Consider the following 53732-nt stretch of genomic DNA (forward strand, 5'->3'; position numbering starts at 1 on the left):
CCCGCGGTTCGAGGAACTCGTGGAAGACGGAACCACCGTCGCCATGACCTCGCAGTGTCTCGACGGCCGCGTCTGCGACCGCGTCTACGACACCGGCCGCGACCTGCTCGACGCCGGCGTCGTCGAGGCGGGCGACACGCTCCCCGGCACGGCGAAGGTGAAGCTCATGTGGTCGCTCGCCAACCTCTCCGACCCGGCCGGCGCGATGGGCCGGAACCTCGAAGGCGAGCTGACCCAGCGCTCCGTCCCGTGGGAGTGAACTGATGGAGATTCGACCCGCCCGACCCGAGGACTACGACGCGGTCGCCGCGTTCACCCGCGACACGTGGGCCGACCGCGGCGGGTCGGACTACATCCCCGACATCTACCACGACTGGATTTCCCCCGGCGAGTCGGACCAGGCGACGCTCCTCGTGGACATGGGCGAAGAGACGCCCTCCGACGACGTGGCCGCCATCGCGCAGGTCGTCATGCTCTCGGAGTACGAGGGCTGGGCGCAGGGGATGCGCGTCGCGCCCGACTACCGCGAGCGGGGGCTCGCGACCCGGCTGTCGCACGCGCTTCTCGACTGGGCGCGCGAGCGGGGGGCGCGCCGCGTCCGCAACATGATTCACTCGTGGAACGTCCCGAGCCTCGCCAACGCCCGCACGGTCGGGTTCGACCCCGGCGTCGAGTTCCGCTGGGCGACGCCCGAACCGGACGCGGCCGCCGAGCCGGAGGCGGCGGTCGGCGACGACGCCGACGCCGCGTGGGCCTACTGGACCGGGTGCGAGGCGCGAACCGCGCTGTCGGGGCTCGCGCTCGACCCCGTCGAGTCGTGGGCGCTCTCCGGGCTGACCCGCGCGCGCCTCCACGACGCCGCGGCCGACGACCGACTGTTCGTCGTCGGCGACGACCGCGCGACAGGCTTCACCTACCGGAACCGAACCTACACCCGCGAACGCGACGACGAGGGCGAGGTGACGTGGGCCGAGTACGCGGTCGCCGCGTGGGACGACGCGCCGGCCTGCGAGTCGCTGTTGGACGCGGTTCGACGCGACGCCGCCTCGGTCGGCGCGGACCGGACGCGCGTCCTGTTCCCCGAGCGAATCGATTGGATTTCCGACGCGTCGCTCGCCCGGAGCGACCTCGCGGAGGAACCGACGTTCGTCATGGAAGCGGACCTCTCCTGACCGGCGCGTCTCGTTCGCTCTCGGCCGAACGCGGCCTACTTCCACACGACGCCGCGGACTTCGAAGCGCGCGCCGCCGAGTTCCGAGTCGGCCACGTCGAGTTGCCAGCCGTGGAGGTCCGCGATTCGCCGGGCCGTCGAGAGGTGAAGCGAGTCGTAATCGACGCCGAGCAACTGGTTCGGGCTCGGGGCCGTCGCCGCGCGCTCCTCGGACGACGGGCGGGGGCCGTCGTCGTCGACGTAGAACCCGTCGGCGGTCGTCCCCACGACGACGCTGGAAGGCGGCCCGGGCAAGGCGTTCCGCTCGAAGCAGTTGGTGAGTAGCGCGACCAACAACAGCCCGAACAGGTGCGTGTCGGCCAGGAGCGACCCGTCGCCGACAACTCGGTAGGTGGCGTCGTTCGCGCCGTCGAGCGACGCGACGGCCCACGCCTGCGCGACGTGCTCGCGGAAGCCCACGGGCGCGAGGTCGAGCGTGCTCGGTTGTTCGGCGACGTCGATGCCCCACTCGACGAGCGACTCGATGCGCGAGAGGCTCTCGAACAGCGCGGCGGCGTCGTCGCCGTCGACCGAGACGAGCCGTTCGGCCGACTCGGTAGCCGACGCGAGGTGGGCTTTCAACTCCGAGGCGAGCCCGCCGACGAGCGCCGCGAGGTGTTCGTTCTTCTCGTTGACCTGCAGTTCCGCGAGCCGCCTGTCGGTGATGTCGAGGTGGATGACGAGCGCGAACTCCCCGTGTCTCGGCGTATCTATCGGGACGACGCGGAGCGAGAACCACCGGTAGACCGCGGGCGAGTGACACGGGTATTCGGCGGTGAAACAGTCGCGGTCGCCGCGGAGCACCGCGCGGATGCCGTCGGCGACGACGCCCGCGATCTCGTCGCTCTCGCGGGCCGCGTCGCACACGTCGAGGTAGTTGACCCCCGTCGAATCGGGGTCGCCGGCGTACCCGTTCTCGTCGGCGAACGTCCGCCACGCCCGGTTCGTGTAGACGATATCCCCGTGCCTGTCGAGAATCGCCACCGTCGCCGGGAACTCCTCGAACCCGCGTTCGATGAGCGATACGTCGTCCATTATAAGTGAGAATACGCCGGGGAACAGTTTGACAGTTTCTACCACATCCGGTCCGAAATGCGAATCCCGTTGCTCGTGGGGGAAACGCGCCGAAAAATCGGTGTTCTGTCGCCGGCGGTCGGGGTGCAGTCGACCGGGGCGTCTGGAATCGGGCTAGTAGAAGTCGCGGTCGGGGTGGTCAGTCCGAGGGAGCGACTCGGGGCTTATGCTCGTTTCCCTCTGTACCCGCCATGGCGAGCACGTCGTCGAAGAAGCCGAGCGAGTCGTGGGGGCCGGGGTGGGCTTCGGGGTGGTACTGGCGCGTGATGACGCTCAGTTCCTCGCTGGCGAGGCCTTCCGCGGTGTCGTCGTTGACGTTGACCTGCGTCACGTCGAGTTGGTCGCCGGGGTCGGCGACGGTGTAGCCGTGGTTCTGGGTCGTCATGACGACCTTTCCGCTCTGGAGGTCGCGGACGGGCTGGTTGACGCCGCGGTGGCCGAAGGCCATCTTCTCGGTGGTGCCGCCGAGCGCGCTGGCGACGATCTGCTGGCCGAGGCAGATGCCCGCCAGCGGGACCTCGCCGGCGAGCTCCTCGACGAGGTCGCGCGTCGCGGTGTAGTTCTCGGGGTCACCGGGGCCGTTGGAGATGAACAGCACGTCGGGTTCGAGCGCGGTCACGTCCTCGGCGTCCGCGTCGTAGGGAAGCACGTGGACCGTCGCGCCGCGGTCGACGAGGGAGTCCACGATGGAGCCCTTCGCGCCGCAGTCGACGAGCGCGACGGTGGTGTCGCCGTCGCCCTCGAACGTCGTCAGCTCGGTCGTGGTGACCTGCGCGCCGATGTCGACGTGCTCGCTCATGCCCTTACACTGCGCGAGTTCTTCCTTCGCGTCCTCGGGGGTCACGTCCTCGCCGACGGCGATTCCGACCTTCATCGCGCCCTCCTCGCGGATAGACGTGACGAGGTCGCGCGTGTCGAGGTGGTCGACCGCCGGGACGCCCTCGTCGGCGAGCCACTCGACGACCTCCTCGGTGAACTCGCGTGCGACGGCCGCCCGAGGGTGGACCCGGTCGGACTCGAATCGCTCGGCTCGGACGCCGTAGTTCCCGATGAGGGGGTACGAGAAGGTGAGCACTTGTTCTTCGTACGAAGGGTCGGTCAGACTCTCTTCGTATCCCGTATATGCGGTTGTGAACACCAGTTCACCGCGTGTGCGCCCCGGAACACGGCCACGCGCTTCGACCACGCGACCGTCTTCCAGCGCCAGATAGGCGTCCGACATTACGAGAAACGAACGGAACACGGGTGCATAAGTGTTACTTTCGAAGTCGAGTTACGAAATTCGTAATCGGTAAGTCGCTGGGGACGGCACGTGAGATATGGACGAGCTTGACCGACGCATCCTCGATATCCTTCGACGGGACGCTCGGACCCCCAACACGGAGATTGCGGCCGAAGTCGGGACCTCCGAGGGGACCGTCAGGAACCGCGTCGAGCGGTTGGTCGAGGAGGGCGTCATCGAGCGCTTTACGATTTCGACCCGCACGGGGAACCTGAAGGCGATGATAGAGGTGACCGTCGCGGTCGACGTCGACACCAACGACGTGTCCGAGCTGATGGCCGACTGGAAGGACGTGGACTTCGTCTGGCAGGTCTCCGGCGAGGAGGACATCGTCCTCGTCGTCGACGCCGCCGACACCCGCGCCGTCAACGACCTCATCACCCGCGCCCGCGAGCACGACGACGTGAAGAGCACGAAGACCCGCCTAATCCTCGACGAGCGCCTCGGCTAATCCCGCGCCGCCGCCGCGTGGTCCGCGGTTCGCATCGAAGCTTAGTTGACCCCCGACTCCGACGGAAGGCACATGAGCAACGCAGCGGCCGACGAGGCTACTGAACTCCACAAGAACGCAGCGCAGGACGTCATCGCCGTCGACTCCGACGACAACGCGGAGGGGACGGTCAACCGACTCGACGCCCACACGGGCGACGGCATCCGCCACCGCGCCTTTACCTGTCTCGTGTTCAACGAGGAGGGCCAGATACTCCTCGCCCAGCGCGCGCCAAACAAGCGCCTGTGGGACACCTCCTGGGACGGCACCGTCGCCTCTCACCCCGTCGAGGGCCAGACCCAAGAGGAAGCCACTGAAGAGCGCCTCGAAGAGGAACTCGGCATCTCGCCCGACCAGTACTCCGACCTCCGCGTCACGGACAAGTTCGAGTATAAGCGCTACTACGAGAACGCCGGACTGGAGTGGGAGGTCTGTGCCGTCCTGAAGGTCACGCTCGAAGACACCTCCCTCGACCCCGACGAAGAGGAAATCGCGGGCATGCTCTGGGCGGATTACGAGCACCTCCACGACAACCCCGAGTGGTACCGCCAACTGCGTCTCTGCCCGTGGTTCGAAATCGCCATGCGCCGTGACTTCGAGTAGGCTCTCGCTCGCGGTCGACGCGCGGCAGTCGGTTCTCTCGCACGCCCGCGAGGGCGCCGCCAGCGACCCGCCCGCGGAGGTCTGCGGCGTCCTCGCCGGCGATGGCGACGCGCGCACCGTCACCGCCGCCCACCCCGTTTCGAACGTCGCCGACGACCCGCGGGTCGCCTACGAACTCGACCCCGAGGAGACGGTTTCGATTCTCGAAGCCATCGAGTCCGCGGGCGACGACGCGGTCGGCTTCTACCACTCACACCCCGAGTCCGACCCGGTCCCGAGCGCGACCGACCGAGAACAGGCGTCGTGGCCGGGGTACGTCTATCTCATCTGCTCGCCCGACGGCCGGACGACCGCCCACGAGTGGACCGGCGACGAGTTCCGCGAACTCACTATCGCGGTCGAGTGACTCGTCGGCCTCCCGAACCCTCGCCGGTACGCCGCGACCACCGGCACGCTTCGGTGAGAATATCCTTTCTCAGTTCACAGACGCAGCCATGGAACCCGACCGCTACGACGACCTCGACGGACAGGTCGCGCTCGTCACCGGCGCAAACCGAGGTATCGGCCGCCAGATCGCCGAGAACCTCCGCGACCGCGGCGCGACGGTGTACGCGGGGTCGCGCAGCGTCACGAACGAGACGCCCGAGGGTACCGAACGCGTCCTCCTCGACGTGACCCAAGAAGGCGACATCGAGGAGGTCGTCGACGGCATCTTCGCCGACCAGAACCGCCTCGATATCCTCGTCAACAACGCCGGCGTCGGCGGCGAGGGCGAGGACATCGTCGCCGAACCGACCGAGCGAATCGACCGCACCCTCGGCGTCAATCTCCGCGGGCCGATGCTCCTGTGCAAGCACGCGGTTCCCCTCCTCCTCCAGTCCGACGGCGGCCGCGTCGTCAACGTCTCCTCCGGGATGGGCGCGCTCGGCGAGGGGCAGTCCGGCGGGTCGCCCGCGTATCGAATCTCGAAGACCGGTCTCAACGGCCTCACCGCCTACCTCGACGGCCAGTACGGCGACGACGGCCTCATCGCCAACTCGGTGTGTCCCGGCTGGGTCCGCACCGACATGGGCGGCGAGGAGGCGAACCGACCGGTCGAGAAAGGCGCGGAGACGCCGACGTGGCTCGCCACGTTCAAGCCTGGCGCGCCCGCGGGGAAGTTCTGGCGCGACAAGGAAGTCATCGACTGGTAAGCGACCGACGCCCCGCCGAAGCGACCCTCACGTGACGCCGCCGCGCTGTTTCTCGAACGCCTCGTACTCGCCACTGTCCAGAATCTCGCGGAAGTGCTCGACCGCCCGGTACACGTCTTCGAAGCCGACGTAGGCCGGCGCGGGAGCCATGCGAACGACGTTCGGCTGGCGGAAGTCCACGACGACGCCCCGTTCCTTGAGCGCGAGGCTGACGCGGTAGGCCTCGGGGTGTTCGACCGCGACGTGGCCGCCGCGGGCCGCGGGGTCACGCGGGGTGCCGACCTCGCACTCCGGCAGTCTGTCGTCCACGAGGGCGATGAGGTAGTCCGTGAGCGCCAGCGACTTCTCGCGGAGGGCGGCCACGCCGCCGGCGTCCTCGACGATGTCGAGCGCGCCGTCGAGGGGGGCCGCGGACAGCACCGGGACCGTCCCGGACTGGAACGCGCCGGCCGACTGCGCCGGCTCGTAGGTCATCGCCATGTCGAACTGCGTCTCCTTGTCGTTGCCCCACCAGCCGGCCAGCGCGGGCGTGACGCCGAAGTGGCGCTCGTTGACGTAGAGGCCGGCGATGGAGCCGGGGCCCGCGTTGAGGTACTTGTAGTGACACCAGACGGCGAAGTCCACGCCGACCTCGGAGAGCCGGTGCGGGACCGCGCCGACCGAGTGCGCGAGGTCGAAGCCGGCCAGCGCGCCGGCCTCGTGAGCGGCTTCGGTGATGGCCTCGACGTCGAACAGCTGGCCGCTCCGGTAGAGGACCGACGGGAGAAACACCATCCCCACGTCGTCGTCGATGGCGTCGAGCACGTCCTCGGTCTCGATGGTCCGCCCGTCGCGGCTCTCGACCACGCGGAGCGCCTCGTCGGGGTCGCGGCCGGCGTGCCGGAGTTGCGCGCGAATCGCGTAGTGGTCCGTCGGGAAGTCGAGGTCGTCGACGACGACGTTCTCGCCGCGGGCGGGGTCGTAGAACGTCCCGACGAGCGCGTGGATATTGACCGTCGTGGAGTTGGCGACGACGACCTCCTCGGGCGTCGCGCCGACGAGCGGGGCGAGTCGCTCGCCCAGTCGCTCGCCGTAGGTGAACCACTCCGGGTCGGCGTCGGTCCACCCGCGGATGGCGAGGTCGCGCCACTCGTCGACGACGCGTTCGAGGGCCGCCTCCGCGTCGACAGACAGCGGGCCGAGCGAGTTGCCGTCCATGTACAGTTCGCCCTCGGGGACGTAAAAGCGGTCTCGGAGGTCCGAAAGCGGGTCCGCCGCGTCCATCTCGCGGGCGGCCTCGACGGTGGGGTCGTCGGTCATACGCGTGTCGAAGCGCCGGCGCGACAAGTAGATTCACGACCCGCACGGCGTGGTGTTTTTCACGGTCGCCCGCGGCCCACCGGTATGGCTCTCTTTGACGGTGACTCCCGACGCGACCCCGAGGACGATTCTAACGGCTCGTCCGCCATCGGTGTCGCCGACCGCGCGGCCGACCTCGACCCGCAGGCTCACGCGGCCGTCGCCGAGGTCGAGCGACTGGGACTCCCCGAGTGGTCCGCGCTCGGCGTCGAGAGCGCCCGCCGGGTCGAAGACGAGGTGTTTTCGGCCGGCGACGCGCCCGAGGTCGCCCGCGTTACGAACTTCGCAATCTCCGGCGAGGGCGGGGACAGGGCCGCCTCGACCCACGAGATTCCGCTCCGCGTCTACCACCCCGAACCCGGCGAGACGCGCCCCGCGGTCGCGTTCTTCCACGGCGGCCTCTGGGCGATGGGCACGCTGGACTCCATCGACGGCGTCTGCCGACGGCTCGCGGTCCGCTCGGGCCGCGTCGTCGTCTCGGTCGACTACCGACTCGCGCCCGAACACCCGTTTCCCGCCGGCCTTGATGACTGTGTGCGGGCGGTCGAGTGGGTCGCAGAACGCGGTGCGCCCATCGGCACAGACTCCGACCGCCTCGCCGTCGCGGGGACGAGCGCCGGCGGCAACCTCGCGGCCGCCGTCTCCCTCCACGCCCGCGAGTTCGACGGCCCGACCATCGAGAGACAGGTCCTCCTGTATCCGATGACCGACTGCTCGGCCGACCACGACTCGCTCCGGGAGAACGCCGACGGCCCGCTTCTCACCCGCCGCGACGTGCTGTGGGCCCACGACACCTACCTCCGGAACCCGGTGGACCGCTACAACCCCTTCGCCGCGCCGCTCCGGGCCGACTCGCACGCCGACCTCCCGCCGGCGCACGTCGTCACCGCCGGCTTCGACCCGCTTCGAGACGAGGGCGCGGCCTACGCGTCGGTACTCGACGCCGCGGGAGTCGACGTCGTCCACGACCACGAGGCCGCCATGCCGCACGGCTTTCTGAGCCTCGCGGCCGACGTCGACGCGGCGGACGCGGCGCTCGACCGGGTCGCTGACGCGCTGGAAAACGAGGGGTGAGTCTGCTTATTCGTCGGCACCCGACTGCTCGGCCTCGCGGGCGAGCCGGTCGTAGGCGGCCCACGAGGGGTCAACGTCGGGGTGCTCGATGCGCTCGCCGTCGACGACGACGCCCTCGCCCGCGACGACGGTGCCGGCGACGCCGACGGGGGTGCCGCGGGCGTCGAGCGCGGCGACCACGTCGTCCGTGACGTCGGGGTCCGTGGCGACGACGAGCGACCCGGCGGTGGTCGAGCGCCACGGGTCGATGCCGAGGAAGTCGCAGGTCTCGCGGACGCCGGGCCGGAACGGGATGCTCGACTCGTCGATTTCGAGTTGGACGCCCGCGCTCTCGGCGATTTCGTTGAGCGCGCCGTGGACGCCGCACTCGGTGGCGTCGTGCATGGCGTGGACGCCGCGGCCGCCGGCGGCCGAGACGGTCATCGCGTCGCGGACCGCGTCGGTCTCGTCGAGTCGCGCCTGCGCGGCGGCGAGCACGTCGCCGTCGAGGTCGGCGAAGGCGTCCGGAAAGAGCGTCGTCAGGAGGCCGGTCGCCTCGACGCCGGGGCCCTTCGTCACGAGCACGTCGTCGCCGGGTCTCGCGCCGTCCGGGCGGACCACGTCGTCGTGGTCGCCGACCGCGAGGGCGGTCGCGCCGCCGACCCACGGGTACGAACAGCCGGCGTAGCGGGCGGTGTGGCCGGTGACGATGCTGACGCCGAGGTCGTCGGCCTCGTCGTGCATCGCGCCCCAGAGTTCGGCGAACTGCTCGTCTGTCATCTCGGGCGGGAGGGTAAAGGAGACGGCGAGGTGCGAGGGGTCCAGCCCCGAGACGGCGATGTCCGAGAGGACGATGTCGATGGCGAACCGGCCCGCGCGCTCGAAGCCGAGCGCGGGGAGCACGGAGACGGGGTCGGTCGCGATGGCGACGGCGGTGCCGTCGATGTCGAGGAGGCCGAAGTCGACGCCGTGGGTCGGGCCGAGCGCCACGTCGTCGCGGGCCGCGCCCAACCGCGGGTAGATGTACTCGTCGAAGAACTCGCGGTCGACCTTTCCGAGGTCGGTCATACGCGACCTGCGGGGGCCGCGAGTAAGAACGTACTCATCCGGCGACGACGGGTCCGGCCCGGTGGGGTTCGAGGCCCGGTCGTGGGCGCAGTCGCTCGCCGGTCGAAAGGTGGGACGGTCCCCCGTCCCTGCTCATGAAGAGACGCGGAGACGGTTCGAAGGGGCATGGAAAGTCCCACCACCGGACTGCTCCCGCGTCGATTCAACGTGCACGCCGGACGTACAAGAACCTCGCTAAGTTCCCTCGATGGACCTATATAGCTTCAACGAGCAGCCGGCAAATACTGCTCATTAATCAAAATCGCCGGCGGAGCTCAGACCGGGCGATGGCCCGCCTCGTCGGGGGTGTTGTTCGGCGTTCGCCACGCGTCGTCGAGGTGTTCGACGAGCGCGCGGGCGACGGCCACCGGCTCCTCGTGGTGGACCCAGTGGGTCGCCTCGTCGAACGTCTTGAGGTGGCCGTCCTCGCAGAACGCGAGGCTCTCGCGCGCCATCTTCGGCCGGAGGAACCGGTCCCGGGTCCCCCAGACGACGAGCGTCGGGGGCTCGACCGTCTCGACGCGGGGTCGCGGGCGCTCGCGGGCGACCGCCCGGTACCAGTCGACCATCGAGCCGTAGGCTCCGGAGACCGACCACGCGGCGCGATAGCAGTCGAGGTCGGCCGCCGAGAACGTGCCGGGAAGCGCGGTGCCGGTCATCGTCCGCTCCAAGACGGCCCAGTCGCCGACGGGGGCGACGAGCTCGGGGAGCTTCGGCAGTTGGAAGAACAGGACGTACCAGCTCCGGAGCTGCTGGGCCGGGTCGCGTCTGAGGTGGCGAGAGAGCACTACCGGGTGCGGGAGGTTCATCGCGGTGAGAGAACGCACCCGGTCGCGGTGGTGGAGCGCGGTCCACCACGCCACCGCGCCACCCCAGTCGTGACCGACGACGTGGGCCTTCTCGTAGCCGAGCGCGTCCGCGACGCCGACCACGTCGTCGGCGATTTCGTCGATGCTGTACCACTCGACGCCCGAGGGGCGGTCGCTCAGGTTGTAGCCGCGCTGGTCGAGCGCGACGACCCGGTAGCCCGCTTCGGTCAACGGGCGGAGGTAGTCCGCCCACGCGTACCAACACTCCGGAAAGCCGTGGAGGAGGACGACGAGTTCGCCGTCTTCCGGTCCGGCTTCGACCGCGTGGAGCGTGACCTCACCCGCGTCGATGCGGCGGCTCGTCGCCTCGACGGACAGCTCCGCGTCGTCGCGCGACAGCCCCGATTGCTTCGCCATACCCCCCGCTACGGCGGCGAAGGACAAATGTGCCGCGGCGACGCGAGAGGCCATCGGCGGCGAGAAAACGGGTCGGTTCCGCGGCGCCCTTCGGACTACCCGAACAGGCGCTCCCTGATGCTCCGCGAGCGACTCCGCTCGGCCAGGAGGACCGAACACTCCACGTCGTCGACGACGTCCATGACGACGGTGCCGCGGACGAGCCGCGAGAGGAGGCCGCGTTCCGTCGCGCCGACGACGAGCAGCGACGCGTCGGTCGCGTGCGACTCGATAGCCCTCTCGACGTCGCCGGTCTCGACGGTGAGCGTGGCGTCGCCGAGACCGCGCTCGTCGGCCCACTCGCGGAGGAACTGCTCACCCGCTTCCCTGTCGTCGGCGACGTGGAGAAGCTCTATCTCCGCGTCGCAGAACTCGCGCAGGACCGAGGCGATAGACGCCGAGAGGTCGGAGTCCGGACCGCCGGCGGTCGGCACGAGCACGTGCGAGGGGTCGAACCCGCGGTCCTTCAGCACCAACACGTCGTAGGGGAGCGCGTGCGTTATCTCCTCGAACGCGCTCTCGGCGCGGCCGGGCGACCCGTGGCTGTCGGGGCCCCAGCCCATGACGACGAGGTCGGCGCTGTAGGTCTCCGCCGCGTCGAAGACCTCCTCGAACGACCGGTGAGAGAGGACCGTGTGGGTCTCGATGTCCACGCCGAGTTCGTCGGCGTCGACGCGGGCCTGTTCGAGCAGGCGGTCGGCCTCGGCGAAGTCGTACTCCTCGCGGGCCGATTCGAGCGCGGTCTGGTCGGGCACCTTCACGATGTGGACGCCGACGAGCGTCCCGTCGTTGGCCTTGGTGACGGCCCCGGCCAGCGAGATGAGGTCGCGCTCGCTTTCGGGGTTCGAGAGGGGGACCATGACGCGATAGCCGCCGTCGGGCTGGACAGAGGTGGCGGCCGAGACTGCGGCATCCGGGAGCTGTTCCGACTGCTGGAGCAGGTACTTCCCGAGGATGCCCTGTTTCGTCGCCCTGGTGCGGGCGTAGGCGGCGTACCACAGCATGGCGAACACCACGAACCCGGCAGCGAGGAGGACGATGTTGTTGGCGAAGAAGGCGATGAGGGCGAACGACGTAATCGCCCCGAGGATGGGGGTGATGGGGTACAGCGGAACCCGGTAGTCCGGCTGGTAATCCTCGGGGTCGGACACGCGCATCACGATGAGCGCAACGTTGAGCAGCCCGTAGATGATGAGGTGGAGGACGCTCCCGGCGTTCGCGAGGGTGTTGACGTCGGCCAGCAGGATGAACAGGAGGATGAACCCGCCGGTGATGGCGATAGAGCGGTACGGCGTGCCGAACCGGGGGTGAATCTCGTTGAGTTCCTCGGAGACGATGCGGTCGCGCCCCATGGCGAAGTTGATGCGCGAGGAGGCGAGAATCGAGGCGTTCGCGGACGAGGCGGTCGCGAGGAGGCCGCCGAACAGCATCGCACCCGCGCCGACCGGACCGATGAGGAGCCGGGCGACGTCGACGACGGCGGTGTCGTTTCCGGCGACGAGGCTGTTGTCCACCGCGGCCAGCACGGTCAGGAGGACGAGCGCGTACACCACCGTCACGATGACGACGCTGCCGAGGACGGCCCGCGGGAGGTTCTTCCCGGGGTTCTTGATCTCCTCCGCGACGGAGGTGATCTGGACGAATCCGAGGTACGAGACGAAAATGAGGCCGGTCACGGGGAGGAGCGGCGACACGCCCTTGTCCGGCGGGACGAACGGTCGGAGTTTTGCGAGGTCCGCGTTCAGCAGTCCGAAGACCGTGAACACGGCGAGGATGGCCAACAAGATGAGCACGATGGCGTTCTGTAGCTTCCCCGTCTCCTTCGCGCCGACGTAGTTGATGAACACGAAGAGGAGACCGCCCGCGAGGGCGACGAGTTTCACGCCGGAAACCGTGATACCGCCGAGGACGAGGCTCGGAATGGGGAGGAACGTCACCACGTACTGACCGAACCCGGTCATGTAGAACGCGGAGGCGAACGCGAGCCCCATCCAGTTGCCCCACCCGGCGACGCTGCCGAACAGCGGCCCGAGGGCGTGGTTGATGTAGTAGTACGCGCCGCCGGATTTCGGCATCGCGGTGCCCAGTTCGCTGGCGGACATGGCGGTCAAGAGCGCGATGACGCCGCCGAGGACGAACGCGGCGGCCGCGAGCGGCCCGGCCTGTTGGACCGCTGCCCCCGGAAGCACGAAGATGCCCGCGCCGATCATCGTCCCGATACCGATAGTCAATGCCGCGAGCGGGCCGAGGTCTTTGGCGAGTTCCTCGTCCGTCATGTTTCACCGTCTTCGTCGGCGTCGTCCGCCGGCAGCACGACCACGGGACGGTCGCTGTGCCGAATCAACTCCTCGCGGACCGCGCCCGAAAAGAGGTCCCACCACGAGCGGCCGCCGCGCGGGGTGAAGACGATGGCCGTCGCGTCGGCCTCGCGAGCCGCTTCGAGAATGGCGTCGCCGACGTCGGTCGCGAACCGGAGGTCGGTCTGAAGTTCGATGCCGGCGTCGTCCGCGGCGCGGCGGGCGATGTCGAACAGTTCGTCCGCGACCTCCTCGCGCTGTTCGACGCCGGCTTTGTCCGGCGCGCCGCCCGCCTTCTCGATGACGTGGACGACGGAGGCCCGACCATCGGCCGCCGCGATGCGCGGGAACGCGGTGGCACAGGTGGTATCGGCGTCGTCCGCGTTCGCGAGCGGGAGCAGCGGGCGAGAGAACAGCGACTCGACGTGTTCAGTCATGTGTCGGACCTGCGAGAGTGGAGTAAGGGAGGCGATTCCACCCGGCGGAACGGGATTGTGCCGGGGCGAGCGAGCCCACTTCACAACGTGACCGTCGGGAATTCATGCGCGGAGGTTGTGCGGCAATAGATTTAGAAGTTCGCAAACCGGGGCACAGCGTCGAATCGAATCGAACGCGGAGGGAACCCGCCCGCTCAGACGGCGGTGACCCACGCCCGGTACGCCTCGTCGCGGCCGTAGACCGCCTGAAAGACGCGGTCTGCGAAGCCGGCGAGGCGGTTCGCGTCCGAGCGGGCGGTGATGCGGACGTTCGTCCCCTCGGCCTCCTCGGGGCTCTCCAGTTGGTCGATTCGGAACTCGGGGAACTCCGCGAGCAGCCCCTTGAGCCGGTCGAGTTCCTCGTCGGTCACGTCCATGTTGAACGTCTGGTCGGCGAACTGAATCCACGGGCCGGGCCCCTCGCCGTCGACGTCGGCGAGGCGTTCGGCCTCGATGGTGAGAAAGGCGCTGCCGCGGTCGCGGTGCGCCGACACGGCGTCGGCGAAGAGCTTTCGGCGCTCGCGCGCGGTGTCGGCCTCGAATCGGGTCATGCGACTTGCTACACGCGCGCGGTACAAAAACGGCCCGCGTCGGGGCGGTGAGTCCCGGACCGCGGAGCGACCCGAACGGCCGTCAGCGCGTCAGAACAGCGCGAGAACCGCGGCGAGCGCGAGCGCGCTGATGGTGAGCAGTTGCAGTCCGAGGACGGCGAGCGGAGCCGCGCCCGTCTGTCGCATCGCGTCGAGCCGAACGTCGAGTCCGAGACCGACGAACGCGAGCGCGAACAGGGCGTCGCTGGCGGTGCCGACGGTCGCGAGCGTCGCCTCCGAGAGGAGGCCGAGGTTGGCGACGGCGGCGACGGCGACGAAGCCGACGAGGAACCGGGGAACGCCGTCGAAGACGGCGCGCAGACCGGTGGCTGCCTCCTCGGCCCGGCCGGCGTAGCGAACCGCGTAGGCGACGGCGACGAAGCCGAGCATGGAGTTTCGCGCGAGTTTGGTCACGGTCGCCCAGCGACCGGCGACCTCGGAGTGGGCGAAGCCGGCCGCGGTGACGGGGCCGGTGCTGAACATGCTCAGGCCGGCCCAGATGCCGAACTGACGGCCGGACAGCGGAAGCAGGTCGCCGGCGATGGGGAACACCGCGAGGGTGAGCGCGTCGAACAGGAGGACCGCGGCGACGACGTGGGTGAGGGACTCGCCGTCGGCGTCGATGGTGCCGGCGATGGCGGTGGCCGCGGAGACGCCGCAGACGCTCGCGCCGGCCGCGAGGAGCGACCCGGTCTTGTCGGCGAGGCCGAACACGCGGCCGGCGACGGCCTCGACGAGGAGGACGCCGGCGGCGACGGTGACGACGACGAGCGCGACGAGCACCGGCCCGGAGGCGACGAGTTCGTCGATTGCGATGCGAGCGCCGAGCAGGACGATACCCGTTTCGAGGAGGAGCTTCTGCGTGTCGACGCCGGGGCGCGCCCAGTCGGGAACGCCGACCGTGTTGGCGACGACGGCCCCGAAGAGCACGCCGAGCAGGAGCGCGTTGACGCCGGGGACGAAGCCGGCGACGAGCGCCGCCGCCCCCGCGAGGACGACGAGGATGCCGACGCCCGGTGCGAGTCGCGCGAGCCGGCCGATGCCGGCGTCCGAGCTCTCCCCGGCGCTCACGGCCCGAGCGTCGCGAGGACGGTCACGACGACGAGCCCGAGGGCGGTCGCGCGCCAGCCGCGTTCGAGCGTACACCACAGACCGTACGCGCGCTCGACGGTGGCCGCGCCGAACGCGTCGCGCATGAGGGACGAATCGCGCATCTGTCGGTGCCACGAGGGCCGCGCCGTTGAACGTGTCGCTTCCGTCTGTGAAACCGGCAACAAAACCCGCGAACACCGCGGTGGGACGGCCGTGAGAGCTGTAGAACGGCGAACAAGGAGCAACATTGTCTCGTTCCTCTGACCGCCGCCGTCGCAGAACTCAGTACGTATCTTCAACACTATATGCTCTCGACGGATGGGGTCAGATATGGGAAAGCGCATCCTCCTGCTCGGAGCGCCGGGCGCAGGTAAGGGCACACAGTCGAAGCGACTCGCCGAGACCTACGGCGTCGAACACGTCACCACCGGCGACGCGCTGCGCGCGAACAAGGACATGGAGACCGAGTACGGGACGCCCCGCTCGTTCATGGAGAAGGGCGAACTCGTCCCCGACGCGGTCGTCAACGAAATCGTCGAGGCCGCGCTGGAAGACGCCGACGGCTACGTCCTCGACGGCTACCCGCGGAACCTCTCGCAGGCGGAGTACCTCACCGAAATCACCGACCTCGACGCGGTCATCTACCTGCAGGTCGCCGAGTCCGAGCTCGTCGAGCGCCTCACCGGCCGCCGCGTCTGCGACGACTGCGGCACGAACTTCCACGTGAAGTTCAACCAGCCCGAAGCGGAGGGCGTCTGCGACGACTGCGGCGGCGAACTGGTCCAGCGCGACGACGACACCGAAGAGACGGTCCGCGAGCGCCTGTCGGTGTTCAAGGAGAACACCGAGCCGGTCATCGAACACTACCGCGACGAGGGCGTCCTCGTCGAGGTCGACGGCGAACAGACCCCCGACGAGGTCTTCGAGGACGTTCAGGTCGTCGTCGACGACGCGTAAGCGCGCGCTCGGAACGACGTTTTTCACCGACTATACTCGGAGCGCCGGCGCTGTCGCCGGCGCGCCCGCTCTCGTCTCCAGAGTAAAACCTTGATAACAGCCGGTTGCTAAAGGGCCGGTAATGGCACGAATCGAATCTCGGGTGCGCGACCTCGTCGGCTCCGACGCCGACATGCGCGCCGCCGTCGAAACCGTCATCGAACGGGCGGACGACGGAGAAGTCGAGTGGGCCGACGTTCGCGACGAGCTCACGAGCGGCCAGTGGGGTCGCCTCATCGAGAAAGGCATCCTCGTCGACGGCGACGAGGGGTTCCGGCTCGCCGACGCGGCGGAGACCCGCGCCGGCCTCGAAGACGACACGTCCGACTCCGGCGGCTCGTCGTCGTCCTCGTCGGTCGATACCGACACCGGTGACTCCTCGTGGTCGAAGTACGACAAGGGCGCGGCCGTCGTCACGGTCGGCCTGTTCCTCGGCTACTCCGTCTCCGAGGTCCGGAACGTCATCGGCGGCGTGATGGACGTGGCGCTCGGCCCGCTGGCCGACATGCTCCCGTTCTACGCCGTCGTGATGGTCCTCGCGCTCGCGACCGGCCTCTACTCCACGCTCCTGCAGGCGAACCTCATGGACATGGAGAAGATGGGCATGTATCAAGAGCGGATGAAGGACATCCAACAGCGACAGAAGGACGCCAAGGAGCGCGGCGACGACGCGGCGCTCGAGAAGATTCAAGAAGAGCAGATGGAGGCGATGGGCGACCAGATGGGCATGTTCAAAGAGCAGTTCCGCCCGATGGTCTGGATCATGTTCCTCACCATCCCGGTGTTCCTCTGGATGTACTGGGCCATCGGCGTCGGCGGGGGCTCCGACCCGCACATCGTCACCGATAACATCGTGCTCCCGCTCGTCGGGTCCGTCGAGTGGAAGCAGGGTGTCATCGGCCCGATGCAGGCGTGGATTGTCTGGTACTTCCTCTGCTCGATGGGCTTCACCCAGATCATCCGCAAGAGCCTGAACATCGACATGTCGCCGTCGGCGTCGTAAGCCGACCCGAGCGACTCGAAACGACTCCGTCTCTCTCTCCGTTTCCGCGTCTCACCACCCTCGGTTCTCTCCCACTCTCCCCCGTGAGAAGCCTCCGCAGGGGCCGTCGGCAACGATAACACCTTTTAGCCGACCGCACGCAGCATGGATATGTTACTGACCGTCTCCGGACCACCGGGCAGCGGGAAAAGCACGACCGCCGCCGCGCTCGCCGAGGCGTTCGACCTCGAACACATAAGCGGCGGGGACATCTTCCGCGAGCTCGCCGCCGAGCGCGACATGACCGCCGTCGAGTTCAACAAACTCGCCGAGGAGGACGACCAAATCGACCGCGACCTCGACCGCCGCCTCCGCGACATCGCCCTCGACCGCGACGACGTGCTCCTCGAATCTCGCCTCGCCGGCTGGCTCGCCGGGGACGCCGCAGACCTCCGCTTTTGGCTCGACGCCCCCGTCGACGTTCGCGCCGAGCGCATCGCCGACCGCGAGGACAAAGCGCCCGACATCGCCCGCGAGGAGACGACGACCCGCGAGGCGAGCGAGGCCAAGCGGTACGACGCCTACTACGACATCGACATCACTGACCTCTCTATCTACGATATCGCGCTCAACACCGCCCGCTGGGGGCCCGACGAGGTGACGGCCGTCTGCATCGCCGCGGTCGACTCCTACGACCCCGAAGCCGACGAGGGCAAGTACCCGGTCGACGGCGTCCGTTACGACTTCTGACCATGCTCCGAGACCCGCCCGAACACCGGAGCGTCGACGACCTGCTCTCGTTCGGCGTCGTCAACCTCGACAAGCCGCCGGGGCCGTCGGCCCACCAAGTCACCGGCTGGGTCCGCGACATGGCCGACGTCGACCGCGCCGCTCACTCGGGAACGCTCGACCCGAAGGTGACCGGCTGTCTCCCCACGCTCCTCGGCGACGCGACCCGCATGGCGCAGGTGTTCCTCGAAGGCTCGAAGGAGTACGTCTCCGTGCTCGAACTCCACGGGCCCGCGCCGGCCGACATCGACTCGACCGTCGCCGAGTTCGAATCGAAGCTCTACCAGAAGCCCCCGCGGAAGTCCGCCGTCTCGCGCCGCCTCCGCGTCCGCGAGGTGTACGACCTCGACCTCCTCGAAGTGAAAGACAGACAGGCGCTGTTGCGCATCCGGTGCGAGTCGGGCACGTACATCCGGAAACTGTGTCACGACCTCGGACTCGCGCTCGGTACCGGCGGCCACATGGGTCACCTCCGCCGGACCGCGACCGACCCCTTCGACGACGCGGACCTCGCCACGCTCCACGACCTCACGGACGCCCTCGCGTTCGCCGAGGAGGGCGACGAGTCGTGGCTCCGCGACGTGGTCTCGCCCGCCGAGCGGGCGCTGTCGAACCTCCCATCGGTCACCGTGGCCAACAGCGCGGCCCGCGAGGTCGCCAACGGCGCGCCCGTCTACGCGCCCGGCGTCTTCGACGTCGACGCCGACGCCTCTCGCGGCGACCTCGTCGCCTGTTACACCGACGACGGTTCGGCCGTCTGTCTGGGCGAACTCGTCGGCGACGCGGACGCCGACGCCGGCGAGGTCGTCTCGCTGGAAGCCGTGTTAGTGTGAGGCCGCTTCGCGCTACTTTCTCCGGCGCTTTTTCTCCGCGTCCGCGAGCGTCTCCGCCTGCTCGTTGACCGACGCGACCTCTCGTTTCGCGTCCGACTTGTCGAGGTCGTAGACGTAGCGCCACGACGCCAGCGGGTAGCCGTGGGACTCCTCGGGGCGCTCCGCCGACGGTTCGGACTCGGAACCGCGGCGAATCGACCACCACCGGAGGCCTGCGACGCCCACCGCGAGGAGGACGAGGAGCATCGCGACGAACGGGAGGAGTCCGAGCGGGACGCTCTGGAGGGACGTGAACATGCGTTGTCATTACTTCCGAGGCGGCAAAAGCGTACTCGTGGGGCGGAATCGGTTTCTTGGCACCGTTCGAACCGCACGACGACGGTGCGATACCGTGGCACGCCAGCTCTTCGCGTCGCCGCGACGAAACGAAGGGCTTAACCGCGAGACACGCATCGCTTTGAATGCACCCCGGGACCGTGGGGTAGTGGTATCCTCTGCCGATGGGGTCGGTAGGACCTGAGTTCGACTCTCAGCGGTCCCACTTCTTACTTTCATGGGTTGAAATCACCAGCAGTACAAGCTCTCTCTGTACATTTTGCATTAGATAGCAGGTCGAAAATAAAAAACTGCTTAAAAACCCCTTCTGACGGGTGGTTTGCGTGACCCGCGAGTGCCCCACGTGCGGTCACGAGTCAGAGAAACTGTTCCGCTGTGAGCGTTGCGGGCGCGACCTCGTCGGAGGCGACCGCCGGTGAGCGACGACACCAGTGAGGTCGTCGCGGAGTTCTCCGTCCTCGACGATGCAGACCTCGTCACTTCGAACGACGAGGACACCATCGAGTCCGCAGTTGACAACGGCTACGAGCCCGGTTCGACCGTCGACGACGAGCCGGTCGACGTCGAGTTCGAGATGCCGGAGTTCGTTGCCGTCTGTCGGTACTGCCAGACGAGCTTCGAGACCGAAGCGGCCGCGCTCGAACACGAGTGGAACTGCGACCTGGAGCCGACCGGTGAGTGTCGCTTCTGTGGCGACGCGCACATCCGGAAGGACGTTCGCGAGGATCACTTCTACGCCTGCGCGGAAGCCGAGCAGCACGAACGCTGTCAGAAGCGTGGCGTCCGGGCGCGGACGATGCGTGGACAGGACTCGACGACCGCCGTCTCGGGACTTCGGAAGTTCCTCTTCCCACAGCCACACGAGTTCTCGGCGTACCTGAAGTGGGACGACGCGCTGTCGACCTACTTCGGACTCGTCTCGCTGTACAAAATGCACGACTTCGAAGAGTACGGGAACCTTCGCGCCGGTATCGAGTTCGGTGGCGAAGAGTGGAACGTCGAGTTTGGCTACGCCGACAACCCCGGTCTCGCGACTCCGGACGATAGTACCGACCTCGGTCGGTGGGACTGGCGACTTGAGGACGTTCCTGAGTTCCTCATCCGCGTCTACCCCGCGGCCTACCAGTCGTTCAAGGACGCGAAGGACGAGAACCGCAAGCGCGCGTACTTCCGTGTTCGTCCGCGGTGGCCGGGAATCACCTCCAAGAGCGGGAAGAATATCCCGAACCCGCACAACATCCTCGGCGTCGACGTCGAGACGCGCGGGAGCTACTTCGAGTTCGACCAGTACCCGAGCGTCTTGTTCGAGGCACTACGCGAGCTTCGCGAGCGACAAGAGGAGTTCGGATGGAACTCGTTCACGGGCGTCGACTACCAGGCGCTCCATCCCGACGAGATACACGAGTCGTCGAACGTTACTGATGCCGAGCTGTACGTCCGCGCGAAGAAGGGCGAGACCGGTCGGGTGTTCGCACTCGACGGGACGCTTCACCGCATCGCACTCATCCTCGGCGGCGAGCGTAGCGGCTACTCGAAGACTGTTCGCGACGACCGCGTCTGCGAAGGCTGGTATCACACGTCCACAGTCTGCGCGATGCGCGCCGCCGAGATCGTCGGTGGTCACGAACTCCCGAAGGAGTTCAAGCACTACCACGTGAAGAACCCGGACGCTGTCGCTGGAACACCGCTGAAGAACCCGAAGATCGGCGTCTCCTATCAGAACTCGCTGTACGATGATACCCTCCGGTTCGACGACGTCGACCAGCTCCACAAGGAACTCGACGAGGCTCTGCTGAACGTTCTGAACTGGTCCGACCTCCCAGTGACGCCTGACCACCAGATGTACGTCGCGGACGACTACTTCGCCGTTGAGGGCGAGGCACGAATGGCGAAGGTCGTCGACAACCCGCTGCCGCGTATCGCTCAACAGCAGGACCACGAGATTCGGAAGTTCGCGGTCGCGGGGAACATGAACGAGACCGACGTTGCGCTCGTTGACGAACTGGTGACCGACGGTGGAAACGTCTCACCTGCTGACCTCGCGGACCGAATCGGGAAGGACATCAGTACGGTCTACAGCGCGCTGAAGCGACTCGGTGAGCTGGTGATCCACGAGTACGGACACGTCGAACTGGCTTCGAAGCACATCGCCAACGGGATCGTCGAACACATCGAGTCGGCCAAGCGAACCGTCGAGTGTACCCTCGAGGAAGCCGCGGCCGATATCATCCGTGCGGACACCTATGGCGAGAGCGACGACCCGTGGTCTCATTGGCTCCGCCATTGGGTCCGCAACCGGAAGGACGGCGAGTACCGCGAACGTCTCGAACTGGCTCCGCAGAAGTCGCGCTCAGAGATCCAGCGTCTTATCCGGTCGGGTGTCAACGCCTGGTCGCGGGTGACTGGAAATCCACAGATAGAGTTCGCTCGTGAGTTCGAGATCGAGGCGACCGCGCTCGATACATCGAAGCGGGTCGTCTTCCAACTCCACGAACTGAAGAGCCTCTTCGGTTCGAACGTGGTCAAGCTCGCCAGATAGCGTACGACTCCTGAGTGGCGACACTACCCGTTCGGTGAGAAATCGGCTCCTTTTGCAGCTTTTTCAGGGTTGTATCAGATGTAATTTTCCAGCTGTCGATTTACCCGGACAGCGACCGCGACCGCAGGCACTCCGAATTTGGGGGTACCCCCCAATTCTCCGTTAGATGTGTGGCTAAAGAGCCACACTCCAAGATTACCGGAGTCTCCTCCGGAGACTCCAGATGAAACAGATGAAACGGGGGTCGCCGCGCCTACTCGGCGCGGCTTCTATCTCAATATGTAGTTACTGACTATTCAAGAACAAGTTTATGTCCCTGAAATTCAGATATTTGGACAGAATGGAGAATAATAACTCAGCACCCGGGGCAAGCAGTTCAAACAGTAGGCTGACTGAGCGCCAACGACACGTATTGATAGGCTCGTCTGTCGTGTTCTTTGTATCACTCGGCGTACTCATCCCTGCATTCGGCCTTTTATTCGGATGGATATTCACTCTCGGTGGCGGCCTCTTGGGAGGTGCTGCGATAGGTTACTTACGGAAAAGTGGAGGTCGCGACGGTGCAAAATACGGCCTTGTTGTTGGGTTAATTGGTGGTATTCCATCATCACTTATCGGTGTCATTGGCGGGTCAATTCTCAATGCAGCACTAATATCATCCTCATCAGGAGGAGATAGTGGTACTGCGGGAAGCCTGCTCATTTTCGCAATCATCGGATTAATTTCGGGTCTATTTCTGAAAGTACTCGGTGGGTTCGTGGGTGGGGGTTTGGTTGGTTGGTTCTTAGACGAAAACGCATAGAGTGCGATCTATTTTGACCAAAACCAGAAGAATCTAAGATACCAGTACTTGGTCTGGTAGATTCACGATGAATCCGTCTGTGCCTGTGCACGTCTTCGCACAGACAAACCCCAAGACGAGTAATTAGTAGGTGTTCTGTAGCTCGGTTCGCATTTATGGTCGTTTATCATTCCACTCTGGTGGCTGGCCATGCTTCTCAACGTGTCTATCATAATGATTCTGTTCTGCTTTTCTTGCGCTTGAGAGGAACCCCAGTTTCTTGAACCGGTAGAAGGTCGGGTTTCGTTTCTCAAGATGCTCAAGAAGACGGCGACGGAGGTTGCTAGATCTCCCGACATATTTTATCTCGCCGAACATCTTGAGCTCGTAGACTCCCTTCTTTTTAGGTGCGTTTGATTTGATATGCTGTTCCGTTGCCTTACTCCATTTCTTGTCGATTGGCATGATTTCTCTCCTTATGATTGTTTCTCTCGGGAGGCAGTCAGACAAACTCACTGGATAGTAATAAGCATAAACAGAGCGGAGTGTGAGTGAAAACTAGTTCGTCACAGTCCAGATTAGATAATCAGTCTCGAGGAGATGGCACCACGAAAATTCTGCTCGCTTTTATTTTTTAACAGTGCACGGCCGTTGGACCTATTCCAATAGCAGATGTGCCATGGCCCTCGAAGTCACATGGTCTGGCACGGGACCGAGGTAGTTCCGACGGAACGTCTCGCGCCCGGAATCGGTCATCGCCCATCCACCCCACGCCATCGTCAACTCCTCAGCGATAGGCACGCCCTCGAACGCGAGTGAGTAGAACGTGTCTGTCGCCCACGTCCGTCGGAGATCGTGCATCCCGAGGTCGTGCCACCGGTCATCGTCGAGGTCGTCGGCCAGCTGCTCACGAGCATCAACAACCCAGTCCCGCAGCGAGCGAGTCGAGACATCGATGACCGACTCGTCGGTACGCATCCGCGCTGCGGACTTCAGGTACTTCACGCGCTCGCGAAGAGACTTCGATACTGGAGTGTCTCGTCCGCCGGTTTTCCCGTCAGGAATCTCCAACCTCCACTTTCCCTGGTCGTCGATCGGCTTGAAGTGTCGCGGTTCGACGTTCCGCACCTCGTCGCTGCGGAGACCGTGAAGCGCGAGGTCGAGGGCAATACGTCGACGTGGGTACTCGTCCTCGACGAGGGTGAGGAGTTTCTGTTGTTCGTCTTGGGAGAGCCACAGTCGCTTTCCCGACTTCGATGGATATGGGCGTCGCTGCATGGTTCCAGTTCTGGTAGATAGCTCTGTTTCCCGGAACCTTAGCTAGTTCGGCCGGGTCTATTTGTCCGGAAAAGACGTCGATTACGCGTCGTTGAGGGTGCAGTTGGTTACGAGAATAGGTGATTCTCGGAACTTGTGAATGCCATCAACGTTCTCGAACTAGACGATTCTCGGAACAACTCGCACCAAAGAACAGCGCCATCGCGGCTTGGTGCGCCATCGCTCGCAGGAGGCCAACCAGCATCGCCGGGCCACTGCACGTCAATTCATCCAGCGCCTCGAGAACACGTGTCGTCGGTGTCATCGGTATCCAAGCGCTTCCAGTTGTTCTGTGACATCAGCCGGTGACGCTTTCGACACCATCTCACCGGGAGTGTATCCGCCAGTGTCGCTCGCTTCGAGTTCGACCCATGGCACGCGTTTCAGCGACGGAACCCACGAGTTCCGTGGGTGTCCGTAGACGCCGAACTCTCCAACTGCGTTCGCGTGGTCAGACGAGACGACTACCGTCCCGTCGACATTCTCGACCAAGAGCCGAACGTCGTCGAGCACGAGTTCGAGGTTCCGTCGATATGCAGACCAGAACTCATCGAACGAACGCTCACCGTCTCGGAGTTGCATCCACGGGGATTTGACGCCGGTCTCGACGCTGGTCTTGCCGATATCGTTCTGGTCAGGGTAGCCATCCGACCAATCGCAATCGACGAACGGAACGTGCGGCTGCATGAACCAGACAATTATCCGGTCCTGGTCGCCAGCACGAGACTGTCGAATCGCGGCATCAGTCACCGACCGAGGCAGAATCGTTCCGTGGTCGTCATCCCACGAGTGTCTCCACACCTCGTTGACGGTGAACCACTCCTCGCTGTCGATGTCACGAGAGAATGGATTCGCCGTCACTAGTGCGGTTCGCGACATCTCGTCACGATATCGTGGTCGCGTCATCCGCTCGACGAACTCCGCTGACATCGACGCCGGACTCACATGAGTGTCGACATCCGGGATCCAGTCAGTCTCGTCAGCGACCTCGGTCATCAAGTCGAACCGGCACGCGTCGAGGAGAACCAGAATGTCCCAGTCGCCACGCTCCCAGTGAGGAACACCATAGTTCACGCGCCCACCAACGCGCCGGCCAACGCCGTTGACGATTTCGCCAACTGTGGTCTCGAAGGCTTTCGACGGCGGATGTCGCTCGAAGTCGGAGCGCACCTGAGCGAGGAAGTCCGACACCGTCATTTCTCGTCCTCCAGTTTGTCGAGAATCGCCTCAGTATCGCGCTTCAGAGGGCTTCTTGCGGCCCTCTGCGATTGCGTTTGGTTGAACGATTGCTCGCTCGGCAGAACCACCGCGTAGTCGAACAGCATCCACACCGACAGCGACGAAACAGCCACACCGATGAACACGACGAAGCTTCCGAAGACTTCGCGAATCACCGGCGTCGTCGACCAAGCTGCAGACATCGCCGAGAGCATCGTGATGAGCTGCGTCACCATCCCAGACCGCTGGAACAGCACTTTTGCACCACCGAGACGGATCACGCCGCTCTCGAGCTGGGGCAGCAGTCGAGAACTCATTTGTCGCACCTCCGGAACACAGCAGTCAATTCACCAGCGTAGCATCGACTTGACGCCCAATCTGGCCACCGTTGTGCTGCGAGTCGCAGCAGCGGAGATGCTGGGGACAGCGGACCACCAAGCCAAACGTCGACCTCGCGGTGCACAAGTTCCAGCGGGATATCCGGGTCCCACTGTCTTCGATGCGCCCGCGAGAACTGTTCAGGAGTTCGCCACGTCCACCGTGGAGCGACGTGGTCAGAGTCAGTGTCGAAGTTCGAACCCAGCGGGACCGTGATGCGCAGAATCCCGTTTGGTCGCAGTGCCTTCGCCGCCTCAACGAAGAACGCCGTCCGGTCTTCCAGGTGCTCAACGACGTGGTGCGCCTCAATCACTCGCACATCATCCGACGCGAAGTCCCACGGCTTGGTTAGGTCAGCCACCACGTCCGGGTCAGCGTCTTCGTTTACGTCGACATTTGTCCAGCCATCTCGGTAGTCGGGTCCACTCCCGAGATGGAGATACTCAGCGCTTCTCTCTGTCAGGCTCATTGTTCATCACCACCATCTGCTGCGAGCCTCCGCGTTGGTAACGGCGGCTCGACGGACGTCTCGATTTGCGAGTCTTCGACCGCTTCGTTCACGATAGAACGCATCTGACGTCTGAATCGCTCCACCGAGAACTGTTGCGCGAACCTCTCGATATCGTGCTCAGTCGCAGTGACGCCCTCCGACTCGAATCGCTCTATCGCGTCGACGAGGTTGTCGACGCCGCGGTCGAAGAGAACTCCGTTCACGCCATCGATGATTTGGTGGCGAGTGAAGCCTTCACGAACACCGATAACTGGCGTCCCCGCGGCCATCGATTCGACTGGGACCATCCCGAAGTCCTCGTTGTCCGCTGCGAAGAGCGTCGCTTTCGCTCCACTCACCAGACGGCACAGTTCGTCCCACTCGACGAATCCACGGAACTCGACTGTTGGCCCCGCTATCTCTTCGAGACGCTCGCGTTCCGGACCATCACCACCGACAATCAGCTTCGTCCCCGTTCGGTTGCACGCGCGAACAATCTCGTCGATGTTCTTGTTGTCGAACATCCGGGACCACGTCACAACGTAGTCGCCAGTCTCATCGTCATGTCGAGACCAGCCCTCGACATCGATTGGAGGGTACACCACGTCGACGTCGTCAGCATCCACGTCCCAGTATCGAACAATCCGGCGCTTCACGAGGTCGCTGTTCGCGACCAATCGGTCCGCGTACTTCCCTTCTGGATGGAGCGTCCTCGCAGCCTTCGTGTAGATGTGTTTGGCAAGACCGTGGGTCTCCTCAGAGTCCGCCCACATGTCGTAAGGCGTCCGTTGAGGTGAGTGCACGTAACTGACGACCGTCTGCGTGTCACGCGGCACGAACCAACCGGGATTGTTCCCGCTCGTCACGATCACGTCGAAGTCACGCAGCTCAACCACATCCGTCCACGCGAACTGATAGAACGCGTCTCTGATGAACGCAGACCGTCTGATGAGTTGGCCCAGGACTCCATCACCAAACAAGTCGTGAAGCTCGACGTCCGGCGCGGTCGCATCCCTGTTGACGAACCCGGCGTAGACTGGTGCGTCGAACGTCCGTGCGAGTTCGTCCGAAACCATCTCGCCGCCCCCGCGCTGCGGATAGTGCTCGTGAGCGATGGCAATCTTCATCGCACACCACCGTAGGACCTCGCGAGCGCCGCGCCAGCCGGGCGTACACGCGATGAAACGCCGAAGGACCGCCGAAAGCCACGACCCGACGAACCGCCACTTGCGTATCTCAAGTTAATATAAACACAAGGGTGTGGGGGGGTGGGTGGGTGCCCCGACACTCTACATGACATCCAGATCCGCCTCCCGTACGACGTATTTCTTGATCTGCTTCGACTCGTCCTCGCTCACGCCGTAGTCCATCTTCAACAGAGCACGGTCGAAGTACTCGCCACCCGACGCCTCACTAATGTACTCCTCAACGCGGCCCTCGTCGAGAATCTCTTTTGCCACCTGCACCGGCGAGAGCTGCTCCGCCTCGGCTTCCTTCGACTCCGCCCGTACCTTCTCCAGCAAGTCGTCGATGAGGTCGTCAGTGAACTCTCCCTTTGTCGACTCGTACTCCTCCACGAGATCGGGTGTCGGGAGCTGAAACTTCATCCACTTGTGCCGGCGAAGCACACCATCGTCGCCGATCATCCGATGGTACTTCTTGTACATCTTTCCCGTCTCGTTGTTCGTCTGGATGTACTTCCACCGTGCCTTGCTGATGCCGGCTGACTCGTCCTTGCCGACCATAATCCCGAGGTGATGGAACCGACGCTGAACGTGCGAGTCGATGAGGTCGAAGTCAGGCGCGGTCATAATCGCGCCGTTGTTTCGATGTCGCCACGTCTGCGTTAGAGCGTCTAAGACCTGATTGGCGACCGTGTACCAATTCCGGTTCCCCGCGGCGACACCCGCTTCTTCGAGCACGATAATCGCACCCTCTGGGAGGTCACTCGCAGCGATTTCGAGGAACTCCTCAACGGAGTACGTCACACGATGCGGCCCGAACGTCGGGTCAAGTGCCTCCGCGAGTCGGAGTGCCGCGTAAGACTTCCCGTCCCCAGTCTCCCCGGCTAAAAAGCACATCCAGTTCTCGTTGTACACGTTCATCCGCGGCCATATCTTGCGTCGGAGAATCAGGTTCTCGCGAACTCGGTCGGGCATCTCCGACCAGTGGCTTGAGAGATTCTTAGGAGGTACGTGCGACTGCATCCGGTCGACGATCTCCGGCTCGATCTGTGAACTCATACGACTTCACCCTCCGCGTCCTGAAGTTCGATAGACGGCTTGAACCCGAGTTTCGTCGCCGCGTCGTCGAGGACACCCGCGATATCCATCAACTGTCGTACGTCGAGGACGACCTGTTGCGTCGTCTGTTCCTCCCGCACTCCGCGCATCGTTGAGCGGGTTTCCACGACTGTCTCGGTCGCATCCTCCAGTTCGTCGAGACGTTCGAGACCTCGATATGGGATGTCTCTGACTTCGACTGGTGCCACACCTTGTTTCTCGTAAATCGTCATCGCCTCGTCTTGCGACACCTCGATTTCCTGCCCGTCAATCTCGAAGACGTACTCTCGTCCGGCGGTCCAGCTTGGCGACAGTACCACGGAAGACCACCACTCTTTGATGATGCCCTCGGTCCGAAGTGGACGGAGCGCTCGGTAGTACTCCAGAACCCGATTCTGGAAATCGCCTCGGAGAGACCGCGGAACTATCGACATCCGCAACCGGGCGTCTTGGACCTCCGAGCGCTTCTGATGGCACCGAACCTGTGCGTCTTCGATGATACGCTCACGGACCGTCTTCGACCGCAAGTCATCCGATTTAGACATCACAGTCACCGTCAGGAATCGTGATGACAATCGAATCGGCGAGCGTGTGGACCACGAGGGGCTGCTGTTTCTCGAGTTCAAGCCACTCCGCTGCGTAGCTCGTGAGATTGATGTTCATCGAACTCCCCGTCTGCTGGATATTCCGAACCTCGCTGTTGAGCGACACAGAGTCGAGGTTGCCGGACTCGATGTGTTGAGCGAGTTTCTTCAGCTCAAGCGACTGTCGAACACCCATCTGAGACGTACACTCCGCGATTACAGACTCTATTTGCCGTGTCTGACCACTATTCTGGATTGCCATAGCGGCCGTACTAGAGAATCTGCATTAAGTCTCTACACGAGGATAGCCATGGTGGCTATCCGGCTGGATATCCACCGGAGACCCGCTCTATTACCCCATTCGTGACAGTATATTCCGGAGACATATCATCTCTGCAAAAGAGGGCACGTGTATGTCTGCATGTGCAGGCCACCCCGCCGCTGGGTTCCGCCTGGGGCCGGGTGCCAACGTCGACGACGACCACGCTATCGAAGTGGCGGTCGAGGAACCGTTCACCAACCCAATCGAGGAGTTCGTCCACGGACGTGGCGGGTTCTCCGGTCAAGCGCTCAACCGCGGTCTCGAAGCCGCACAGCGCCTCGGCATCGAACCCAAACAGGAGCACTTCACGGAGGACGCGACGACCACCGCCCGCATCTCCGGCTCGATCATGATGGTCTCCCAGGCCATCATCGTCGCCGTCGTCGCCCTCATCGTCCTCGGGTCGCTCTACTCGACCGAAATCGTCGCGAACCCGACGTACAACAACACCTGGACGTCGATGTTCGACACGTTCGCTAACTACGGCGAGACGGCGTTCATCCTCATCGGCGTCGGCCTGATCGCCGCGGGTGCGAGCGTCGCGCTCGGATTCTTCGGCGGCATGGGCGGTGGTATGGGCGGCGGCCGGTAAAACCGACATCTCACCACCTACGCACCGATTTTCCACCGCTCATCACCCAACTCAAGAGCCATGACTAACGCAATCGTCACGTTCACCGCCATCGCCGTCGTCGGTGTCTTTGCCATCGCTACTTTCGGCACCTCCTACATCGAGAGCGCCGAAGCCCAAGCGACCACGGAAGGCATCTCCCTCGACGACGCCGGTCGTCTGGTCGAGGCATCCGACATCGCCGTCGACTTCGGCGCGAACGTCACCGTCACGCACAACGGATCGACCCTCACGGAAGGGGTTGATTACCGTTTCAACGAATCGACCGGGGAACTCGAACGACTCGAAAACGCCACCGTCTCCAACGGGACGCAGGTCAACATCAGCTACCAGTTCGAGGCCCCAGACCAAACCACCCGCGACGTGAACCGCGGGCTCGGAGCGATTAGCATCCCGGTGCCGCTTCTCGCTCTCATCGCCGCTGTATTCGTCATCTGGGGGTTCCTCGGATGATACTCGTCGCACACCAGTTGGCCCTCGGTCTCCTCGGTACGCTCGCGCTCTTCGGCGCGCTCGTCTTCCGCGGCCACGACTCCGAGGCGATCTGGGCACTGCTCGGCCTCGTCGTCTGGGGCGCTCTGGCGCTCACCAGCGGGAACGTCGCCGTGTTCAACGAATCGACCGGCGAGTTCGTCTCACTCGGCTCGCCTACCATCCAGTTCGTGTGTCTCAGTGCGGCCGCCGTGAGTGCTATCGCACTCTACGGAGCCGTCTTCCACACCGCCACTAACGAGAGGGCTCGCGCATGATGGGTCGCGACTCCCAGCCCGATCCCGGCGAGCTTCAGGCGCGCGAACTCGACGAGCGCGCCGCGCAAGATCTCGAACGAACCGCGGTCAACCGCGGCGTCTCGAATGGCCCGGTCGTCGACCCCATGCACGACATGGAGCCCGAGGACCTTCTCGACCGTCTCCTCGAAGCCGACGTCGAATCCAACGAGTACGAAGAACTCGTCTCGCTCATCCAGCCGTACCTCTCGCCGAGTGAGATGCTCGCCGACCACGACGAGGAGTACTACGACGCCCGGTCCCGGCGACTCCTCAACGAGAACCTCCGCGACCGCATCGTCCGCGGCCGCGAGTACCCAGACCTCTGTACTGGCGTCTTTCGGCAGGTCGCACAGGAGGTCAACGGCGACTCGTTCAGCGGCGTCCGGAGAGACCTCGCGGACCACGAGAAAGAGGCTATCCGCACGGTCATCGACGACGTTCGAACCGACCGCCAGTCGCTCGGTGACGGCCGGCTTCTCGAAGCAATCACCGAAACACACGTCTCCAGCGAACGGCGCGACCCCGACGGTGACACGCAGTCCGGTGGTCGAGTCAGCAGTATCCTCCCGTGGTAATCCATGACTGACAAGAATCCAAAATCAAACGATACCGACCCGCTCGAACCGGACGAACCAGAGTTGTTCGCGAACACTCGAACGAAGCTCGACGAGGAATCAGAAGACCACAAAATCGCGCGGAAAGCCGGCGACGCCAGCGGCGGCCTCGTCTACAATTTCTTCCGCGGTTGGTGGGTCTTCTGGGTCTCGTTTTGGCTCAAAGTTCTTCGATTCGTCCCGAGGACGAACAAACTCGGAGACAAAGTCATCGACGCCGGCTACAAGCTCAAGCTCAAAACGACCGGTGCCGACACCATCACGCACGTCATCTACGGTGACGGCGTCATCGCACCGCGCGCGTCTTCGTGGCACACGACCGAGAACGAGTTCCGTAGCGAGAACGACGAGCGCTTCAAAACCGACGAGCAGGGCATTCCGTACCGGATGCTCGGGAAGTACCCCGTCGCGTGGGCGCTCGGGAAGTACGCTGAGACGACCGACCCAATCGAGGCGTTCATGGGTGGCCAGCGTCGCCGTGGGGAGTTCGAGCCGACCGCCACGACCGACGGTGGAACCGACGTCGCAATCCACGCCGAGGTCGCCGATGACGAATACGACGGCCGGGTCATCTCCTTCCGCGACGGCTACCGCCTGTTCGGTAGCAAGGTCACACAGGAGGACATGAGCCTCCAGGGGACGCGTGCGAAGCTCGCCGAACTCGACTGGTCCCGAAAAGAACAGCTCTATCTCGTACTCGTCGGTCTCGGAGGCGTCGCACTCGGTCTCTTCGGACCCGCGCTCGCCGCGAGTATCGCAGGGAGCGCATCCGGCACTGGCGGCGGAATCAACGTCCTTCCGTTCATGATTAACGCCGGTCTCGGAGGTGTGTTCTGATGCCGCTCCCCGGTGGAGGAGACACAGATGACCGTGAGGCGAAACGGCGCGCTGAGGAAGACATCCGTGACGCTCGCGACCGCGCTCGGGATGACAACGACAGCTCCTCCTCTTCCTCACGCTCGTCATCATCGAACGACGATGGTAGGGGTTCGTCGGTCGACCGCTCGCGAGATCGCGACCGACAGGTCGTCGAACAACGGAAATCCCAGCGTCGAGGTGACCGATACCAATCGGGTTCGTCGTCATCCGGCACATCGTCCTCTGGCTCGTCATCGTCTGGGCGCTCCAGCAGTCGCTCGTCCAGAGACCGTGACTCGGTTAGTGACCGCGAAGCAGCCACTCGATACAAGCGAGAAGTCCGCGAGACGAAACAGCAGAACCAACGACGCCAGAAGCAAGACGCGCCGATGGTGGCCGACGACTTCGGCGGCCGGGGCGAGCCCATTACCCGCGCCGAAGCGAGGCGTCGTGCGAGACTCCGGGGCAAGAAACAGAAACTCAGACAGCGCGTCGTCGACCAGACGGCCGGCCTCGATAACCCTCGGAACGTCCGAGTCCGACGCGACGGCAACAAGCTCGTCGCCTCGCTCACACCCGTCGGTCAGCAAAACGTCCGCGAGTATCAGGTCGAACAACAGCGGAACGCACGAGCGCGCGAACAGCGACTCCCCGAGAAGCTTGGTCGGGAATCATCCGACAGCGTGACTGACCGAGCGCAGGACATCGACGCCGAACTCACCAAGGACGCCAGCGGCGACATCTCCACGGTCCAGCGGGAGAAGGCACGCCGCGACATCGCCGACAAAGTCGACGTCGACCCCGACCGAGTCAAGATTGTCGGGCAGACGGACGGCGGCGGCTTCCGCGCGCGTATCCAGGAGCAACCCAAACGCGAAGAGCAGTTCGGTGATATCGACTGGTCGTTCGGCTTCGGCGACCCCGACAAAGACGAAGTCGAGGGTGGCCTCCGAAGCGCCGCCGACGAGGTCGACAAGGCCACGAGAAAGGTCGTTGAGATCAACGACAAGTACGGCCCACCCGCAGCGATTGGGGCGACCTATGACGCGGTTCGAGAGTACGTCCCCGAACCCGTTGATGACGTCGTTGCCGGACCAGACGGCGAGACCTTCGGCGAAGAGTTCGCCAGCGGTGCTGTCGAAGGCGCTGTCCAACTCGCCAACGTTCCGCAGACGGCTGTTGGTCTCATGGAAATCGGTGAAACGGGGAAGTACATCGTGGCCGGCGACGAGGGGACTGACGGGGTTGTAGACCTCAGTACAGACACCTCCGCGGCCGTGATGGGCGCAGGCTGGAAGGCAGCCCAAGAAGCAAACGACGCTTTTTGGAAGAATCCCGGACGGACCTCGGGCGCTGTCGTCGGGTCACTCGCTGTGTCTGCCGGGGGATTTGCGGCGGCGGCGAAGGTCGGTGGGAAGACCGGCGCGGCCGCTCGCGTCGCGGTTCAACCCGGTGAAGAGGCTGCGAGTTACGTTGCGACGCGCGCTCTCGAGCAGACGGCAAGGGGTCAGCGCATCCTTGACGCGATCCCCGGTGGTCGCATCGACAACGAGGAGATTGCGATGGCTGCCGCGTCCAAAGCGAAGCCAGCCACCTCGAAACTCGTCCGTGGTATCCGACGCACCAAATACGACGCTGTCCGTCGGTTCGAAGTAGAAGGCAAGCGCGCGAAACAGTTCCTCGCCGGTGAACGGGGGCAACTCGAACTCTCCGGTCCGAGCGGGCGGCAGACTGTCGAAGTCGATGACTCTCCCGGTCGGATGTCGCCCGAACTCGACCGCGCCGACGCCCGCGAACAGGACCTCGACCAGACGCAGTATGAACTGCGTCGGTTTGCCCAGGAAGAGCGCGATGCCGAGCAGGTCCTCTTGGAGGACGCCGGACAGCCGACCTCGACGCCGACGCAGGCCACGCGCGCCGACCAATTGACTGTCGACCCAGACGAACTCGAAGCTCGCCGTCTCGAAACTGAGAGACGCTTCCGCGAAGCCTACAGCGTCGGTGGCCGCTCCAGTCGAGGTCGTCGTCAACTTCGAGACGGAAGTCGCCTCAGCGGACAGGAGTGGCCGACTCGTGAGGCGAGACAGATGCGGCAACAAGCCGAAGCATCCAGTTTCGAAGCTGATGCGGCTCGAACCAGGCGGAGAAAAGCCACTGGGGCTGAAATCGCGACCGGAGAAGAACTCGCGCGCCAACAGCAGCGGGAGTTCGAGCGCGCACAGGCAGACCTCGCACAGCGTCTCGGTCTCGACACTCGGGGCGATACTCGACAGGATACGTGGCAACCCACAGACGTTCGTCTCGACCAGCGGTTCGAGACTGGCTTCGAGACCGAGACGGAACGTGCGACCGAGTTCGAGAGTGAGATTGGGCGTGCCGGGACCGAATACGAATACGAACCGGTCCAGATGTCCACAGGAACTGAAGTCGAACGCGAATTCGAACAAGCTCGCAGACGCTTCGAGACCGAGTTCGAGCGGGAGCGAGAGCGCCAACAGTCCTTCGGAAATCGGAACCCCAGCAACGCGTTCGCGGTCGATATGAGCGCGTGGGAGAACAGTTGGCGAACTGGCATCGCCGACATCGACAAGCTCTGGAAAGAGCGCTTCGGAGGTCTCTGATGGCGACCTTCGGGTTCTACATCAAGGCGGCGCTGACGCTCTTCCTCTCGGTGTACGTTCAGGACATCCTCCAGACGGTGACCGAACCAATGCTCGGTCCCGCCTGTGGGCCATCACGGGTTTCCCAGCCCGTCGTCGAGGGTGCGCAGAACTGCCTCTACGTCACGCAGGCCGTGACGTGGCTCGTTGCACTCGTCATCGTCGGTCTCTTCGTGACTGGACTCACCCGTGGTGCGCTCCTCGGTGGTGTCAGTCCGTGAGCCCTCGAGTACTCATCTTCGTGGCAGTCGGTATCGTCCAGATTGCCGGACTCGTGTTGTTCCTCAACACCGCCGGTGCGGAGGTTTTCCACGTCGCGGAGAGTATGACGTTCCTCCAGCCGACATGGGTCTGGGGACCGATTCAGAACTTAGAGACGCTGAGCTACTTCCTCATCGTCCCGATATTCATTGTCGACTACCTTGTGTACGCGGCCATCGCTGGCGTGACACGGGAGAAACAACAGGTCGCTCAGTACCGGAGGGGTCGGCTGTGAGGACTAAGCTCACGCGCAGATTATCAATCCTCGCAGTTATGTTCGCGGTCTATCTCGCCGTTAGTGCCGCTCCGGTCAGCGCAGCTCATATCGCAGTCGTCTCGTCAAACTCGACTGCGACCGAGCTTGGTTCGGCGACGTTAACCAACGCGGAGGTTATCGACAGTCTCGATAGTGTCGATCATGATGTCTCTCGACCCTCTGCTGTCGCACGATGGAACTTCGATGCTGGATCTGGGTCAACTGCGATTGACGACGTTGGTAACCGTCATCTCACACTCTCTGGAGCATCGTGGACATCCAACGGCGTCGCACTTGATCCGGGTGACGACCTCGTCTCCAGCGATGTTGTCTCAACTCCAACCACGGTCTCGATGGTCATCAATCCAAACCCATCGTCAAGCTCGACCCAACAACTCGTGGGCAACGGATTCGACTATGCGGGAGATTCCGGCTGGCAGCTCAAAATCGACAGCAATCGAGAGTTGTCTGTGTTTTATGGCAACACTCTTGTTTTGGTCACGGACCCAGTCATCAATCCAAACGCTCGGAATCAGGTCGGTTTGACCATTGAGTCAGATGGCACGGTCAGAGTCTACCACAACGGCACGCTCGTCAAATCCGGAGGGGGGACGCTTGAGCCAGCCAACACAAACCAAGGTCTCGTCGTTGGAGGGAACGATTTCCACGGAGAGGTTGTCGACCTTGCGATGCATAGCTCACCATTGTCTCCGGGGTTGCAGACTCGACATGAACGCCACCCAGTAACAAAGTTCACCGCACCCGCAACCGACCGTTGGGCATTCGATCGTGGGTCTGGAGAGATCAAATCGGACGAAGGGAAAACATCGACAGTTGGGTTCGGAGAGTTTGATGACGGAGTTGTTGGGTCTGCGATTAATTTCGACCCAACCCTTGATGGTAATTCGACAAGTCTTGGAGACTACGGCAGCGCCCAAACGTATTCCGTCTCGTTTTATCTCCGACCAGACGCAGTTGACACGAGCAGCGAGAATGACTATCGTCGGATATTATCAACGTCCGGCCTCGAGAACTTCGTCGTTCTTGAGGAGGGTCAAACACTCTCGCATCGGGTTCCCGGCGTTGCTGAGTCCACATTCAAGGCCGGGTCTGTCCCGATTGATGCGTGGTCCTTCGTCACGATGCGTTACAATGGGTCCCATCGCAGCATCTGGGTTAATGGGTCACTCGCAGCATCTGACCCGGTGACGTCTGGAACTGCTAATCTCGATGGCGTCGAATTGGCACCACCAGGGGCGGCAAACCGAAATAACGATCTCAATGCGAGTGTCGATGAGCTGCGATTCTACCACCGTGCATTGTCGGCGGATGAAATCGCCCGTCTCAGCACACAGCCGGCGTCTGAGATTCCGCAGACATCGACGTATTCCACCTCACATTCCGTGACAAATTCGGTTAGCGGGTTCACCGACCTCACGCTCAAAAACGCGACCGCGACTGTCACGTGGCGAACTGGCTCGGGAGCCGTCCTCAACCAATCGACGTTCTCGACGAGCGGCAACCACACGCTCACGTGGTCTGAGTCGAGCGCTGACAACGTCGACATCGACGTCGAGTTCAGCCCGACTGGCCCGCATCATATTGCCCGCCTCAATGCAGAGGGTGTTCGTTCTAACACATCATCCCCATCTGTCATTGGTCTCTCTCCAAACACAACAAGCACAACTGTCGACCAAGTCCCAGTCCCACTATCTCTGACTGTCGACGACAGCGATTTCTCAACAGCACAAGGGGACACCGTCACGGTCGAATGGTCTGTTGACGGCTCAGAAATTGCATCACAGACCATTTCGTCATCTCAAGAGGTCACCGCATACGCAGGTGGACTACAAGCAGGCACTCATGATTGGAGTGTCCGACTCGTCGATGAGTTCGGGAACGAGGTCACCAGCGACACAGCAAGCTTTGCAATCCCCTCAGGCGTCACGATACGGAACGTCTCGACTGGTGAGAAGATCAATGACACCGTCGATATCAAAGCCAAGCTATACTCGGGTGAACTCATCTTCGAAAAGACGACCAATGATGGTACTATCGACCTCACCGGCATCAATGCAGACCGTGGCTACATTATCGAAGTCAGTGCGGATGGATACGTTACCCGCACAATCGCCATCAAGAGCGTTTTCGACCAGTCTTCACTTTATCTCCTCCCGGAGAACACGAGTACGGTATATCAGGAACTAACTCTTAACGACCTCACTGGTGAGTTCGAAGGATCAAATACTGTTCTCTATGTGGAGCGACCAATTGAGACGAACGGCACCATTGAGTGGCAAGTCGTCTCGGGAGACTATTTCGGCAGCGACCAAATCTATAAAACCGAATTAGAGAAAGACCAACGCTACCGTCTCGTGATAGAGAACGACGACGGTGACCGTCGCGAACTTGGCGCGTACGTCCCAACAAAAAATTCGTCTGCTACGCTTGAAGTCGGCCAAATTCGGTGGCAAGCCCCCAAGGGTGAGACCTATCAGTGGCATGCCTATATCGACGAACGAAACTCGTCACTCGTTGTTGCATTTGACGACAGCGAAAAACAAACAACCAGTCTCAAAATCATCGTCCACGAGCGTGGCGATGATTCTGAGATCCTCTTTGAGTCGTCTGCGACCAACCTCTCGACGTTCAAGCGCACGCAACCACTCAGTCAGTCTCAACTTGAACAGGACTGGGCCGTGGACATCACCCTCGAACGAAACAACCAGACGATCACCATCAAGGAGCCCATCTCGTCAGCCGCCTCGATCCGGACGCCCGTCCCTATCGATTCTCGATGGGCGACGCTCGCCGGACTCGTCCTTCTCGTCGCACTTTCGGCCGCGTTCCCCTCGACACTGTCGAGAGTTGGCGCGGTTGCTGTTGTCTCCGTCGCCACGGGCATCACGTGGCTCGGCTGGGTCGACATCCCGATGAGTGTCATCGGGCTCTCCGGCGCAGTCGCGCTACTCGGGCTCGCCGCCTCCTTCAACTCCTACTAATGAAAGTCACAGTCCCAATGCTGTTCGTCATCTGCTTCGCCGTCGCTGGCGGCCTCATGGCCGGGTCCGGTTTCAACGACGCCGTTGGAATCGACAAAGCGACTGGTCTCCAGGATGATGCCGACCAGCTATCCGAAGACGCATCGTCGTACCGTGCTGACCGCGGCGGCTCAGTCGAGTCCTACCTCGGGTTCACCACGCAGGCGACTGGCGCAATCGTTGGAGCGCTGAAATGGAGCCTCATGCTTCCGATCGCCCTCCAAAACGTCGGGTTTCCTGCGTGGTTCGCCGGTCCCATCGGCGTCCCGATTCAGTTCGTGAACTACATCGGCGTCTGGCAAATCATCCGGGGGATGCGTATCTCATGAGCGAACTCGACTGCTGGTTTCAGCAGGACGTCCACTCGTGTGTCGCTGATGGCCTCGGAAGCGCCTTCGGTCCCGGTACTGAGAACGTTCTCGCGATGTTCATCGTCGCAGGCGTTATCATCCCCATCTACGCCAAGACCGGCGACTACGTCCTGCCCGCGACGCTTCTCGTCCTCATCTCGGGCTTCGCTGCGACGTTGCTTCCCGGTATCATCGCCTCGATCGCATGGACGGTCATCTTCATGACGCTCGTCGTCTCGTTGTTTGCCGCACTCTTCCAGACGGTGGTACAATGAGCATCTCGAACCTCCGCGATGGATTCTCTCTTGGTGAGGACCTCGACGAGAAACAACTCGCCGCGCACGTCTTCATCATGGTCAACCTTCTCTGCAACGGGCTCATGGCCGCACCCATCGCCCTTGACGCACCTGGTGTCCTCACACGCGTCGGGATCTACTTCGCGCTGGGATTCAACGGCATGGTCCTCCTCACGCTCTTCGCCCGCGAGGTGCCGCGATGACCCGCCTCTCGAACCTGCTGACGCCATCGGTCCCCCTCCACGAACTCACCCACGCTGCTGCGGCCTACCCGTGGGCAGACATCGACATCTCTCTCGATGGTACTGATTCACGAGTAACGATGGACTGGAACGACGACGCACCCGTCTGGGCGATTCGCGTCGCGCATCTCGCACCGACACTCGTAGGGCTCGGCATCGCCATGCTCCTGGTCGTCATCTTCGGCGTCCCGAGTGTCTCGGGTCTCGCCGGGCTCGCACTCTACGACCTCGGGCTGCTCGTGATACTCTTCGTCAACTGGGTCGTCTACGCCTTCCCGAGTTACGCCGATAGACACCCGTTCGGTTAGCGTCCGCCCCCGAGAATCCCGACTTTTCTGAAGACGGTGTCGATGGCGTTCGTGAGGTAGTCGAGTGCGAGGAACACTCCGACGATTGCCGTTGCAACAGCAGACGTCCAGAAAACGAATAACGCGACTTTGTCAGTGGTCTCTGAGAAAATGATCGCGTCCGTGATTGTTTGGTACTGGACACCGAGTAGTGGGAATGCCTTGGCGATTATTCCGGCAAAGATTGAGGCGACGATTCCGATTCCAATGACGGCGCTGAGTGCAAGCCAGTACAGAATCAGCATCGAGAGGGCTATTCCCGTCACCTCATCGACGAGCGGGAGGTCGTGGAACCGATGATTCAGCCCCTTTCTCATATCAATATCACTGAGTGAAGACTTGATAATCGTTCTGCCGTCTGATAACTTTCGTACGTGTCTTTACTTTCACTCTGCTTGCCGACTATTCAAAACATTGTCTCACGAATGATATCGGCATGATACGCGATGCACGGGCACTCCGGGATAGCTTCGTCCCGGCTGACCTGGAACATCGAAACGCCGAAATCGGGCACCTCTCGTCGTTACTGAAGCCAATCGAAGGCGGCGAAGCCGGGTCGGACATCCTCATCACCGGACCCTCCGGTGCGGGGAAGACGACCCTTGCTCGGTTCGTGGCGAACGAACTCGAACGTGCGACACTCGATGTCCGAACCGCCTACGTGAACTGCCTATCGAATTCGACGAACGCCGCTGTTCTCCACACGCTCATGCGTGACGCCGGCCTCGGACTCGACTTCGACCGAGCGTCGACGCCGGTTCACGAATATCTCACTCGAATCGACGACCGAAACGAGCAGTTCGTTATCGTCCTCGACGAGGTCGACGTCCTCGAAGACCCGTCGCTCATCGCGATGCTCTACGACATCGACAACGTCACCACGATGATGATCTGTGTCTCCGAAGACGCGTTTCTCTCTACGCTCGACATGCGCGTCGAGTCACGCGTTCGCGCCGCGGCGTCGGTCGTCCTCGAAAAGTACCGGGACGACGAACTCGCGGATATCATCCGCGCCCGCGTCGACCACGGTCTCGTTCCCGGCGCTGTCGACGAGGCGACAATCAAGCATATTGCAGATCGCGCAGCTGGCGACGCTCGGCTCGCGATTACCAAACTTCGACGGGCGGCCCAGCTTGCAGACCTGCAAGAACTCGATGCACTCAGTCCGGGTCTCGTCGATGACGTCGCTGATGGTGCCGCGGGAGAAGTCCACGAGCGGAACGTCGAACGCCTCTCGACGCACAAGCGACTTCTCTACGACATCGTCAAACGCTACGGTGAGGTCTCGTCTACGGACCTCCACGCAGCGTACGAAGAGCACATCTCCGCGCCAAAATCGAAGGCGACCCGTCGCCGCTATCTCGGTGCGCTCGAACGGTACCGACTCATCGAACAAGAGGGGGCGACGCGGGGGACTCGGTATCGACTCGTTGAGCCGTAGTCTCACGACGCTGCTGCGGCTGTGTCGTTGTTCTCCATGTCGAATGGAAGGTTAATGACTAACTCATCAAACCAGACGACTGGTCGCTTACTCTGGCCCTCTTGCTCGAAGAAGATGACACCCAATCGAGCGAGACGGTTGAGTTCTTCGTGGACGTTCTTCACGTCACGGTTGACTACGCGGGCCGTCTCGTTGATGCTGGATGGTTCTTCTCGACGGATAGCTTTGATGAGGTCAAGCGTTCGCGGAGTTAGCGTAGCCATCAGGTCATCATAGCTTGTGAATGAAATCGTCGGTGTGGAGTCTACAGAGTCGCCATCTGCGAGAGCGGTGAGACTCTCGGTAACGTCCTCTTCGAACTCTCGGTCCGATTTTACTGTAACGACGAGTGTCGATTCGGCTTCGAGTAGTTCGCGTTCCATCGGGTGCAGCGGTGGCACAGTATCTGACATTGGGACCTCCCTCGGATGGCCTCACTTGAGTTCAAACTCCGATTTCGGTATCTCGCTCCAGAACCGCTCCCAGAGTTCGACGATTCCGGGGAACTCGATGATCTCTGGGTCAGGGTTCGGCGCGACGTGGAGTTCGTGGCCTTTTGTGTCTTCGTGTGAGTTATCGTACCGACGAATCGTTCCATCCTTGAGAGTGCGCTCAGAGTCTGGTTGTATCGCACCGTAGTGGAGCTTGTAGGCCCACCCAGATGGGTACGCATCATCTGAGGTTCGCATGCAGAACACTCGAACCACAGTTCAGTCGGGGTATTTTTCCCCTCTGCTCACACCATCAAGGTCGTCGTCGGTCAGCGAGGCCATCCTCAGCCATTGGTACGTAGACCAATGGCATAACTCTATCCATTGGTCTGAGTACCAATAGTAGTGGGAACGATTGATTCGCTCATCGCGCTAATCGACAGACTGCGCGAGGATTCGTTCATTCGCTCATTTTCGCTCATTCGAGAGAAGAGAAGCGAGAGCGTCCAAAAACCAGAGAATAGAACGTCGAATTTCGATGATTCGCTCACCACCCTGCAAACCGTTTATATCCAATTCTCATCGGCTCGGGTATGTCGACGACGATTGGTAGTGGACCGAACGGAACCAGCAGAAACCTTCGGCTGCTGAGTGGTGTCGAAGTTCGAATCGAAATCACCTCGGACGCGGATTATGCGGCCCGCCTTGACGTTCATCACGAGGGGCAACGCTGGGTCTACGGTATCGATTCGAATCAGCGTGCGACGTTCATCGATGTGTTCAACGGAAAAGGTCGGAGCGACGATCCTGACGAGCCGGACTGGATGCGCGAAGTTTTCGTGCAGCTGGAGGTCGATTGGGAGTGACAACCCAATCAGATTTCGGGTGGTTCGAACTCCTCGTTCAGATACGAGATCCCTTGATCAGTTATACGATAGTACCCACCCTGCTCGCGGACGAGTTCAACCAAACCCGCATCCTCGAGCATTGGGAGGCGTCTTTTCACGGTCGAATACGAGATGTCGATTCCGCTCAATTCGAAATTGACCATGATCGCTTTCTTACTGAGTGCCAGACGTCCCTGAGCCAGAAGCTCAAGGATTTTGTCGTCATTTCCGGTCATCCATCTGGCACGGCGTCGCATTCAGCCGAACAGTCTCCAAGTGCTCACATAACAGCATTGGACTTGTCATGGGCTAGACTATTATTAGTTCTTTCTGAACAAATATTTGGTCAATCTTTATATGATAGAGGGGTTATGTGGGAAGTGACGACTCTCTCCGGATGCTACTCGTTCGGGCAAAAGCCCGGACCCCTGTATCAGCAGGAGCCCGGTAGGAGGTCGTCACCCCAGATGACGACCAAATCAGCACTCTCGCGGGTGCGAAATAAGTCCCGCGACACGACTAGTGCAACGTCTTCGAACTGCCCAGCGTGTGCCACGCCCATTGAGGGGTTCGCCGCGAGTGGGCCCGCCAGTCGTACGGTTGAACCGTGCGGTTGTACCCTACCGAACGTCCGCGCGAGCGATATCGTGCGGGAGGACTAACACCATGAGTTACAACAACCTCGATACGCTCCTCGCGTTCCTTCGTGAGGACCTCGACCCCGGACAAGACCGCATCTACTACGCGAAGAACATCTCGAACAGGACTGACATCGATGGGAAAGAGGTCGGCTACTGGTTCTCCCGTGCTATCGGTCTGTACCCGCAGTGGGACCCCGTCGAGTTTGACGGCCTCGAAGTCGAACGCTACCGTCCGGAGACGAAGGCGACACGATGGCGAGTGACTCGTCTTGAGCAGGATGTGAGGCTCGTTGCCGATGGTGGTGTTCGGTGGCTCGACCTGACCGGCTTCCAGCAGCAACTCGTCAAGGCCGTCATCGAGTTCGAGAACGAGGAGGGCAAGTCGCCGTACGGCGTCCAAGTGAAGCGGTCACTAAGTGAGTGGTACGGTCACGAAGTCAGCAACGCTCAGGTCTACCCGAATATCGATGACCTCGTTGAGATGGGCGTTCTGGACCGGGAGCCGCTCGACAAGCGAACGAACGCGGTTCAGTCGACTCCGCTGGCGCGCCAGATGCTCGCTGGAGAGGTTGAACACATGGCTCACGTTGCCGGGCTCGAACTAACTGAGGCTGTTGCTGATGGTGGTGAAGAACGGTGAGTCAGACGCCAGACGACAGTTGGGAGTCGCCAGTCCCCGACGCACAGGCGGCCGCCGGTGCTGACGAGATGCACGTCTCGCTCGATATGGAGTCGACCACTTCGAATGGCGGGATGACCGCGGATATCTCCGACCGGGTCAACCGGCTCTACGTCGAGTCGACGACCGACCGAGTTGTCTTCGAAGTCTGTGAAGAGTTCGACACGGTGCGCGCCTCGACGACGATGACGCCAGACCAAGCCGAAGCGATTGGCATTGGTCTGATGCAGGCCGCGGCACGCGCATCTCGTGGGCGCGAGGGCGTCGTCATCAAGAAGTACAATCTCGCTGGAGTCGAACGTGGCGACGGTATCGAGACTGACGGGAGTGGAGAAGAGAACCCACTCGACGATCTCCTCGTCGATGCGCAAGAGCAGAAAGAACAGTTCAACGAAGCCCGAGAACGGTTGCAGTCGGTTCGAGAGAAACTGAAGCTGTTCGTCCAGCAGCTCCGCGAAGACGGAACGTTGGACGACGACGATGCAGAGGAGATCTACGGGCACATCTCTGACGGCCAGTACGGCAAAGCCCGAGGGGCGATTTCAGAAGCGCTCTCGAAGAAGGAACTGGAATTCGATGACGACGACAAGGACCTCTTCGCGCGGAACTTCTCCGAATCGTGGGAGGAGCACGTCGAGGCTGTCGAGCAGGTGCGGACAGCACTCCTCAATTTCTCCCGCGACCTGAGCCGAGAGGACCTCGTCGATTTCCTCTACGGCAAACACTCCGGCTTGAACAAAGGAGACATCCGCGCCGTCTTCGACGCGTTCGATGAGGTCGAGCGGACCGGACTCGGCGTCAACCAGATGGCGCGCGTTCTCGCGTCGTACAACCGCGACCTCAACATCCAGCCAACGGAGGAGGTTCTAAAGGCCATCAAACAGGAGGCCGACAGATGACGCCGGCGATCACGTCGCTGCAGGACGCCCTCGACGGTGCGAACCACGAGCGCAGTCGCGAACTCATCCGCGAGGCACTCCAGTACGAAGAGATTCACATCAACGAGTGGCTCCAGACGGTCAGCGGCCTCGAAGGCGTCCGACACATCGAGTGTGACCGCGACGGCTCCGAAATCGTCTGGTTCGACCCAGACGCCGACTTCGCCATCGAGGCGACGCTCGAACTCGCACAGAAATTTGGATGGTCGATTAAATCGGTGAGCTTCCACGCTCGCTCGATCTCCTTCGATAGACCGGAGGTTAGTCTCGAATGACTAACCGTCGCTTGACTGACCGTGTCGACGGCACGATGATTGTGCAATGTCCGAGCGACCCTGACCATGTCGCGTTCGAGATTGAGGTCGCCTGCAGCGAGACGAAGCCCTCGGAGATGTTCTCCCTGGAAAAGTGTCCTGACTGCGGGTCGGATCTCTCTACTATCGAATCAGTCACTCCTACGGAGGTGCTCTGAGACGATGAGTGACCTCGAACCACTCTCGCCCGCTGATGCGATGGAGATGTGGCTCACTCGACAACGGTCGGAGAAGGCCGACCAGACGGTTCAGAGCTACTACTATCGAGTCAACCAGTTCATTGAATGGTGCGACGAGAACGGCGTCAAGAATCTCAATACGCTCACGACACGCGATATCTTCAGATTCGACACTGAGTTGCGAGAACGCGACTTGTCTCAGTCAACGCTGAAGAATCGATTCGGGACGCTGAAGCTGTTTCTGTCTTTCTGCGAGGACCTGAACGCCGTTGAGGAGGGACTGGTCAAAGCTATCGAGATCCCGAGTCTGCTGAAGGACGAGCGGGTGAACAAAGAGAAACTCGCATCGGGTCGAGCTGAAGGGGTTCTCGACAACCTCGCCAAGTATCGATTTGCATCTCGCGAGCACGCGATGTTCGCCCTTGCTTGGCACACGACTGTCCGTGTTGGTGCCCTTCGAGCGCTTGATGTCGGGGACTGCTACCTCGATGATGACGACCTGGACCGTCTTCGACACTACCCCGAGGTTGGTGAAGAGGAGTTCGAGGAAATCGTCGAGGCTGTGGATACGCCGTTTGTCTATTTCCGGCATCGGGAGCAGACGCCTCTGAAGAACAAGTTCGAGGGACAGCGTCCCGTTGCTATTTCGGATGAAGTTGCTGAGGTTTTGGACGCGTTCATCCGGGTGAATCGGGTTCCAGTGACCGATGACCATGACCGAGCCCCTCTCTTCTCAACCGAGAAGGGAGAGAATCGGATGAGTCGGGGTGCGATTCGACGCGTTTTCAATATCATCACCCAACCTTGCCGTTTCGACGAACCGTGTCCGCATGGTCGGGACGTCCAGACTTGCGAGGCTCGAGAACACGGACTTGAGCAGCGGTGCCCATCTGCCCGCTCACCACATCGGGTTCGGACGGGGGCGATCACGCACCACCGTGACGAGGGGTGGCCGCCTGAGGTGCTGTCGGAGCGCGCGAACGCGACTCCTGAAGTCATCCGACAGCACTACGACCATCCTGATTTGCTCAAGCGGATGCAGTCACGACGGGCGTTCCTCGAAGAGCGTACTGAACAGGAGGACGATGATGAATGAGATTTCTACGCGTAGAACTCGGATTCTTCACCTCAGCGGTCCCACTTCTTACTTTCATGGGTTGAAATCACCAGCAGTACAAGCTCTCTCTGTACATTTTGCATTAGATAGCAGGTCGAAAATAAAAAACTGCTTAAAAACCCCTTCTGACGGGTGGTTTGCGTGACCCGCGAGTGCCCCACGTGCGGTCACGAGTCAGAGAAACTGTTCCGCTGTGAGCGTTGCGGGCGCGACCTCGTCGGAGGCGACCGCCGGTGAGCGACGACACCAGTGAGGTCGTCGCGGAGTTCTCCGTCCTCGACGATGCAGACCTCGTCACTTCGAACGACGAGGACACCATCGAGTCCGCAGTTGACAACGGCTACGAGCCCGGTTCGACCGTCGACGACGAGCCGGTCGACGTCGAGTTCGAGATGCCGGAGTTCGTTGCCGTCTGTCGGTACTGCCAGACGAGCTTCGAGACCGAAGCGGCCGCGCTCGAACACGAGTGGAACTGCGACCTGGAGCCGACCGGTGAGTGTCGCTTCTGTGGCGACGCGCACATCCGGAAGGACGTTCGCGAGGATCACTTCTACGCCTGCGCGGAAGCCGAGCAGCACGAACGCTGTCAGAAGCGTGGCGTCCGGGCGCGGACGATGCGTGGACAGGACTCGACGACCGCCGTCTCGGGACTTCGGAAGTTCCTCTTCCCACAGCCACACGAGTTCTCGGCGTACCTGAAGTGGGACGACGCGCTGTCGACCTACTTCGGACTCGTCTCGCTGTACAAAATGCACGACTTCGAAGAGTACGGGAACCTTCGCGCCGGTATCGAGTTCGGTGGCGAAGAGTGGAACGTCGAGTTTGGCTACGCCGACAACCCCGGTCTCGCGACTCCGGACGATAGTACCGACCTCGGTCGGTGGGACTGGCGACTTGAGGACGTTCCTGAGTTCCTCATCCGCGTCTACCCCGCGGCCTACCAGTCGTTCAAGGACGCGAAGGACGAGAACCGCAAGCGCGCGTACTTCCGTGTTCGTCCGCGGTGGCCGGGAATCACCTCCAAGAGCGGGAAGAATATCCCGAACCCGCACAACATCCTCGGCGTCGACGTCGAGACGCGCGGGAGCTACTTCGAGTTCGACCAGTACCCGAGCGTCTTGTTCGAGGCACTACGCGAGCTTCGCGAGCGACAAGAGGAGTTCGGATGGAACTCGTTCACGGGCGTCGACTACCAGGCGCTCCATCCCGACGAGATACACGAGTCGTCGAACGTTACTGATGCCGAGCTGTACGTCCGCGCGAAGAAGGGCGAGACCGGTCGGGTGTTCGCACTCGACGGGACGCTTCACCGCATCGCACTCATCCTCGGCGGCGAGCGTAGCGGCTACTCGAAGACTGTTCGCGACGACCGCGTCTGCGAAGGCTGGTATCACACGTCCACAGTCTGCGCGATGCGCGCCGCCGAGATCGTCGGTGGTCACGAACTCCCGAAGGAGTTCAAGCACTACCACGTGAAGAACCCGGACGCTGTCGCTGGAACACCGCTGAAGAACCCGAAGATCGGCGTCTCCTATCAGAACTCGCTGTACGATGATACCCTCCGGTTCGACGACGTCGACCAGCTCCACAAGGAACTCGACGAGGCTCTGCTGAACGTTCTGAACTGGTCCGACCTCCCAGTGACGCCTGACCACCAGATGTACGTCGCGGACGACTACTTCGCCGTTGAGGGCGAGGCACGAATGGCGAAGGTCGTCGACAACCCGCTGCCGCGTATCGCTCAACAGCAGGACCACGAGATTCGGAAGTTCGCGGTCGCGGGGAACATGAACGAGACCGACGTTGCGCTCGTTGACGAACTGGTGACCGACGGTGGAAACGTCTCACCTGCTGACCTCGCGGACCGAATCGGGAAGGACATCAGTACGGTCTACAGCGCGCTGAAGCGACTCGGTGAGCTGGTGATCCACGAGTACGGACACGTCGAACTGGCTTCGAAGCACATCGCCAACGGGATCGTCGAACACATCGAGTCGGCCAAGCGAACCGTCGAGTGTACCCTCGAGGAAGCCGCGGCCGATATCATCCGTGCGGACACCTATGGCGAGAGCGACGACCCGTGGTCTCATTGGCTCCGCCATTGGGTCCGCAACCGGAAGGACGGCGAGTACCGCGAACGTCTCGAACTGGCTCCGCAGAAGTCGCGCTCAGAGATCCAGCGTCTTATCCGGTCGGGTGTCAACGCCTGGTCGCGGGTGACTGGAAATCCACAGATAGAGTTCGCTCGTGAGTTCGAGATCGAGGCGACCGCGCTCGATACATCGAAGCGGGTCGTCTTCCAACTCCACGAACTGAAGAGCCTCTTCGGTTCGAACGTGGTCAAGCTCGCCAGATAGCGTACGACTCCTGAGTGGCGACACTACCCGTTCGGTGAGAAATCGGCTCCTTTTGCAGCTTTTTCAGGGTTGTATCAGATGTAATTTTCCAGCTGTCGATTTACCCGGACAGCGACCGCGACCGCAGGCACTCCGAATTTGGGGGTACCCCCCAATTCTCCGTTAGATGTGTGGCTAAAGAGCCACACTCCAAGATTACCGGAGTCTCCTCCGGAGACTCCAGATGAAACAGATGAAACGGGGGTCGCCGCGCCTACTCGGCGCGGCTTCTATCTCAATATGTAGTTACTGACTATTCAAGAACAAGTTTATGTCCCTGAAATTCAGATATTTGGACAGAATGGAGAATAATAACTCAGCACCCGGGGCAAGCAGTTCAAACAGTAGGCTGACTGAGCGCCAACGACACGTATTGATAGGCTCGTCTGTCGTGTTCTTTGTATCACTCGGCGTACTCATCCCTGCATTCGGCCTTTTATTCGGATGGATATTCACTCTCGGTGGCGGCCTCTTGGGAGGTGCTGCGATAGGTTACTTACGGAAAAGTGGAGGTCGCGACGGTGCAAAATACGGCCTTGTTGTTGGGTTAATTGGTGGTATTCCATCATCACTTATCGGTGTCATTGGCGGGTCAATTCTCAATGCAGCACTAATATCATCCTCATCAGGAGGAGATAGTGGTACTGCGGGAAGCCTGCTCATTTTCGCAATCATCGGATTAATTTCGGGTCTATTTCTGAAAGTACTCGGTGGGTTCGTGGGTGGGGGTTTGGTTGGTTGGTTCTTAGACGAAAACGCATAGAGTGCGATCTATTTTGACCAAAACCAGAAGAATCTAAGATACCAGTACTTGGTCTGGTAGATTCACGATGAATCCGTCTGTGCCTGTGCACGTCTTCGCACAGACAAACCCCAAGACGAGTAATTAGTAGGTGTTCTGTAGCTCGGTTCGCATTTATGGTCGTTTATCATTCCACTCTGGTGGCTGGCCATGCTTCTCAACGTGTCTATCATAATGATTCTGTTCTGCTTTTCTTGCGCTTGAGAGGAACCCCAGTTTCTTGAACCGGTAGAAGGTCGGGTTTCGTTTCTCAAGATGCTCAAGAAGACGGCGACGGAGGTTGCTAGATCTCCCGACATATTTTATCTCGCCGAACATCTTGAGCTCGTAGACTCCCTTCTTTTTAGGTGCGTTTGATTTGATATGCTGTTCCGTTGCCTTACTCCATTTCTTGTCGATTGGCATGATTTCTCTCCTTATGATTGTTTCTCTCGGGAGGCAGTCAGACAAACTCACTGGATAGTAATAAGCATAAACAGAGCGGAGTGTGAGTGAAAACTAGTTCGTCACAGTCCAGATTAGATAATCAGTCTCGAGGAGATGGCACCACGAAAATTCTGCTCGCTTTTATTTTTTAACAGTGCACGGCCGTTGGACCTATTCCAATAGCAGATGTGCCATGGCCCTCGAAGTCACATGGTCTGGCACGGGACCGAGGTAGTTCCGACGGAACGTCTCGCGCCCGGAATCGGTCATCGCCCATCCACCCCACGCCATCGTCAACTCCTCAGCGATAGGCACGCCCTCGAACGCGAGTGAGTAGAACGTGTCTGTCGCCCACGTCCGTCGGAGATCGTGCATCCCGAGGTCGTGCCACCGGTCATCGTCGAGGTCGTCGGCCAGCTGCTCACGAGCATCAACAACCCAGTCCCGCAGCGAGCGAGTCGAGACATCGATGACCGACTCGTCGGTACGCATCCGCGCTGCGGACTTCAGGTACTTCACGCGCTCGCGAAGAGACTTCGATACTGGAGTGTCTCGTCCGCCGGTTTTCCCGTCAGGAATCTCCAACCTCCACTTTCCCTGGTCGTCGATCGGCTTGAAGTGTCGCGGTTCGACGTTCCGCACCTCGTCGCTGCGGAGACCGTGAAGCGCGAGGTCGAGGGCAATACGTCGACGTGGGTACTCGTCCTCGACGAGGGTGAGGAGTTTCTGTTGTTCGTCTTGGGAGAGCCACAGTCGCTTTCCCGACTTCGATGGATATGGGCGTCGCTGCATGGTTCCAGTTCTGGTAGATAGCTCTGTTTCCCGGAACCTTAGCTAGTTCGGCCGGGTCTATTTGTCCGGAAAAGACGTCGATTACGCGTCGTTGAGGGTGCAGTTGGTTACGAGAATAGGTGATTCTCGGAACTTGTGAATGCCATCAACGTTCTCGAACTAGACGATTCTCGGAACAACTCGCACCAAAGAACAGCGCCATCGCGGCTTGGTGCGCCATCGCTCGCAGGAGGCCAACCAGCATCGCCGGGCCACTGCACGTCAATTCATCCAGCGCCTCGAGAACACGTGTCGTCGGTGTCATCGGTATCCAAGCGCTTCCAGTTGTTCTGTGACATCAGCCGGTGACGCTTTCGACACCATCTCACCGGGAGTGTATCCGCCAGTGTCGCTCGCTTCGAGTTCGACCCATGGCACGCGTTTCAGCGACGGAACCCACGAGTTCCGTGGGTGTCCGTAGACGCCGAACTCTCCAACTGCGTTCGCGTGGTCAGACGAGACGACTACCGTCCCGTCGACATTCTCGACCAAGAGCCGAACGTCGTCGAGCACGAGTTCGAGGTTCCGTCGATATGCAGACCAGAACTCATCGAACGAACGCTCACCGTCTCGGAGTTGCATCCACGGGGATTTGACGCCGGTCTCGACGCTGGTCTTGCCGATATCGTTCTGGTCAGGGTAGCCATCCGACCAATCGCAATCGACGAACGGAACGTGCGGCTGCATGAACCAGACAATTATCCGGTCCTGGTCGCCAGCACGAGACTGTCGAATCGCGGCATCAGTCACCGACCGAGGCAGAATCGTTCCGTGGTCGTCATCCCACGAGTGTCTCCACACCTCGTTGACGGTGAACCACTCCTCGCTGTCGATGTCACGAGAGAATGGATTCGCCGTCACTAGTGCGGTTCGCGACATCTCGTCACGATATCGTGGTCGCGTCATCCGCTCGACGAACTCCGCTGACATCGACGCCGGACTCACATGAGTGTCGACATCCGGGATCCAGTCAGTCTCGTCAGCGACCTCGGTCATCAAGTCGAACCGGCACGCGTCGAGGAGAACCAGAATGTCCCAGTCGCCACGCTCCCAGTGAGGAACACCATAGTTCACGCGCCCACCAACGCGCCGGCCAACGCCGTTGACGATTTCGCCAACTGTGGTCTCGAAGGCTTTCGACGGCGGATGTCGCTCGAAGTCGGAGCGCACCTGAGCGAGGAAGTCCGACACCGTCATTTCTCGTCCTCCAGTTTGTCGAGAATCGCCTCAGTATCGCGCTTCAGAGGGCTTCTTGCGGCCCTCTGCGATTGCGTTTGGTTGAACGATTGCTCGCTCGGCAGAACCACCGCGTAGTCGAACAGCATCCACACCGACAGCGACGAAACAGCCACACCGATGAACACGACGAAGCTTCCGAAGACTTCGCGAATCACCGGCGTCGTCGACCAAGCTGCAGACATCGCCGAGAGCATCGTGATGAGCTGCGTCACCATCCCAGACCGCTGGAACAGCACTTTTGCACCACCGAGACGGATCACGCCGCTCTCGAGCTGGGGCAGCAGTCGAGAACTCATTTGTCGCACCTCCGGAACACAGCAGTCAATTCACCAGCGTAGCATCGACTTGACGCCCAATCTGGCCACCGTTGTGCTGCGAGTCGCAGCAGCGGAGATGCTGGGGACAGCGGACCACCAAGCCAAACGTCGACCTCGCGGTGCACAAGTTCCAGCGGGATATCCGGGTCCCACTGTCTTCGATGCGCCCGCGAGAACTGTTCAGGAGTTCGCCACGTCCACCGTGGAGCGACGTGGTCAGAGTCAGTGTCGAAGTTCGAACCCAGCGGGACCGTGATGCGCAGAATCCCGTTTGGTCGCAGTGCCTTCGCCGCCTCAACGAAGAACGCCGTCCGGTCTTCCAGGTGCTCAACGACGTGGTGCGCCTCAATCACTCGCACATCATCCGACGCGAAGTCCCACGGCTTGGTTAGGTCAGCCACCACGTCCGGGTCAGCGTCTTCGTTTACGTCGACATTTGTCCAGCCATCTCGGTAGTCGGGTCCACTCCCGAGATGGAGATACTCAGCGCTTCTCTCTGTCAGGCTCATTGTTCATCACCACCATCTGCTGCGAGCCTCCGCGTTGGTAACGGCGGCTCGACGGACGTCTCGATTTGCGAGTCTTCGACCGCTTCGTTCACGATAGAACGCATCTGACGTCTGAATCGCTCCACCGAGAACTGTTGCGCGAACCTCTCGATATCGTGCTCAGTCGCAGTGACGCCCTCCGACTCGAATCGCTCTATCGCGTCGACGAGGTTGTCGACGCCGCGGTCGAAGAGAACTCCGTTCACGCCATCGATGATTTGGTGGCGAGTGAAGCCTTCACGAACACCGATAACTGGCGTCCCCGCGGCCATCGATTCGACTGGGACCATCCCGAAGTCCTCGTTGTCCGCTGCGAAGAGCGTCGCTTTCGCTCCACTCACCAGACGGCACAGTTCGTCCCACTCGACGAATCCACGGAACTCGACTGTTGGCCCCGCTATCTCTTCGAGACGCTCGCGTTCCGGACCATCACCACCGACAATCAGCTTCGTCCCCGTTCGGTTGCACGCGCGAACAATCTCGTCGATGTTCTTGTTGTCGAACATCCGGGACCACGTCACAACGTAGTCGCCAGTCTCATCGTCATGTCGAGACCAGCCCTCGACATCGATTGGAGGGTACACCACGTCGACGTCGTCAGCATCCACGTCCCAGTATCGAACAATCCGGCGCTTCACGAGGTCGCTGTTCGCGACCAATCGGTCCGCGTACTTCCCTTCTGGATGGAGCGTCCTCGCAGCCTTCGTGTAGATGTGTTTGGCAAGACCGTGGGTCTCCTCAGAGTCCGCCCACATGTCGTAAGGCGTCCGTTGAGGTGAGTGCACGTAACTGACGACCGTCTGCGTGTCACGCGGCACGAACCAACCGGGATTGTTCCCGCTCGTCACGATCACGTCGAAGTCACGCAGCTCAACCACATCCGTCCACGCGAACTGATAGAACGCGTCTCTGATGAACGCAGACCGTCTGATGAGTTGGCCCAGGACTCCATCACCAAACAAGTCGTGAAGCTCGACGTCCGGCGCGGTCGCATCCCTGTTGACGAACCCGGCGTAGACTGGTGCGTCGAACGTCCGTGCGAGTTCGTCCGAAACCATCTCGCCGCCCCCGCGCTGCGGATAGTGCTCGTGAGCGATGGCAATCTTCATCGCACACCACCGTAGGACCTCGCGAGCGCCGCGCCAGCCGGGCGTACACGCGATGAAACGCCGAAGGACCGCCGAAAGCCACGACCCGACGAACCGCCACTTGCGTATCTCAAGTTAATATAAACACAAGGGTGTGGGGGGGTGGGTGGGTGCCC

64 protein-coding genes and 1 tRNA gene (1 of these 65 only partly in view) are annotated in these 53732 nt (G+C 62.1%); 35 read left to right on the forward strand and 30 right to left on the reverse strand.

What is annotated here, in order from left to right:
- Positions 1-259 carry the end of a Glu-tRNA(Gln) amidotransferase subunit GatD gene (gatD, locus tag DEQ92_RS09995; RefSeq protein WP_050459661.1) on the forward strand. The gene continues 989 nt to the left of window position 1, outside the view, so 259 of the gene's 1248 nt are visible here — the last part of the coding sequence; the start codon falls outside the window, past its left edge; its stop codon occupies positions 257-259.
- A gap of 4 nt (positions 260-263) precedes the next feature.
- A complete protein-coding gene (locus tag DEQ92_RS10000; RefSeq protein WP_115820718.1) occupies positions 264-1172 on the forward strand; it encodes a GNAT family N-acetyltransferase in 909 nt (302 codons plus the stop codon).
- Between the two features lie 35 nt (positions 1173-1207).
- On the opposite strand, the gene DEQ92_RS10005 is transcribed toward DEQ92_RS10000, so the two are convergent.
- The gene (locus DEQ92_RS10005; protein WP_050459659.1) at positions 1208-2245 is read right to left on the reverse strand and encodes a PAS domain-containing protein; all 1038 of its coding nucleotides are present in this window, start codon (positions 2243-2245) and stop codon (positions 1208-1210) included.
- Positions 2246-2423: 178 nt separating this feature from the next.
- Entirely contained in the window at positions 2424-3506 is a 1083-nt protein-coding gene (gene carA, locus DEQ92_RS10010) for a glutamine-hydrolyzing carbamoyl-phosphate synthase small subunit (protein WP_115820719.1), read from the reverse strand.
- 97 nt (positions 3507-3603) lie between these two features.
- Here carA and DEQ92_RS10015 point away from each other — a divergent pair, with 97 nt between their 5' ends.
- From DEQ92_RS10015 to DEQ92_RS10030, 4 genes are all read left to right on the forward strand, one after another.
- Complete coding sequence (locus tag DEQ92_RS10015; RefSeq protein ID WP_004042482.1) at positions 3604-4017, forward strand: Lrp/AsnC family transcriptional regulator; 414 nt, start codon at positions 3604-3606, stop codon at positions 4015-4017.
- Between the two features lie 72 nt (positions 4018-4089).
- The gene (locus DEQ92_RS10020) at positions 4090-4659 is read left to right on the forward strand and encodes an NUDIX domain-containing protein (RefSeq protein WP_004975027.1); all 570 of its coding nucleotides are present in this window, start codon (positions 4090-4092) and stop codon (positions 4657-4659) included.
- Positions 4646-5065 (forward strand): desampylase, encoded by a 420-nt coding sequence (locus DEQ92_RS10025; protein ID WP_115820720.1) that lies wholly within the window; start codon positions 4646-4648, stop codon positions 5063-5065. The genes DEQ92_RS10020 and DEQ92_RS10025 overlap by 14 nt, the downstream gene beginning before the upstream one ends.
- An 88-nt stretch (positions 5066-5153) precedes the next feature.
- Positions 5154-5852, forward strand: a complete 699-nt coding sequence (locus DEQ92_RS10030) for an SDR family NAD(P)-dependent oxidoreductase (RefSeq protein ID WP_115820721.1) — start codon at positions 5154-5156, stop codon at positions 5850-5852.
- A 27-nt stretch (positions 5853-5879) separates the two neighbouring features.
- On the opposite strand, the gene kynU is transcribed toward DEQ92_RS10030, so the two are convergent.
- Positions 5880-7151, reverse strand: a complete 1272-nt coding sequence (gene kynU / locus DEQ92_RS10035) for a kynureninase (RefSeq protein WP_115820722.1) — start codon at positions 7149-7151, stop codon at positions 5880-5882.
- 84 nt (positions 7152-7235) lie between these two features.
- Here kynU and DEQ92_RS10040 point away from each other — a divergent pair, with 84 nt between their 5' ends.
- Complete coding sequence (locus DEQ92_RS10040) at positions 7236-8264, forward strand: alpha/beta hydrolase (RefSeq protein ID WP_115820723.1); 1029 nt, start codon at positions 7236-7238, stop codon at positions 8262-8264.
- A 6-nt stretch (positions 8265-8270) separates the two neighbouring features.
- Here DEQ92_RS10040 and DEQ92_RS10045 read toward each other — a convergent pair whose 3' ends face one another.
- The 7 genes from DEQ92_RS10045 to DEQ92_RS23405 all read right to left on the reverse strand — a co-directional run bounded on the left by DEQ92_RS10045 (position 8271) and on the right by DEQ92_RS23405 (position 15192).
- Positions 8271-9311: an AIR synthase family protein gene (locus tag DEQ92_RS10045; RefSeq protein ID WP_115820724.1), complete on the reverse strand. Its 1041-nt coding sequence runs from the start codon at positions 9309-9311 to the stop codon at positions 8271-8273.
- Between the two features lie 314 nt (positions 9312-9625).
- Positions 9626-10576 (reverse strand): alpha/beta fold hydrolase, encoded by a 951-nt coding sequence (locus tag DEQ92_RS10050; RefSeq protein WP_115820725.1) that lies wholly within the window; start codon positions 10574-10576, stop codon positions 9626-9628.
- 95 nt (positions 10577-10671) lie between these two features.
- Positions 10672-12891: an amino acid permease gene (locus DEQ92_RS10055; RefSeq protein WP_115805079.1), complete on the reverse strand. Its 2220-nt coding sequence runs from the start codon at positions 12889-12891 to the stop codon at positions 10672-10674.
- Positions 12888-13349, reverse strand: coding sequence for a universal stress protein (locus tag DEQ92_RS10060; protein ID WP_004975045.1), 462 nt, complete (start codon positions 13347-13349; stop codon positions 12888-12890). The genes DEQ92_RS10055 and DEQ92_RS10060 overlap by 4 nt, the downstream gene beginning before the upstream one ends.
- Positions 13350-13543: 194 nt before the next feature.
- Positions 13544-13939 carry a hypothetical protein gene (locus DEQ92_RS10065; RefSeq protein ID WP_050459652.1) on the reverse strand — a complete coding sequence of 132 codons (396 nt, stop codon included), beginning with the start codon at positions 13937-13939 and terminating at the stop codon, positions 13544-13546.
- Positions 13940-14029: 90 nt separating this feature from the next.
- Complete coding sequence (locus tag DEQ92_RS10070; RefSeq protein WP_115805080.1) at positions 14030-15049, reverse strand: YeiH family protein; 1020 nt, start codon at positions 15047-15049, stop codon at positions 14030-14032.
- Positions 15046-15192, reverse strand: coding sequence for a hypothetical protein (locus DEQ92_RS23405; protein WP_156037881.1), 147 nt, complete (start codon positions 15190-15192; stop codon positions 15046-15048). Before DEQ92_RS23405 ends, DEQ92_RS10070 begins: the two co-directional genes overlap by 4 nt.
- A 208-nt stretch (positions 15193-15400) precedes the next feature.
- Between DEQ92_RS23405 and DEQ92_RS10075 the strand changes: the two genes are divergently transcribed.
- From DEQ92_RS10075 to DEQ92_RS10090, 4 genes are all read left to right on the forward strand, one after another.
- Entirely contained in the window at positions 15401-16027 is a 627-nt protein-coding gene (locus DEQ92_RS10075) for an adenylate kinase (RefSeq protein WP_004975057.1), read from the forward strand.
- A gap of 121 nt (positions 16028-16148) precedes the next feature.
- On the forward strand, positions 16149-17069 hold the full coding sequence (locus DEQ92_RS10080; RefSeq protein ID WP_004975060.1) for a DUF106 domain-containing protein: 921 nt from the start codon (positions 16149-16151) through the stop codon (positions 17067-17069).
- Between the two features lie 150 nt (positions 17070-17219).
- Positions 17220-17798, forward strand: coding sequence for a (d)CMP kinase (cmk, locus tag DEQ92_RS10085; RefSeq protein WP_050459938.1), 579 nt, complete (start codon positions 17220-17222; stop codon positions 17796-17798).
- 2 nt (positions 17799-17800) lie between these two features.
- Positions 17801-18670, forward strand: coding sequence for an RNA-guided pseudouridylation complex pseudouridine synthase subunit Cbf5 (locus DEQ92_RS10090; protein ID WP_115820726.1), 870 nt, complete (start codon positions 17801-17803; stop codon positions 18668-18670).
- A gap of 12 nt (positions 18671-18682) precedes the next feature.
- Here DEQ92_RS10090 and DEQ92_RS10095 read toward each other — a convergent pair whose 3' ends face one another.
- Positions 18683-18967, reverse strand: a complete 285-nt coding sequence (locus DEQ92_RS10095; RefSeq protein WP_050459648.1) for a hypothetical protein — start codon at positions 18965-18967, stop codon at positions 18683-18685.
- Positions 18968-19140: 173 nt separating this feature from the next.
- Between DEQ92_RS10095 and DEQ92_RS10100 the strand changes: the two genes are divergently transcribed.
- The 3 genes from DEQ92_RS10100 (at position 19141) to DEQ92_RS23195 (ending at position 22347) form a co-directional block, all read left to right on the forward strand.
- Positions 19141-19211, forward strand: a tRNA-Pro gene (locus DEQ92_RS10100).
- A gap of 210 nt (positions 19212-19421) precedes the next feature.
- Positions 19422-21545: an Lrp/AsnC family transcriptional regulator gene (locus DEQ92_RS10105; protein ID WP_115820727.1), complete on the forward strand. Its 2124-nt coding sequence runs from the start codon at positions 19422-19424 to the stop codon at positions 21543-21545.
- Between the two features lie 310 nt (positions 21546-21855).
- A complete protein-coding gene (locus DEQ92_RS23195; RefSeq protein WP_147302777.1) occupies positions 21856-22347 on the forward strand; it encodes a DUF5518 domain-containing protein in 492 nt (163 codons plus the stop codon).
- A 153-nt stretch (positions 22348-22500) separates the two neighbouring features.
- Here DEQ92_RS23195 and DEQ92_RS10110 read toward each other — a convergent pair whose 3' ends face one another.
- The 9 genes from DEQ92_RS10110 to DEQ92_RS10150 all read right to left on the reverse strand — a co-directional run bounded on the left by DEQ92_RS10110 (position 22501) and on the right by DEQ92_RS10150 (position 28857).
- Complete coding sequence (locus tag DEQ92_RS10110) at positions 22501-22791, reverse strand: GIY-YIG nuclease family protein (RefSeq protein ID WP_147299485.1); 291 nt, start codon at positions 22789-22791, stop codon at positions 22501-22503.
- A gap of 192 nt (positions 22792-22983) precedes the next feature.
- Positions 22984-23604, reverse strand: coding sequence for a site-specific integrase (locus DEQ92_RS10115; protein ID WP_115820729.1), 621 nt, complete (start codon positions 23602-23604; stop codon positions 22984-22986).
- 300 nt (positions 23605-23904) lie between these two features.
- On the reverse strand, positions 23905-24840 hold the full coding sequence (locus DEQ92_RS10120; protein WP_115820730.1) for a hypothetical protein: 936 nt from the start codon (positions 24838-24840) through the stop codon (positions 23905-23907).
- Positions 24837-25178, reverse strand: a complete 342-nt coding sequence (locus tag DEQ92_RS10125) for a hypothetical protein (RefSeq protein ID WP_049967724.1) — start codon at positions 25176-25178, stop codon at positions 24837-24839. The genes DEQ92_RS10120 and DEQ92_RS10125 overlap by 4 nt, the downstream gene beginning before the upstream one ends.
- A complete protein-coding gene (locus DEQ92_RS10130) occupies positions 25175-25708 on the reverse strand; it encodes a methyltransferase domain-containing protein (protein ID WP_115820731.1) in 534 nt (177 codons plus the stop codon). The genes DEQ92_RS10125 and DEQ92_RS10130 overlap by 4 nt, the downstream gene beginning before the upstream one ends.
- Entirely contained in the window at positions 25705-26856 is a 1152-nt protein-coding gene (locus tag DEQ92_RS10135) for a glycosyltransferase (RefSeq protein ID WP_049967723.1), read from the reverse strand. Before DEQ92_RS10135 ends, DEQ92_RS10130 begins: the two co-directional genes overlap by 4 nt.
- Positions 26857-27018: 162 nt before the next feature.
- Positions 27019-27972 (reverse strand): hypothetical protein, encoded by a 954-nt coding sequence (locus DEQ92_RS10140; protein ID WP_115820732.1) that lies wholly within the window; start codon positions 27970-27972, stop codon positions 27019-27021.
- Positions 27969-28556: a hypothetical protein gene (locus DEQ92_RS10145; RefSeq protein WP_049967721.1), complete on the reverse strand. Its 588-nt coding sequence runs from the start codon at positions 28554-28556 to the stop codon at positions 27969-27971. The genes DEQ92_RS10140 and DEQ92_RS10145 overlap by 4 nt, the downstream gene beginning before the upstream one ends.
- Positions 28549-28857, reverse strand: a complete 309-nt coding sequence (locus tag DEQ92_RS10150; RefSeq protein WP_049967720.1) for a hypothetical protein — start codon at positions 28855-28857, stop codon at positions 28549-28551. The genes DEQ92_RS10145 and DEQ92_RS10150 overlap by 8 nt, the downstream gene beginning before the upstream one ends.
- Positions 28858-29008: 151 nt before the next feature.
- On the opposite strand from DEQ92_RS10150, the gene DEQ92_RS10155 reads away from it, so the two are divergent.
- From DEQ92_RS10155 to DEQ92_RS10215, 13 genes are all read left to right on the forward strand, one after another.
- Positions 29009-29509 carry a hypothetical protein gene (locus DEQ92_RS10155; protein ID WP_233516843.1) on the forward strand — a complete coding sequence of 167 codons (501 nt, stop codon included), beginning with the start codon at positions 29009-29011 and terminating at the stop codon, positions 29507-29509.
- Positions 29510-29569: 60 nt separating this feature from the next.
- Positions 29570-30001 carry a hypothetical protein gene (locus DEQ92_RS10160; protein ID WP_115820733.1) on the forward strand — a complete coding sequence of 144 codons (432 nt, stop codon included), beginning with the start codon at positions 29570-29572 and terminating at the stop codon, positions 29999-30001.
- On the forward strand, positions 29998-30297 hold the full coding sequence (locus DEQ92_RS10165) for a hypothetical protein (protein ID WP_115820734.1): 300 nt from the start codon (positions 29998-30000) through the stop codon (positions 30295-30297). The genes DEQ92_RS10160 and DEQ92_RS10165 overlap by 4 nt, the downstream gene beginning before the upstream one ends.
- Positions 30294-30893: a hypothetical protein gene (locus DEQ92_RS10170; protein WP_233516844.1), complete on the forward strand. Its 600-nt coding sequence runs from the start codon at positions 30294-30296 to the stop codon at positions 30891-30893. The genes DEQ92_RS10165 and DEQ92_RS10170 overlap by 4 nt, the downstream gene beginning before the upstream one ends.
- 3 nt (positions 30894-30896) lie before the next feature.
- The gene (locus DEQ92_RS10175) at positions 30897-31769 is read left to right on the forward strand and encodes a hypothetical protein (RefSeq protein ID WP_115820736.1); all 873 of its coding nucleotides are present in this window, start codon (positions 30897-30899) and stop codon (positions 31767-31769) included.
- 410 nt (positions 31770-32179) lie between these two features.
- Positions 32180-34411 carry a hypothetical protein gene (locus DEQ92_RS23410; protein ID WP_158547619.1) on the forward strand — a complete coding sequence of 744 codons (2232 nt, stop codon included), beginning with the start codon at positions 32180-32182 and terminating at the stop codon, positions 34409-34411.
- Positions 34411-34671, forward strand: coding sequence for a hypothetical protein (locus tag DEQ92_RS10185; RefSeq protein ID WP_049967713.1), 261 nt, complete (start codon positions 34411-34413; stop codon positions 34669-34671). Before DEQ92_RS23410 ends, DEQ92_RS10185 begins: the two co-directional genes overlap by 1 nt.
- 20 nt (positions 34672-34691) lie before the next feature.
- Positions 34692-34946 carry a hypothetical protein gene (locus DEQ92_RS10190; protein ID WP_233516845.1) on the forward strand — a complete coding sequence of 85 codons (255 nt, stop codon included), beginning with the start codon at positions 34692-34694 and terminating at the stop codon, positions 34944-34946.
- Entirely contained in the window at positions 34943-37969 is a 3027-nt protein-coding gene (locus tag DEQ92_RS10195) for a LamG domain-containing protein (protein WP_147299486.1), read from the forward strand. Before DEQ92_RS10190 ends, DEQ92_RS10195 begins: the two co-directional genes overlap by 4 nt.
- Entirely contained in the window at positions 37969-38337 is a 369-nt protein-coding gene (locus tag DEQ92_RS10200) for a hypothetical protein (protein ID WP_233516846.1), read from the forward strand. Before DEQ92_RS10195 ends, DEQ92_RS10200 begins: the two co-directional genes overlap by 1 nt.
- A complete protein-coding gene (locus DEQ92_RS10205) occupies positions 38334-38633 on the forward strand; it encodes a hypothetical protein (RefSeq protein ID WP_115820740.1) in 300 nt (99 codons plus the stop codon). The genes DEQ92_RS10200 and DEQ92_RS10205 overlap by 4 nt, the downstream gene beginning before the upstream one ends.
- Positions 38630-38857: a hypothetical protein gene (locus DEQ92_RS10210; RefSeq protein ID WP_115820741.1), complete on the forward strand. Its 228-nt coding sequence runs from the start codon at positions 38630-38632 to the stop codon at positions 38855-38857. Before DEQ92_RS10205 ends, DEQ92_RS10210 begins: the two co-directional genes overlap by 4 nt.
- Positions 38854-39204 carry a hypothetical protein gene (locus DEQ92_RS10215; RefSeq protein WP_115820742.1) on the forward strand — a complete coding sequence of 117 codons (351 nt, stop codon included), beginning with the start codon at positions 38854-38856 and terminating at the stop codon, positions 39202-39204. Before DEQ92_RS10210 ends, DEQ92_RS10215 begins: the two co-directional genes overlap by 4 nt.
- Here DEQ92_RS10215 and DEQ92_RS10220 read toward each other — a convergent pair.
- Positions 39201-39560, reverse strand: a complete 360-nt coding sequence (locus DEQ92_RS10220) for a hypothetical protein (protein ID WP_115820743.1) — start codon at positions 39558-39560, stop codon at positions 39201-39203. The genes DEQ92_RS10215 and DEQ92_RS10220 overlap by 4 nt on opposite strands.
- 119 nt (positions 39561-39679) lie before the next feature.
- On the opposite strand from DEQ92_RS10220, the gene DEQ92_RS10225 reads away from it, so the two are divergent.
- Positions 39680-40684 (forward strand): Cdc6/Cdc18 family protein, encoded by a 1005-nt coding sequence (locus DEQ92_RS10225; RefSeq protein ID WP_115820744.1) that lies wholly within the window; start codon positions 39680-39682, stop codon positions 40682-40684.
- Between the two features lie 2 nt (positions 40685-40686).
- Here the strand turns inward: DEQ92_RS10225 and DEQ92_RS10230 are convergent, their stop codons facing one another.
- Together DEQ92_RS10230 and DEQ92_RS10235 are read right to left on the reverse strand one after the other, a co-directional pair.
- Positions 40687-41136: a hypothetical protein gene (locus DEQ92_RS10230; protein WP_181950683.1), complete on the reverse strand. Its 450-nt coding sequence runs from the start codon at positions 41134-41136 to the stop codon at positions 40687-40689.
- Positions 41137-41157: 21 nt separating this feature from the next.
- Positions 41158-41430 carry a DUF6516 family protein gene (locus DEQ92_RS10235; RefSeq protein WP_394338713.1) on the reverse strand — a complete coding sequence of 91 codons (273 nt, stop codon included), beginning with the start codon at positions 41428-41430 and terminating at the stop codon, positions 41158-41160.
- Positions 41431-41747: 317 nt separating this feature from the next.
- Between DEQ92_RS10235 and DEQ92_RS10240 the strand changes: the two genes are divergently transcribed.
- Positions 41748-42020 carry a hypothetical protein gene (locus DEQ92_RS10240; RefSeq protein WP_049967705.1) on the forward strand — a complete coding sequence of 91 codons (273 nt, stop codon included), beginning with the start codon at positions 41748-41750 and terminating at the stop codon, positions 42018-42020.
- Between the two features lie 8 nt (positions 42021-42028).
- Here the strand turns inward: DEQ92_RS10240 and DEQ92_RS10245 are convergent, their stop codons facing one another.
- On the reverse strand, positions 42029-42277 hold the full coding sequence (locus tag DEQ92_RS10245; protein WP_115820875.1) for a winged helix-turn-helix domain-containing protein: 249 nt from the start codon (positions 42275-42277) through the stop codon (positions 42029-42031).
- A gap of 430 nt (positions 42278-42707) precedes the next feature.
- Here DEQ92_RS10245 and DEQ92_RS10255 point away from each other — a divergent pair, with 430 nt between their 5' ends.
- From DEQ92_RS10255 to DEQ92_RS23200, 6 genes are all read left to right on the forward strand, one after another.
- On the forward strand, positions 42708-43322 hold the full coding sequence (locus DEQ92_RS10255; RefSeq protein ID WP_115820745.1) for a DNA-binding protein: 615 nt from the start codon (positions 42708-42710) through the stop codon (positions 43320-43322).
- Positions 43319-44260, forward strand: a complete 942-nt coding sequence (locus DEQ92_RS23850) for a hypothetical protein (RefSeq protein WP_199522903.1) — start codon at positions 43319-43321, stop codon at positions 44258-44260. The genes DEQ92_RS10255 and DEQ92_RS23850 overlap by 4 nt, the downstream gene beginning before the upstream one ends.
- Positions 44257-44574 carry a hypothetical protein gene (locus DEQ92_RS10265; RefSeq protein WP_115820746.1) on the forward strand — a complete coding sequence of 106 codons (318 nt, stop codon included), beginning with the start codon at positions 44257-44259 and terminating at the stop codon, positions 44572-44574. The genes DEQ92_RS23850 and DEQ92_RS10265 overlap by 4 nt, the downstream gene beginning before the upstream one ends.
- A gap of 201 nt (positions 44575-44775) precedes the next feature.
- Positions 44776-45888 carry a site-specific integrase gene (locus tag DEQ92_RS10275; protein WP_233516848.1) on the forward strand — a complete coding sequence of 371 codons (1113 nt, stop codon included), beginning with the start codon at positions 44776-44778 and terminating at the stop codon, positions 45886-45888.
- Positions 45889-46142: 254 nt separating this feature from the next.
- Entirely contained in the window at positions 46143-48266 is a 2124-nt protein-coding gene (locus DEQ92_RS10280) for an Lrp/AsnC family transcriptional regulator (RefSeq protein WP_115820727.1), read from the forward strand.
- A gap of 310 nt (positions 48267-48576) precedes the next feature.
- A complete protein-coding gene (locus DEQ92_RS23200; protein ID WP_147302777.1) occupies positions 48577-49068 on the forward strand; it encodes a DUF5518 domain-containing protein in 492 nt (163 codons plus the stop codon).
- Between the two features lie 153 nt (positions 49069-49221).
- Here DEQ92_RS23200 and DEQ92_RS10285 read toward each other — a convergent pair whose 3' ends face one another.
- From DEQ92_RS10285 to DEQ92_RS10310, 6 genes are all read right to left on the reverse strand, one after another.
- Entirely contained in the window at positions 49222-49512 is a 291-nt protein-coding gene (locus tag DEQ92_RS10285) for a GIY-YIG nuclease family protein (RefSeq protein ID WP_147299485.1), read from the reverse strand.
- Between the two features lie 192 nt (positions 49513-49704).
- Complete coding sequence (locus DEQ92_RS10290; RefSeq protein ID WP_115820729.1) at positions 49705-50325, reverse strand: site-specific integrase; 621 nt, start codon at positions 50323-50325, stop codon at positions 49705-49707.
- A 300-nt stretch (positions 50326-50625) separates the two neighbouring features.
- The gene (locus tag DEQ92_RS10295; RefSeq protein ID WP_115820730.1) at positions 50626-51561 is read right to left on the reverse strand and encodes a hypothetical protein; all 936 of its coding nucleotides are present in this window, start codon (positions 51559-51561) and stop codon (positions 50626-50628) included.
- Positions 51558-51899, reverse strand: a complete 342-nt coding sequence (locus DEQ92_RS10300; RefSeq protein ID WP_049967724.1) for a hypothetical protein — start codon at positions 51897-51899, stop codon at positions 51558-51560. The genes DEQ92_RS10295 and DEQ92_RS10300 overlap by 4 nt, the downstream gene beginning before the upstream one ends.
- A complete protein-coding gene (locus DEQ92_RS10305; RefSeq protein WP_115820731.1) occupies positions 51896-52429 on the reverse strand; it encodes a methyltransferase domain-containing protein in 534 nt (177 codons plus the stop codon). Before DEQ92_RS10305 ends, DEQ92_RS10300 begins: the two co-directional genes overlap by 4 nt.
- Positions 52426-53577 (reverse strand): glycosyltransferase, encoded by a 1152-nt coding sequence (locus DEQ92_RS10310; protein WP_049967723.1) that lies wholly within the window; start codon positions 53575-53577, stop codon positions 52426-52428. The genes DEQ92_RS10305 and DEQ92_RS10310 overlap by 4 nt, the downstream gene beginning before the upstream one ends.
- Positions 53578-53732 lie beyond the last annotated feature (155 nt).

Source organism: Haloferax sp. Atlit-6N, from assembly GCF_003383195.1.
In the GTDB taxonomy this organism is placed as follows: Archaea; Halobacteriota; Halobacteria; order Halobacteriales; family Haloferacaceae; genus Haloferax; species Haloferax gibbonsii.

Coding starts and splice junctions, on each gene's coding strand:
- DEQ92_RS10000 (WP_115820718.1), top strand. CDS start 264: ATGGAGATTCGACCCGCCCGACCCGAGGACTACGACGCGGTCGCCGCG.
- DEQ92_RS10005 (WP_050459659.1), bottom strand. CDS start 2,245: ATGGACGACGTATCGCTCATCGAACGCGGGTTCGAGGAGTTCCCGGCG.
- carA (WP_115820719.1), bottom strand. CDS start 3,506: ATGTCGGACGCCTATCTGGCGCTGGAAGACGGTCGCGTGGTCGAAGCG.
- DEQ92_RS10015 (WP_004042482.1), top strand. CDS start 3,604: ATGGACGAGCTTGACCGACGCATCCTCGATATCCTTCGACGGGACGCT.
- DEQ92_RS10020 (WP_004975027.1), top strand. CDS start 4,090: ATGAGCAACGCAGCGGCCGACGAGGCTACTGAACTCCACAAGAACGCA.
- DEQ92_RS10030 (WP_115820721.1), top strand. CDS start 5,154: ATGGAACCCGACCGCTACGACGACCTCGACGGACAGGTCGCGCTCGTC.
- kynU (WP_115820722.1), bottom strand. CDS start 7,151: ATGACCGACGACCCCACCGTCGAGGCCGCCCGCGAGATGGACGCGGCG.
- DEQ92_RS10040 (WP_115820723.1), top strand. CDS start 7,236: ATGGCTCTCTTTGACGGTGACTCCCGACGCGACCCCGAGGACGATTCT.
- DEQ92_RS10045 (WP_115820724.1), bottom strand. CDS start 9,311: ATGACCGACCTCGGAAAGGTCGACCGCGAGTTCTTCGACGAGTACATC.
- DEQ92_RS10050 (WP_115820725.1), bottom strand. CDS start 10,576: ATGGCGAAGCAATCGGGGCTGTCGCGCGACGACGCGGAGCTGTCCGTC.
- DEQ92_RS10055 (WP_115805079.1), bottom strand. CDS start 12,891: ATGACGGACGAGGAACTCGCCAAAGACCTCGGCCCGCTCGCGGCATTG.
- DEQ92_RS10060 (WP_004975045.1), bottom strand. CDS start 13,349: ATGACTGAACACGTCGAGTCGCTGTTCTCTCGCCCGCTGCTCCCGCTC.
- DEQ92_RS10065 (WP_050459652.1), bottom strand. CDS start 13,939: ATGACCCGATTCGAGGCCGACACCGCGCGCGAGCGCCGAAAGCTCTTC.
- DEQ92_RS23405 (WP_156037881.1), bottom strand. CDS start 15,192: ATGCGCGATTCGTCCCTCATGCGCGACGCGTTCGGCGCGGCCACCGTC.
- DEQ92_RS10075 (WP_004975057.1), top strand. CDS start 15,401: ATGGGAAAGCGCATCCTCCTGCTCGGAGCGCCGGGCGCAGGTAAGGGC.
- DEQ92_RS10080 (WP_004975060.1), top strand. CDS start 16,149: ATGGCACGAATCGAATCTCGGGTGCGCGACCTCGTCGGCTCCGACGCC.
- cmk (WP_050459938.1), top strand. CDS start 17,220: ATGTTACTGACCGTCTCCGGACCACCGGGCAGCGGGAAAAGCACGACC.
- DEQ92_RS10090 (WP_115820726.1), top strand. CDS start 17,801: ATGCTCCGAGACCCGCCCGAACACCGGAGCGTCGACGACCTGCTCTCG.
- DEQ92_RS10095 (WP_050459648.1), bottom strand. CDS start 18,967: ATGTTCACGTCCCTCCAGAGCGTCCCGCTCGGACTCCTCCCGTTCGTC.
- DEQ92_RS23195 (WP_147302777.1), top strand. CDS start 21,856: ATGTCCCTGAAATTCAGATATTTGGACAGAATGGAGAATAATAACTCA.
- DEQ92_RS10110 (WP_147299485.1), bottom strand. CDS start 22,791: ATGCCAATCGACAAGAAATGGAGTAAGGCAACGGAACAGCATATCAAA.
- DEQ92_RS10115 (WP_115820729.1), bottom strand. CDS start 23,604: ATGCAGCGACGCCCATATCCATCGAAGTCGGGAAAGCGACTGTGGCTC.
- DEQ92_RS10120 (WP_115820730.1), bottom strand. CDS start 24,840: ATGACGGTGTCGGACTTCCTCGCTCAGGTGCGCTCCGACTTCGAGCGA.
- DEQ92_RS10125 (WP_049967724.1), bottom strand. CDS start 25,178: ATGAGTTCTCGACTGCTGCCCCAGCTCGAGAGCGGCGTGATCCGTCTC.
- DEQ92_RS10130 (WP_115820731.1), bottom strand. CDS start 25,708: ATGAGCCTGACAGAGAGAAGCGCTGAGTATCTCCATCTCGGGAGTGGA.
- DEQ92_RS10135 (WP_049967723.1), bottom strand. CDS start 26,856: ATGAAGATTGCCATCGCTCACGAGCACTATCCGCAGCGCGGGGGCGGC.
- DEQ92_RS10140 (WP_115820732.1), bottom strand. CDS start 27,972: ATGAGTTCACAGATCGAGCCGGAGATCGTCGACCGGATGCAGTCGCAC.
- DEQ92_RS10145 (WP_049967721.1), bottom strand. CDS start 28,556: ATGTCTAAATCGGATGACTTGCGGTCGAAGACGGTCCGTGAGCGTATC.
- DEQ92_RS10150 (WP_049967720.1), bottom strand. CDS start 28,857: ATGGCAATCCAGAATAGTGGTCAGACACGGCAAATAGAGTCTGTAATC.
- DEQ92_RS10155 (WP_233516843.1), top strand. CDS start 29,009: ATGTCTGCATGTGCAGGCCACCCCGCCGCTGGGTTCCGCCTGGGGCCG.
- DEQ92_RS10160 (WP_115820733.1), top strand. CDS start 29,570: ATGACTAACGCAATCGTCACGTTCACCGCCATCGCCGTCGTCGGTGTC.
- DEQ92_RS10165 (WP_115820734.1), top strand. CDS start 29,998: ATGATACTCGTCGCACACCAGTTGGCCCTCGGTCTCCTCGGTACGCTC.
- DEQ92_RS10170 (WP_233516844.1), top strand. CDS start 30,294: ATGATGGGTCGCGACTCCCAGCCCGATCCCGGCGAGCTTCAGGCGCGC.
- DEQ92_RS10175 (WP_115820736.1), top strand. CDS start 30,897: ATGACTGACAAGAATCCAAAATCAAACGATACCGACCCGCTCGAACCG.
- DEQ92_RS23410 (WP_158547619.1), top strand. CDS start 32,180: ATGGTGGCCGACGACTTCGGCGGCCGGGGCGAGCCCATTACCCGCGCC.
- DEQ92_RS10185 (WP_049967713.1), top strand. CDS start 34,411: ATGGCGACCTTCGGGTTCTACATCAAGGCGGCGCTGACGCTCTTCCTC.
- DEQ92_RS10200 (WP_233516846.1), top strand. CDS start 37,969: ATGAAAGTCACAGTCCCAATGCTGTTCGTCATCTGCTTCGCCGTCGCT.
- DEQ92_RS10205 (WP_115820740.1), top strand. CDS start 38,334: ATGAGCGAACTCGACTGCTGGTTTCAGCAGGACGTCCACTCGTGTGTC.
- DEQ92_RS10210 (WP_115820741.1), top strand. CDS start 38,630: ATGAGCATCTCGAACCTCCGCGATGGATTCTCTCTTGGTGAGGACCTC.
- DEQ92_RS10215 (WP_115820742.1), top strand. CDS start 38,854: ATGACCCGCCTCTCGAACCTGCTGACGCCATCGGTCCCCCTCCACGAA.
- DEQ92_RS10220 (WP_115820743.1), bottom strand. CDS start 39,560: ATGAGAAAGGGGCTGAATCATCGGTTCCACGACCTCCCGCTCGTCGAT.
- DEQ92_RS10225 (WP_115820744.1), top strand. CDS start 39,680: ATGATACGCGATGCACGGGCACTCCGGGATAGCTTCGTCCCGGCTGAC.
- DEQ92_RS10230 (WP_181950683.1), bottom strand. CDS start 41,136: ATGTCAGATACTGTGCCACCGCTGCACCCGATGGAACGCGAACTACTC.
- DEQ92_RS10240 (WP_049967705.1), top strand. CDS start 41,748: ATGTCGACGACGATTGGTAGTGGACCGAACGGAACCAGCAGAAACCTT.
- DEQ92_RS10245 (WP_115820875.1), bottom strand. CDS start 42,277: ATGACCGGAAATGACGACAAAATCCTTGAGCTTCTGGCTCAGGGACGT.
- DEQ92_RS10255 (WP_115820745.1), top strand. CDS start 42,708: ATGAGTTACAACAACCTCGATACGCTCCTCGCGTTCCTTCGTGAGGAC.
- DEQ92_RS10265 (WP_115820746.1), top strand. CDS start 44,257: ATGACGCCGGCGATCACGTCGCTGCAGGACGCCCTCGACGGTGCGAAC.
- DEQ92_RS10275 (WP_233516848.1), top strand. CDS start 44,776: ATGAGTGACCTCGAACCACTCTCGCCCGCTGATGCGATGGAGATGTGG.
- DEQ92_RS23200 (WP_147302777.1), top strand. CDS start 48,577: ATGTCCCTGAAATTCAGATATTTGGACAGAATGGAGAATAATAACTCA.
- DEQ92_RS10285 (WP_147299485.1), bottom strand. CDS start 49,512: ATGCCAATCGACAAGAAATGGAGTAAGGCAACGGAACAGCATATCAAA.
- DEQ92_RS10290 (WP_115820729.1), bottom strand. CDS start 50,325: ATGCAGCGACGCCCATATCCATCGAAGTCGGGAAAGCGACTGTGGCTC.
- DEQ92_RS10295 (WP_115820730.1), bottom strand. CDS start 51,561: ATGACGGTGTCGGACTTCCTCGCTCAGGTGCGCTCCGACTTCGAGCGA.
- DEQ92_RS10300 (WP_049967724.1), bottom strand. CDS start 51,899: ATGAGTTCTCGACTGCTGCCCCAGCTCGAGAGCGGCGTGATCCGTCTC.
- DEQ92_RS10305 (WP_115820731.1), bottom strand. CDS start 52,429: ATGAGCCTGACAGAGAGAAGCGCTGAGTATCTCCATCTCGGGAGTGGA.
- DEQ92_RS10310 (WP_049967723.1), bottom strand. CDS start 53,577: ATGAAGATTGCCATCGCTCACGAGCACTATCCGCAGCGCGGGGGCGGC.